This window comes from Klebsiella sp. GG_Kp173 (genome assembly GCF_040062415.1).
Taxonomy (GTDB): Bacteria; Pseudomonadota; Gammaproteobacteria; order Enterobacterales; family Enterobacteriaceae; genus Klebsiella; species Klebsiella quasipneumoniae.
Genome location: NZ_JBEAFZ010000089.1, coordinates 111,044 through 167,637 on the forward strand (window position 1 = coordinate 111,044; position 56,594 = coordinate 167,637).

55 protein-coding genes and 3 pseudogenes (2 of these 58 running past the window's edge) are annotated in these 56,594 nt (G+C 57.9%); 27 read left to right on the plus strand and 31 right to left on the minus strand.

The genetic code is table 11. The annotated features are described in order from the left end of the window. Both ABLU50_RS25175 and ABLU50_RS25180 read right to left on the minus strand, forming a co-directional pair. Positions 1 to 51, minus strand: the beginning of a protein-coding gene (locus tag ABLU50_RS25175; protein WP_032425946.1) for an Ecr family regulatory small membrane protein. 93 nt of this gene lie to the left of the window's left edge; 51 of the gene's 144 nt are visible here — the first part of the coding sequence; it begins with the start codon at positions 49 to 51; its stop codon lies off the left edge, out of view. Between the two features lie 103 nt (positions 52 to 154). Then, positions 155 to 1,123 (minus strand): VirK/YbjX family protein, encoded by a 969-nt coding sequence (locus ABLU50_RS25180; RefSeq protein WP_117434979.1) that lies wholly within the window; start codon positions 1,121 to 1,123, stop codon positions 155 to 157. Positions 1,124 to 1,279: 156 nt separating this feature from the next. Between ABLU50_RS25180 and pphA the strand changes: the two genes are divergently transcribed. After that, positions 1,280 to 1,933: a protein-serine/threonine phosphatase gene (gene pphA, locus ABLU50_RS25185; protein ID WP_087832171.1), complete on the plus strand. Its 654-nt coding sequence runs from the start codon at positions 1,280 to 1,282 to the stop codon at positions 1,931 to 1,933. Here the strand turns inward: pphA and ABLU50_RS25190 are convergent. From ABLU50_RS25190 to yebS, 5 genes are all read right to left on the minus strand, one after another. Next, positions 1,930 to 2,121, minus strand: a complete 192-nt coding sequence (locus tag ABLU50_RS25190; RefSeq protein WP_002911395.1) for a YebW family protein — start codon at positions 2,119 to 2,121, stop codon at positions 1,930 to 1,932. The genes pphA and ABLU50_RS25190 overlap by 4 nt on opposite strands. 97 nt (positions 2,122 to 2,218) lie before the next feature. Then, the gene (locus ABLU50_RS25195; protein ID WP_002911393.1) at positions 2,219 to 2,458 is read right to left on the minus strand and encodes a YebV family protein; all 240 of its coding nucleotides are present in this window, start codon (positions 2,456 to 2,458) and stop codon (positions 2,219 to 2,221) included. Positions 2,459 to 2,574: 116 nt separating this feature from the next. Further along, complete coding sequence (gene rsmF, locus ABLU50_RS25200; RefSeq protein ID WP_060656063.1) at positions 2,575 to 4,008, minus strand: 16S rRNA (cytosine(1407)-C(5))-methyltransferase RsmF; 1,434 nt, start codon at positions 4,006 to 4,008, stop codon at positions 2,575 to 2,577. A 128-nt stretch (positions 4,009 to 4,136) separates the two neighbouring features. Then, the gene (locus tag ABLU50_RS25205) at positions 4,137 to 6,770 is read right to left on the minus strand and encodes a PqiB family protein (protein WP_017900210.1); all 2,634 of its coding nucleotides are present in this window, start codon (positions 6,768 to 6,770) and stop codon (positions 4,137 to 4,139) included. After that, positions 6,739 to 8,022, minus strand: coding sequence for a membrane integrity lipid transport subunit YebS (yebS, locus tag ABLU50_RS25210; protein ID WP_087832172.1), 1,284 nt, complete (start codon positions 8,020 to 8,022; stop codon positions 6,739 to 6,741). The genes ABLU50_RS25205 and yebS overlap by 32 nt, the downstream gene beginning before the upstream one ends. Positions 8,023 to 8,154: 132 nt before the next feature. Here yebS and ABLU50_RS25215 point away from each other — a divergent pair. The 4 genes and pseudogenes from ABLU50_RS25215 (at position 8,155) to htpX (ending at position 12,615) form a co-directional block, all read left to right on the plus strand. Further along, positions 8,155 to 8,668 (plus strand): annotated as a pseudogene (locus ABLU50_RS25215) (GAF domain-containing protein). A gap of 81 nt (positions 8,669 to 8,749) precedes the next feature. After that, on the plus strand, positions 8,750 to 9,427 hold the full coding sequence (gene proQ / locus ABLU50_RS25220; protein WP_087832173.1) for an RNA chaperone ProQ: 678 nt from the start codon (positions 8,750 to 8,752) through the stop codon (positions 9,425 to 9,427). A 19-nt stretch (positions 9,428 to 9,446) separates the two neighbouring features. Then, complete coding sequence (prc, locus tag ABLU50_RS25225; protein WP_004203373.1) at positions 9,447 to 11,495, plus strand: carboxy terminal-processing peptidase; 2,049 nt, start codon at positions 9,447 to 9,449, stop codon at positions 11,493 to 11,495. Positions 11,496 to 11,730: 235 nt separating this feature from the next. Continuing rightward, positions 11,731 to 12,615 (plus strand): protease HtpX, encoded by an 885-nt coding sequence (gene htpX / locus ABLU50_RS25230; protein ID WP_004203371.1) that lies wholly within the window; start codon positions 11,731 to 11,733, stop codon positions 12,613 to 12,615. Between the two features lie 69 nt (positions 12,616 to 12,684). Here htpX and ABLU50_RS25235 read toward each other — a convergent pair whose 3' ends face one another. Further along, positions 12,685 to 14,055 (minus strand): MFS transporter, encoded by a 1,371-nt coding sequence (locus ABLU50_RS25235; protein ID WP_004203370.1) that lies wholly within the window; start codon positions 14,053 to 14,055, stop codon positions 12,685 to 12,687. Between the two features lie 177 nt (positions 14,056 to 14,232). Between ABLU50_RS25235 and kdgR the strand changes: the two genes are divergently transcribed. Then, the gene (gene kdgR / locus ABLU50_RS25240; RefSeq protein WP_004203369.1) at positions 14,233 to 15,024 is read left to right on the plus strand and encodes a DNA-binding transcriptional regulator KdgR; all 792 of its coding nucleotides are present in this window, start codon (positions 14,233 to 14,235) and stop codon (positions 15,022 to 15,024) included. 55 nt (positions 15,025 to 15,079) lie between these two features. On the opposite strand, the gene ABLU50_RS25245 is transcribed toward kdgR, so the two are convergent. Beyond that, positions 15,080 to 15,319: a YobH family protein gene (locus tag ABLU50_RS25245; protein ID WP_004203368.1), complete on the minus strand. Its 240-nt coding sequence runs from the start codon at positions 15,317 to 15,319 to the stop codon at positions 15,080 to 15,082. Between the two features lie 159 nt (positions 15,320 to 15,478). Here ABLU50_RS25245 and mgrB point away from each other — a divergent pair, with 159 nt between their 5' ends. The 6 genes and pseudogenes from mgrB (at position 15,479) to rlmA (ending at position 19,737) form a co-directional block, all read left to right on the plus strand. Continuing rightward, positions 15,479 to 15,622: a PhoP/PhoQ regulator MgrB gene (gene mgrB / locus ABLU50_RS25250; protein WP_002911375.1), complete on the plus strand. Its 144-nt coding sequence runs from the start codon at positions 15,479 to 15,481 to the stop codon at positions 15,620 to 15,622. Positions 15,623 to 15,696: 74 nt separating this feature from the next. Next, on the plus strand, positions 15,697 to 15,987 hold the full coding sequence (locus ABLU50_RS25255) for a YebO family protein (protein ID WP_004203366.1): 291 nt from the start codon (positions 15,697 to 15,699) through the stop codon (positions 15,985 to 15,987). Positions 15,988 to 16,578: 591 nt separating this feature from the next. Further along, positions 16,579 to 16,650, plus strand: a pseudogene (locus ABLU50_RS25260) (DUF2627 domain-containing protein); the annotation flags it as partial. Between the two features lie 85 nt (positions 16,651 to 16,735). Continuing rightward, positions 16,736 to 16,945: a transcription antiterminator/RNA stability regulator CspE gene (cspE, locus tag ABLU50_RS25265; protein ID WP_001062678.1), complete on the plus strand. Its 210-nt coding sequence runs from the start codon at positions 16,736 to 16,738 to the stop codon at positions 16,943 to 16,945. 187 nt (positions 16,946 to 17,132) lie between these two features. Continuing rightward, positions 17,133 to 18,881, plus strand: a complete 1,749-nt coding sequence (gene ftsI, locus ABLU50_RS25270) for a peptidoglycan glycosyltransferase FtsI (RefSeq protein ID WP_004203364.1) — start codon at positions 17,133 to 17,135, stop codon at positions 18,879 to 18,881. Between the two features lie 61 nt (positions 18,882 to 18,942). Then, the gene (gene rlmA, locus ABLU50_RS25275; protein ID WP_087832174.1) at positions 18,943 to 19,737 is read left to right on the plus strand and encodes a 23S rRNA (guanine(745)-N(1))-methyltransferase; all 795 of its coding nucleotides are present in this window, start codon (positions 18,943 to 18,945) and stop codon (positions 19,735 to 19,737) included. Between the two features lie 3 nt (positions 19,738 to 19,740). Here rlmA and mntP read toward each other — a convergent pair whose 3' ends face one another. The 5 genes from mntP to manX all read right to left on the minus strand — a co-directional run bounded on the left by mntP (position 19,741) and on the right by manX (position 23,940). After that, the gene (gene mntP / locus ABLU50_RS25280) at positions 19,741 to 20,307 is read right to left on the minus strand and encodes a manganese efflux pump MntP (RefSeq protein WP_017900206.1); all 567 of its coding nucleotides are present in this window, start codon (positions 20,305 to 20,307) and stop codon (positions 19,741 to 19,743) included. A gap of 419 nt (positions 20,308 to 20,726) precedes the next feature. Beyond that, positions 20,727 to 21,185: a DUF986 family protein gene (locus tag ABLU50_RS25285; protein WP_087832175.1), complete on the minus strand. Its 459-nt coding sequence runs from the start codon at positions 21,183 to 21,185 to the stop codon at positions 20,727 to 20,729. 62 nt (positions 21,186 to 21,247) lie between these two features. Then, a complete protein-coding gene (locus ABLU50_RS25290) occupies positions 21,248 to 22,099 on the minus strand; it encodes a PTS mannose transporter subunit IID (protein ID WP_004145526.1) in 852 nt (283 codons plus the stop codon). Between the two features lie 12 nt (positions 22,100 to 22,111). Beyond that, positions 22,112 to 22,912, minus strand: coding sequence for a PTS mannose/fructose/sorbose transporter subunit IIC (locus ABLU50_RS25295; RefSeq protein WP_348864950.1), 801 nt, complete (start codon positions 22,910 to 22,912; stop codon positions 22,112 to 22,114). Between the two features lie 56 nt (positions 22,913 to 22,968). Continuing rightward, on the minus strand, positions 22,969 to 23,940 hold the full coding sequence (gene manX, locus ABLU50_RS25300) for a PTS mannose transporter subunit IIAB (protein WP_004203357.1): 972 nt from the start codon (positions 23,938 to 23,940) through the stop codon (positions 22,969 to 22,971). A 446-nt stretch (positions 23,941 to 24,386) separates the two neighbouring features. Here manX and yoaE point away from each other — a divergent pair, with 446 nt between their 5' ends. After that, on the plus strand, positions 24,387 to 25,949 hold the full coding sequence (yoaE, locus tag ABLU50_RS25305; protein ID WP_087832176.1) for a CNNM family cation transport protein YoaE: 1,563 nt from the start codon (positions 24,387 to 24,389) through the stop codon (positions 25,947 to 25,949). A gap of 36 nt (positions 25,950 to 25,985) precedes the next feature. Here the strand turns inward: yoaE and ABLU50_RS25310 are convergent, their stop codons facing one another. The 4 genes from ABLU50_RS25310 to pabB form a co-directional block, all read right to left on the minus strand. Then, entirely contained in the window at positions 25,986 to 27,542 is a 1,557-nt protein-coding gene (locus ABLU50_RS25310) for an EAL domain-containing protein (RefSeq protein ID WP_060656060.1), read from the minus strand. Positions 27,543 to 27,731: 189 nt separating this feature from the next. After that, a complete protein-coding gene (sdaA, locus tag ABLU50_RS25315; RefSeq protein WP_004203344.1) occupies positions 27,732 to 29,096 on the minus strand; it encodes an L-serine ammonia-lyase in 1,365 nt (454 codons plus the stop codon). Positions 29,097 to 29,258: 162 nt separating this feature from the next. Next, a complete protein-coding gene (locus ABLU50_RS25320; protein ID WP_004203342.1) occupies positions 29,259 to 29,837 on the minus strand; it encodes a CoA pyrophosphatase in 579 nt (192 codons plus the stop codon). A 3-nt stretch (positions 29,838 to 29,840) separates the two neighbouring features. Beyond that, positions 29,841 to 31,196, minus strand: a complete 1,356-nt coding sequence (gene pabB / locus ABLU50_RS25325) for an aminodeoxychorismate synthase component 1 (protein WP_049004517.1) — start codon at positions 31,194 to 31,196, stop codon at positions 29,841 to 29,843. Between the two features lie 88 nt (positions 31,197 to 31,284). Here pabB and ABLU50_RS25330 point away from each other — a divergent pair, with 88 nt between their 5' ends. After that, positions 31,285 to 31,470, plus strand: coding sequence for a YoaH family protein (locus tag ABLU50_RS25330; RefSeq protein ID WP_004203339.1), 186 nt, complete (start codon positions 31,285 to 31,287; stop codon positions 31,468 to 31,470). Here ABLU50_RS25330 and ABLU50_RS25335 read toward each other — a convergent pair whose 3' ends face one another. Next, positions 31,471 to 31,815, minus strand: a complete 345-nt coding sequence (locus ABLU50_RS25335) for a RidA family protein (protein ID WP_002910910.1) — start codon at positions 31,813 to 31,815, stop codon at positions 31,471 to 31,473. A gap of 131 nt (positions 31,816 to 31,946) precedes the next feature. Between ABLU50_RS25335 and ABLU50_RS25340 the strand changes: the two genes are divergently transcribed. From ABLU50_RS25340 to rnd, 5 genes are all read left to right on the plus strand, one after another. Next, on the plus strand, positions 31,947 to 33,857 hold the full coding sequence (locus ABLU50_RS25340) for an ATP-dependent DNA helicase (RefSeq protein ID WP_348864951.1): 1,911 nt from the start codon (positions 31,947 to 31,949) through the stop codon (positions 33,855 to 33,857). 145 nt (positions 33,858 to 34,002) lie between these two features. Further along, positions 34,003 to 34,698, plus strand: a complete 696-nt coding sequence (tsaB, locus tag ABLU50_RS25345; RefSeq protein WP_017900203.1) for a tRNA (adenosine(37)-N6)-threonylcarbamoyltransferase complex dimerization subunit type 1 TsaB — start codon at positions 34,003 to 34,005, stop codon at positions 34,696 to 34,698. 38 nt (positions 34,699 to 34,736) lie between these two features. Then, on the plus strand, positions 34,737 to 35,318 hold the full coding sequence (locus tag ABLU50_RS25350; RefSeq protein ID WP_032456304.1) for a Slp family lipoprotein: 582 nt from the start codon (positions 34,737 to 34,739) through the stop codon (positions 35,316 to 35,318). A 205-nt stretch (positions 35,319 to 35,523) separates the two neighbouring features. Beyond that, positions 35,524 to 37,209, plus strand: coding sequence for a long-chain-fatty-acid--CoA ligase FadD (gene fadD, locus ABLU50_RS25355; protein ID WP_087832217.1), 1,686 nt, complete (start codon positions 35,524 to 35,526; stop codon positions 37,207 to 37,209). An 81-nt stretch (positions 37,210 to 37,290) separates the two neighbouring features. After that, entirely contained in the window at positions 37,291 to 38,406 is a 1,116-nt protein-coding gene (gene rnd, locus ABLU50_RS25360) for a ribonuclease D (protein WP_176391514.1), read from the plus strand. Positions 38,407 to 38,483: 77 nt separating this feature from the next. On the opposite strand, the gene minE is transcribed toward rnd, so the two are convergent. Genes minE through minC form a run of 3 tightly spaced genes read right to left on the minus strand, consistent with a single transcriptional unit; the run spans position 38,484 to position 40,291 of the window. Next, complete coding sequence (minE, locus tag ABLU50_RS25365) at positions 38,484 to 38,753, minus strand: cell division topological specificity factor MinE (protein ID WP_004103270.1); 270 nt, start codon at positions 38,751 to 38,753, stop codon at positions 38,484 to 38,486. A 3-nt stretch (positions 38,754 to 38,756) separates the two neighbouring features. Further along, complete coding sequence (minD, locus tag ABLU50_RS25370) at positions 38,757 to 39,569, minus strand: septum site-determining protein MinD (RefSeq protein WP_002910900.1); 813 nt, start codon at positions 39,567 to 39,569, stop codon at positions 38,757 to 38,759. A 23-nt stretch (positions 39,570 to 39,592) separates the two neighbouring features. Next, positions 39,593 to 40,291: a septum site-determining protein MinC gene (minC, locus tag ABLU50_RS25375; RefSeq protein WP_004203323.1), complete on the minus strand. Its 699-nt coding sequence runs from the start codon at positions 40,289 to 40,291 to the stop codon at positions 39,593 to 39,595. Between the two features lie 126 nt (positions 40,292 to 40,417). Between minC and ABLU50_RS25380 the strand changes: the two genes are divergently transcribed. The 3 genes from ABLU50_RS25380 (at position 40,418) to ABLU50_RS25390 (ending at position 41,916) form a co-directional block, all read left to right on the plus strand. Beyond that, positions 40,418 to 40,699: a YcgL domain-containing protein gene (locus ABLU50_RS25380; RefSeq protein WP_004203320.1), complete on the plus strand. Its 282-nt coding sequence runs from the start codon at positions 40,418 to 40,420 to the stop codon at positions 40,697 to 40,699. A gap of 16 nt (positions 40,700 to 40,715) precedes the next feature. Next, complete coding sequence (locus ABLU50_RS25385) at positions 40,716 to 41,375, plus strand: fumarylacetoacetate hydrolase family protein (RefSeq protein ID WP_023318603.1); 660 nt, start codon at positions 40,716 to 40,718, stop codon at positions 41,373 to 41,375. 94 nt (positions 41,376 to 41,469) lie between these two features. Further along, the gene (locus ABLU50_RS25390) at positions 41,470 to 41,916 is read left to right on the plus strand and encodes a YcgN family cysteine cluster protein (RefSeq protein ID WP_017900197.1); all 447 of its coding nucleotides are present in this window, start codon (positions 41,470 to 41,472) and stop codon (positions 41,914 to 41,916) included. 6 nt (positions 41,917 to 41,922) lie between these two features. On the opposite strand, the gene ABLU50_RS25395 is transcribed toward ABLU50_RS25390, so the two are convergent. The 3 genes from ABLU50_RS25395 to nhaB form a co-directional block, all read right to left on the minus strand. Continuing rightward, positions 41,923 to 42,267 (minus strand): DUF1971 domain-containing protein, encoded by a 345-nt coding sequence (locus ABLU50_RS25395; protein ID WP_002910895.1) that lies wholly within the window; start codon positions 42,265 to 42,267, stop codon positions 41,923 to 41,925. A gap of 148 nt (positions 42,268 to 42,415) precedes the next feature. Continuing rightward, positions 42,416 to 42,946 carry a disulfide bond formation protein DsbB gene (gene dsbB / locus ABLU50_RS25400; protein WP_004203315.1) on the minus strand — a complete coding sequence of 177 codons (531 nt, stop codon included), beginning with the start codon at positions 42,944 to 42,946 and terminating at the stop codon, positions 42,416 to 42,418. 128 nt (positions 42,947 to 43,074) lie between these two features. Beyond that, on the minus strand, positions 43,075 to 44,625 hold the full coding sequence (gene nhaB / locus ABLU50_RS25405; RefSeq protein ID WP_087832178.1) for a sodium/proton antiporter NhaB: 1,551 nt from the start codon (positions 44,623 to 44,625) through the stop codon (positions 43,075 to 43,077). Between the two features lie 248 nt (positions 44,626 to 44,873). Between nhaB and fadR the strand changes: the two genes are divergently transcribed. Beyond that, positions 44,874 to 45,593: a fatty acid metabolism transcriptional regulator FadR gene (gene fadR, locus ABLU50_RS25410; protein ID WP_004203311.1), complete on the plus strand. Its 720-nt coding sequence runs from the start codon at positions 44,874 to 44,876 to the stop codon at positions 45,591 to 45,593. Positions 45,594 to 45,666: 73 nt separating this feature from the next. Here fadR and ABLU50_RS25415 read toward each other — a convergent pair whose 3' ends face one another. After that, positions 45,667 to 47,199 carry a SpoVR family protein gene (locus tag ABLU50_RS25415; RefSeq protein ID WP_004203310.1) on the minus strand — a complete coding sequence of 511 codons (1,533 nt, stop codon included), beginning with the start codon at positions 47,197 to 47,199 and terminating at the stop codon, positions 45,667 to 45,669. A gap of 76 nt (positions 47,200 to 47,275) precedes the next feature. On the opposite strand from ABLU50_RS25415, the pseudogene ABLU50_RS25420 reads away from it, so the two are divergent. From ABLU50_RS25420 to dadX, 3 genes and pseudogenes are all read left to right on the plus strand, one after another. After that, a pseudogene (locus tag ABLU50_RS25420) lies at positions 47,276 to 47,422 on the plus strand (hypothetical protein). Positions 47,423 to 47,520: 98 nt separating this feature from the next. Continuing rightward, complete coding sequence (locus ABLU50_RS25425) at positions 47,521 to 48,819, plus strand: D-amino acid dehydrogenase (RefSeq protein ID WP_023318600.1); 1,299 nt, start codon at positions 47,521 to 47,523, stop codon at positions 48,817 to 48,819. A gap of 9 nt (positions 48,820 to 48,828) precedes the next feature. Further along, complete coding sequence (gene dadX, locus ABLU50_RS25430; protein WP_087832179.1) at positions 48,829 to 49,899, plus strand: catabolic alanine racemase DadX; 1,071 nt, start codon at positions 48,829 to 48,831, stop codon at positions 49,897 to 49,899. Positions 49,900 to 49,915: 16 nt separating this feature from the next. On the opposite strand, the gene ABLU50_RS25435 is transcribed toward dadX, so the two are convergent. Then, complete coding sequence (locus ABLU50_RS25435; protein WP_004203303.1) at positions 49,916 to 51,649, minus strand: potassium/proton antiporter; 1,734 nt, start codon at positions 51,647 to 51,649, stop codon at positions 49,916 to 49,918. Between the two features lie 92 nt (positions 51,650 to 51,741). Continuing rightward, positions 51,742 to 52,656: a muramoyltetrapeptide carboxypeptidase gene (gene ldcA, locus ABLU50_RS25440; RefSeq protein WP_043520540.1), complete on the minus strand. Its 915-nt coding sequence runs from the start codon at positions 52,654 to 52,656 to the stop codon at positions 51,742 to 51,744. Positions 52,657 to 52,831: 175 nt separating this feature from the next. Here ldcA and emtA point away from each other — a divergent pair, with 175 nt between their 5' ends. Further along, a complete protein-coding gene (gene emtA, locus ABLU50_RS25445) occupies positions 52,832 to 53,443 on the plus strand; it encodes a membrane-bound lytic murein transglycosylase EmtA (RefSeq protein ID WP_004203299.1) in 612 nt (203 codons plus the stop codon). A 32-nt stretch (positions 53,444 to 53,475) separates the two neighbouring features. Here the strand turns inward: emtA and ABLU50_RS25450 are convergent, their stop codons facing one another. The 3 genes from ABLU50_RS25450 to ABLU50_RS25460 form a co-directional block, all read right to left on the minus strand. After that, positions 53,476 to 54,282 carry a TIGR04222 domain-containing membrane protein gene (locus tag ABLU50_RS25450; RefSeq protein WP_227665595.1) on the minus strand — a complete coding sequence of 269 codons (807 nt, stop codon included), beginning with the start codon at positions 54,280 to 54,282 and terminating at the stop codon, positions 53,476 to 53,478. Between the two features lie 27 nt (positions 54,283 to 54,309). Beyond that, positions 54,310 to 55,029: a hypothetical protein gene (locus ABLU50_RS25455; RefSeq protein ID WP_227665596.1), complete on the minus strand. Its 720-nt coding sequence runs from the start codon at positions 55,027 to 55,029 to the stop codon at positions 54,310 to 54,312. A 312-nt stretch (positions 55,030 to 55,341) separates the two neighbouring features. Next, positions 55,342 to 56,594: the 3' portion of a TonB-dependent siderophore receptor gene (locus ABLU50_RS25460; protein WP_087832183.1), read on the minus strand. It continues 868 nt past the right edge of the window; the window shows 1,253 of its 2,121 coding nt (coding positions 869–2,121); the start codon falls outside the window, past its right edge — the gene reads right to left on this strand; the stop codon is at positions 55,342 to 55,344.

The window sequence follows — 56,594 nt, forward strand, 5'->3', positions numbered from 1 at the left end:
CAGCAGCACGACCGCCAGAATAATCAGCAGGAAAATTTCGGTTTTACTCATCATGCTAACGACTATCCAGTGGTCTGCGGGGACCATGATAGTAGCGAAATAAGAACATAATAAGCAAACGCCGCGTGACGGGGCGAGTTCACTGGTCGTGAAATTACTCGCCCGGCAGTGGCTGCGTCAATATTGCCACCTGCTCCGCCAGCTGATCCAGCAGCTGGAATCGACGCCGGTATTCGGCCCGTTTTTTACTGGCGATGCTCTCCAGCGATTTTCTTTCCAGACGCAGCGGTAGCTGCCAGCGCCAGGGGCTTTCCGGCTTGCCGTCGATGGATTGCCAGAATTCGTCGTAGCTGGCGTGGAAATGGCGCCCCTTGCTCAGGCGATAGCGCAGGGCGCGAAACACATGGCCATTATCGCTAACGCCGTAAATCGCTGCGATATGGCTGCGAGCGGCCAGCAGCCAGATAAACTCCAGCAGCAGGCGCTTCGGGAACAGACCGTAGCAGGCGCGGGTCGCCTGCTTGATCACCTCATGAGAAACGTGGCGTCGCGGTCCCTGCAAGCCGCCGATGATCAGCTGCCAGGCTTCGCCATCCCAGGTCACGCTGAAGGTGGCGCTGGCCAGCAGGGTATGATCGCTGTCGCGCAGCCACAGGGTGGTTTCACCCTCACGCTCGGCCTTCCCGGCCGAAGAGGCCGAGAGGGAAAACTGGCGCTCATCCTTTCCATTGAGCGTCAGCAACGGGACCTCGCACACTGCGGTCATGGCATGCGCCAGCCGGGAACCGCGCAGGGTATCGACATAGCGATAATGGCTTATTACCGCCATCGCCCGCTGCCAGGCGTTGAGATCGCGCGTTAGATATTGACGGTGCACTTTCCCCGGCAGCGTCGCCTGCGCCGCCAGCAGCTGGTTAAAATCGTCACGAGCGCTCAGCGCCTCCAGCATCGCTTTAGTCGGGCTATAAAATAATGCCGTGCGCAGTAGAAATTTAAAGCGGTAATTTTTCTGCCGCCATATAGGTGCGGGTGTTAATCTACCCATCACCAGATCGGCAATGAGATGCGAGCGCGGCGTAAGCACGCTGGATGAATGCAGGCTATTGTCTGTCACGATAAACACCTCGTTGTTATTTCCTGCTATTTTAAAACGAGGCGCTGATAAGCTTAATCCTCTGGCCGACTATATTTGCCGTTTGTTTAAAATCGATTGAGGTGTAAATAAAAAACAGCGGCTATAAGCTGGAATTACCTATAATTACAGCAGAGAGGTAATTATATGTATCAGCGTATTAATGGCAGAGACTGGCGTAATATCTGGCTGATGGGCGATTTGCATGGCTGCTTTGCGCTGCTGATGGCGCGCCTGCGCCGACTGCGCTTTGATCCCTGGGCCGATCTGCTGATCTCGGTGGGCGATCTGATCGATCGCGGGCCGCAAAGCGCTGACTGTCTCGGCCTGTTGCGCAGCCGCTGGTTCCGGGCCGTACGCGGGAATCATGAGCAGATGGCGCTGGAGGCGCTGGAGAGCGGAGATATGACGCTCTGGCAGATGAACGGCGGCGACTGGTACGCCCGGAGCAACGTGCGGCAGCGGGATGAAGTCGATCGCCTGCTGGCGCGCTGTCAGCGGCTGCCGTTGATTATTGAAGTGGAGTGCGCAAAAGCGCGGCATGTGATCGCCCATGCCGATTATCCGGCGCCGGTCTATCGCTGGCAGCAGCCGGTGGATCCCCAGCGGGTCCTGTGGAGCCGCCATCGTCTGAGTGAACATCTGGCGGGGCGTCATGGCGCTATCGCCGGGGCTGACCATTTCTGGTTTGGCCATACGCCGCTTCGCGCGCGTTATGACTACGACAATCAACACTATATTGACACCGGCGCTGTGTTCGGCGGCACGCTGACGCTGGTGGCGCTGCAGTCGGCAGACTAAAAGTCACTGTATTCGCTGGCGGGTTGCCAGAAGCCGTCAATAAAATCTTCTATCGGGTAGCAGCCGCCGTGGCGGATCCGCTGATCTTCCATCGCCACCAGGCACTGCGTTTCCTCGCGGTAGACGTCAACCACAATGTCCTCGCAGCCGCCATCCAGATAGCAAATAAACAACACTAAGGCAAACATCCTGGCCTCATGTTCGGGGGGACATACTGTTTAGTGTAGGGGATGACGGCGGGACGGGGAAATAAATAACCCGTCTCAGGCGACGGGTTCATTGGCGTCAGGCAAGGCGCATGACCCAGGCATCGGACTGGCGGTCGTAATGTTTACGGTAGAGGACGGAATGTTCACCATTGAGAATCGCGGGAACGCTGGTGTCGGCATCCCAGGCGTCAAGCTGCATACATAAATCTGGATCGGATTTGCAGGGAATGCTTAACGTTCGCTCACCCTGATGTTCACCATGCAGTTCGGCATCGTCTATCTCAAACGCGCCGATGCGGACATTGGTTTTACTCATCGCTTCACCCCATTTTTTCAGCTGAGTTGTGGTACGACCAGTTGCGGCCGTCATTTTTCAGCGTAGTCAATGGGGGGAAAACCGCCAGTCAAAAAGTGCGTATTTTTTGCGCGGCGTCACACCTTGCCGGCAAAAAGTTTCCCATCGCGTACCAGCTCGCGCGGGTAACTGTTCTTCAGACGGGAGCCGACGCGCTTGGCCAGGCCCAGCGGCACACCCTGGAAGGTGACAATGGCTTCATCCTGCGCTGGCGGGGTTTGCGGATAGACGTCGCGTCCGCGATACCATTCCTCCGCTTCCTCCAGCGTCAGCTCGAAGGCGCGCTGCGGCGCTGCAAAGGCAATAACCGCCTCATGCTGCCAGCGGTAACCCTTATTGTGCAGTTCCGCCAGACGCACGCCAATGCGCGAAAACCGCACCTGACCAAACAGAGGCTCCATAGACTGCGGAAACAGCCACAGCTCTTTATCCCGTTGCCACAGCGTGTGGCTCGCGTCCCATTCCAGCCCGACAGCGCGAGCGGCGGCGGTCGCCGCGGCGGCCTCCCGGCCCTTCAGCGGCGCAAAGGGGAACTTGCCGACCTTGTAGCCCGGCGCCGGGAGCGGATCGATAGACGCAGTCTTGCGCAAGCGGGCGACAAAGAAGCCTTCACAATCGAAGATCTGCGGGAAGACATGCAGAAATCCCTCGGCGGTTAAGGCATCGGCCGCGCCGGGAAACAGCTCTCCCAGCGGCTGGATCGCCACCGCCTGCGGGTAGCGGGACAGCAGCCAGTGAATGACGGACTGATTTTCTTCGCGGTTAAGGGTGCAGGTCGAATAGACCAGCGTCCCGCCGGGGCGCAGGGCATGGAAAGCGCTGTCGATAAGCTCGCGCTGGGTGGCGGCGATGTCGAGGTTGCTCTCCGGCGACCAGTTTTTCAGCGCGTCCGCATCTTTGCGTACCACCCCTTCGCCGGAGCAGGGGGCATCAAGCAGAACGGCGTCGAAGGCTTCGGGCAATGCCGCGCCGAACACTCGGCCGTCGAAATGGGTCAGGGCGACGTTGCTGATGCCGCAGCGGCTGATGTTGGCATGCAGCACTTTCACCCGGCTGGCGGAGAACTCATTCGCCAGGATGCCGCCCGTATTGCCCATCCGGGCGGCGATCTGGGTGGTTTTCGACCCCGGAGCGGCAGCAACGTCCATGACCCGTTCAGGCTGCGGGTTATCGGCGAACAGGGCGGCGACCGGCAGCATTGAGCTTGCTTCCTGTATATAGAACAGCCCGCTGAGATGTTCGGCGGTGCTGCCCAGCGGCAGCGCGTCGTCGTCGTCCCGCTCGATCCAGAATCCCTCCTCGCACCAGGGGACCGGCGTCAGCTGCCAACCATAGGGGGCGACCAGAGAGAGAAAATCATCGACGCTGATTTTCAGCGTATTGACGCGAATACTTCGGCGTAGCGGGCGCTGACAGGCGGCGATAAATTCGTCGAAAGAGAGGTGCGCCGGCATCGCCGCGCGCATTTGAGCAAGAAACGCTTCAGGGAAATAGACAGTATTTTCGGCCACAGGCAGCGCACCACAGAAAAAAAGGGTGCGCAGTTTAGCACAAACGCCCCGGTGCAGGACACCGGGGCGTGAGGTTTGTGTCTGCCCGCGCCCGGCGTTTGCCGGGGCGGGAGAAGGGGAGGCGAGGATTACTGCGGCAGGGCGGTGCCCCACTCCCGCCACTCTTTCGGCTCGCTCTCCAGCAGCAGGAAGTGCTTGCCGTCCTGGGCTTTCGGCGCCAGCGGCGTACCCGGCGGCGTGGCAAAGGCGATCCCGCCGCGGATAAACTGATTGAAGGTCCCGGTTTTCACCACGCCGCCAACCAGGCCGAAGTCGAGGCTGTAACCCGAGGCCAGCCAGAACACCGAGTTATTGCGCACCAGGTACTGGTAGCGCTTGCTGATGCGCATCTTAACCATGACCCGGTCAGACATCGATCCCAGCGACAGACCGGTCACCGTCCCGACTTCCAGGCCGCGGAACAGCACCGGCGTGCCGATGCCGAGCGATCCGGCCTCCGGCGCTTCCACCACGATATTCAGGCCGTCGATATAGCGCGAGTCGCTGATCGTCGTATCCTGGATCTCAAAGTCGCGGCGCGCCGGGCCGCGTCCGGGCTCAACGTTAATATAGGACTGGAACAGGGTGTCGAGATGCTCCACGCCCGCGGCGGAGATCTGCGGGGTGATCACCGAGAAGCGGGTCCCGGCGCGGGCAAACGTGCCGACGTATTCCGGATAAAGCACGGCTTTCGCCTGCACCTCGTTTTTGGCGGTGATCAGCTCCAGCGACTGGATCTGACCGATATCGATGCCGAGATAGCGAATCGGCATCCCGGCCGCCATCTTCCCGGCGTCGAACGCATGCAGGGTGATCTGGCCGCCCACGGCGCGCGCTGCCGTTTCAGAAGCGTAAAGGATGCGTTTGTTATTCAGCCGCGCATTGGCGCTGCTGCCGTTGAGGTTATCGAAACTGATCGCCCCTTTTATGGCGCGGGCCAGCGGCGAGGCCTGAACGGTGAGTCCGTTGCCGTCAAGTTTAACCTTCGCACCCCCTTCCGCCCAGAAGACGCTGTTGTTGGTCAGCAGGTAGCGGTACTCGGGCTTGATATGCAGATCGATATCGAAAGCGTCTTTGCGCGGTTTGACGGCGATGATCTCGCCGACGGCGAATTTACGATACAGCACCACCGAGCCAGCCTGAACGTCAGGCAGCGTCTCAGCGGAGAGGCTCAGGGTGGTGGTCGGCACTTCGCTCAGGCTGTTTTCCTGCGCCTTTTCGAGGTTGGCGTACAGCGGATAGCTGCTCTGCATTTCGCCTTTTTCACCCGGGATCACCCGGATCCCGCCGTTCACCCATTCGCTGGCGCTGGCGCCCAGCACCTGCACGCCATCAAGTCCCACTTTGACGTCCAGACGACTGTTCACCACAAACTTGCTGTCGCCGCGAATCAGATCGCGGTATTCCGGGGCAATCGCCACCTGGAAGGTTACCCCTTTGGCCGTCAGCTTGCGCTCCAGCACTTGGCCGACTTTCACTCCGTGAAGCACCAGCGGCTGGCCGCCGTCGATCCCGTAGCTCTCCGGCGCCGAAAGGGTGACGGTGGCGACATTGGGCTCCTCCAGCAGCGCTTTATCCGCTGGCATGACGGAGAAGTGATTACGCGGCTCGCCTTCGCCGGGCACCAGCTCAAAGGTATTGCCGGTGAGCAGGGCGCTGACGCTGGGGTTATCGAGGGAGATCTTCGGCTTCTTCATCTGAATCAACGTTTTCTCCCGCAGCAGGGTCACCACGCTCGGATCGACGGTCATCTCGCCAGTGACTTTGCCGCCGGGGTTAAGATTCAGTTTGCTTAACTGGCCCACTTCCAGCCCCTGATACATCAGCGGCGTCGAGCCCGCTTTCAGGCCGTCGCCGTCAGGCAGGTCAAGGGTCACCACCACCCCGCGCTGGCTGTGCGCCAGGTCTTCATACAGATGATAGTCATCGTTTTGCGACGCGACCTGCGAATCGGCAGGGGAGTCAAAGGCGATGGCACCGTTCACCAGCGCGGAAAGGTTCTCCAGCTGCACTTTGGCCCCGCTCAGGCCGACATCGGCTTTGATCCCCGAGACGTTCCAGAAACGGCTGCCTTTTTTCACCAGGTTGGTGAACCGGCGCTCGATCAGCACATCAATGGTGACCCCCTGATTATTATCATTCAGCGTGAAGTCATACACCCGCCCGACCGGGATCTTACGGAAGTAGACCAGCGAGCCGCTGCTCAGAGAGCCAAGGTCGGGCGCCTGCAGGTGGATCATCAGCTCGCCGTTGTTGATACGGTATTTTGGCTGAGTGTCGAGGGCGACGAAGTGATCTTCGGGTTCGCCCTTGCCCGGCATCATGCCGATATAGTTCCCGCCCACCAGCGCATCGAGGCCCGACACGCCGGCCAGAGAGGCTTTCGGCGTGACCAGCCAGAACTGCGTATCTTTGCGCAGCGCCTCTTTCATATCGCGCTTGATGCTAGCGGAAACTTCAATCTTGCTCAGGTCTTTACTGAGACTAATATCCTGGACGGTACCGACTTCCACCCCCTGATAGCGGATAGGCGTCCGGCCCGGCACGATGCCGTTAGCAGACTGGAAATCGATAGTAATCGTCGATCCGCGGTCGTCAAAGCTGGTCCAGATGAGCCAGGCGGCAATCAGCAGCGCGATGACCGGCAACAGCCAGAATGGCGAGATACGACGTTTGGTTTTTATTCTGGCTTCAGTCTGCGAAGCGGGCGTTTCCTGACTCATGTGCGTCCCAAAGTAAGCGGCTGTCCAGCCATTCAACTGCAAGAATAGTTAAAATTACCGCGCCGCCAAAGTAAACCGCGGCCGGCCCCATCGTAAAGGCGAGGAGCTGATCGCGATTAATGAGCGACATGGTGAGTGAGATAACAAACAGATCCAGCATCGACCAGCGGCCAATCCAGGTTATCAGCCGCAGCAGCAGGATGCGGGTGCGCAGCCCCTGCTCGCACTTGAATTGTATGCTGAGCAGCAGGGTAAATAACACTATAACTTTGGTGAATGGCACCAAAATACTGGCGATAAACACCACGCCGGCAATGGCGATATTGCTGTTGGCGAGGGAGATGATCCCGGAGAGGATGGTGTCTTCCTGGCGCGCGCCGTTGACGTAGATGATAGAGATCGGCAGCAGGTTGGCCGGTAGGAGGAAAACCAGCGAGGCAATCAGCGCCGCCCAGCTGCGCTGCAGGCTCTGCGGCCGGCGATGGTGCAGCGGCGTGTGGCAGCGTCGGCAGCGGCCGCGGGCGTCGCGGTAGCCGGTGTAGTGGCAGCCGGTGCACACCTGCAGATTGTTATCGGCGCGGGTCGCCGGCCGTTCGGGATAGAAGCGCTCCCATAGCTCTTCGACGTTCATATGGATAAGCGTCAGGATGCTCAGCAGCGTCAGGGAGATAAACGCCACCAGGCCGATGCCGGGCTGCAGAAAGGCGTAATCCTGCACTTTGATGGAGGCGACGCCGATGCCCACCAGATAGATATCCAGCATCACCCACTCCTTGAGCTTATCGAGCATCAGCAGCACCGGGCGCAGGTTCATCCCCAGCACGTTGCCCAGCCACAGATAGCTAATCGAGACCACCAGCAGTACCGGGGCGACCACCGCGCAAAACAGCACCATCGCGGCGGTAAGCGGGTCGCCCTGCGCGGTCATCTGCCAAATCCCCTGCAGGACGTTGGCGTCAATGCGAACCCCCAGCAGGTGAAGGCGCAGTAGGGGTTCGGACCAGGCAAAGGGCATTAACAGCAGCATGGCCAGGGCCATGCTGCCCAGACGGGTCAGCGACCAGTCGCGGCCATCGCGCACCTTCGCGTTACAGCGTGGACACCAGGCGCTTTGGTTGCGTTTGAGCACCGGTAAGCGGAACAGCATGTCACACTGCGTACAGCGCTGATAATGCGCATAGGGAAGCGGCGTGCTGACGGCATGCACGACCATCTTATTCGCAGGCTTAAGGGTGGGTGTTTTTATCGGCATTTATTACGTACAGGAATGAATGTATCTCACTATCTTAACCTATGAATGAATTCATCTTGAGCCCAAGCGCATTTAATGCTTATTTTAGTAGGCTGTACGTATCAGGCAGTAAGACAACCAAGTGAAGATATAATGAGCAAAACAGAATTTTACGCGGATTTGAACCGCGATTTCCAGGCATTAATGGCAGGTGAAACCAGTTTTCTGGCGATGATCGCTAATACCAGCGCGCTGCTGTTTGAACGACTGGGCGAGGTCAACTGGGCCGGTTTCTATCTTCTGGAAGGCGATACCCTGGTGCTGGGGCCGTTCCAGGGCAAACTGGCCTGCGTCCGGATCCCGGTTGGGCGCGGCGTATGCGGCGCGGCGGTGGCGCAAGCCCAGGTGCAGCGCGTCGAGGACGTCCACGCCTTTGACGGCCACATTGCCTGCGATGCCGCCAGTAATTCGGAAATTGTCTTCCCCCTGCGCGTGAACGACCAGATTATCGGCGTGCTGGATATCGACAGTCCGGCTTACGGCCGCTTCACTGCTGAAGATGAGCAGGGGTTGCGCACGCTGGTCGAGCATCTGGAAAAACTTATCGCGGCCACTGATTATCAAAAAATCTTTACCCGTGTCGTGGGATAATCAACGGATAACGTAGCATTTAGCGAGGACGTCATTATAATGTCGCCTGTTCATGCCTGCGGCTTGTTGGCTACGTCCGTTGTAATCAGGAAATTTCATGGAAAATCAACCTAAGTTGAATAGCAGTAAAGAAGTTATCGCCTTTCTGGCCGAACGTTTCCCTCAGTGCTTCAGCGCTGAAGGCGAAGCGCGCCCCCTGAAAATCGGAATTTTTCAGGATCTCGTTGAGCGAGTGGGTGGTGAGATGAATCTCAGCAAAACCCAGCTTCGCGCTGCATTACGTCTCTATACCTCGAGCTGGCGCTATCTCTACGGCGTAAAAGCCGGCGCTATCCGCGTTGACCTGGACGGCAACCCGTGCGGCGAACTGGAAGAGCAGCACATTGCCCATGCGCGTCAGCAGCTGGAAGAAGCGAAAGCTCGCGTTCAGGCGCAGCGCGCTGCCCAGCAGGCGAAAAAACGCGAGGCCGCTGCCGCTGCAGGCCAGCCGGATGATGGCGTTCGCCGTGAGCGTAAACCGCGTCCTCAGCAGCCGCGTCGTAAAGAGGGCGCTGAACAGCGTAAACCGCGTCCTGTTGCGGCCAAAGCTCCGCGTGAAGAGCGTCTTACTCCGGTATCGGATGTTTCCGTTCTGACCGTCGGCCAGGCGCTGAAGGTAAAAGCAGGCAATAACGCAATGGACGCCACCGTTCTGGAAGTCACCAAAGATGGCGTTCGTGTACAGCTGACTTCTGGTATGTCAATGATTGTACGCGCAGAACACCTGGTGTTCTGAAACGGAGGCCGGGCCAGGCATGAACACATTTTTTAAAATCACCGCGCTTGCGGGCCTGCTGGCAATAGCAGGCCATGCTTTCGCTGTTGATGAAATAACCCGTGCAGATCAAATCCCCGTGCTGAAAGAAGAGCCGCAGCACGCGACGGTGAGCGAGCGCGTGACGTCGCGCTTTACCCGCTCTCACTACCGTCAGTTCGATCTCGACAACGCCTTCTCGGCAAAAATTTTTGACCGTTATCTGAACCTGCTGGACTACAGCCATAATGTGCTGCTGGCCAGCGATGTGGCGAAGTTCGCGGCGAAAAAAGACCAAATCGGCGACGAACTGCGCACCGGGAAACTGGACGTCTTCTACGACCTCTACAACCTGGCGCAGCAGCGCCGCTTCGAGCGCTATCAGTATGCTTTGAAGGTGCTGGAACGTCCGATGGACTTTACCGGCAACGATAATTTCAACCTTGACCGCTCCAAAGCGCCGTGGCCGAAAGACGAGGCCGAGCTGAACAAGCTGTGGGACGCCAAGGTTAAATTTGACCAGTTAAGCCTGAAGCTGGCGGGAAAAGACGATAAAGAGATCCGCGACACCTTAACCCGTCGCTACAAGTTTGCTATCCGTCGTCTGGCGCAAACCAACAGCGAGGATGTCTTCTCGCTGGCGATGACCGCCTTCGCCCGCGAAATCGACCCGCACACCAACTATCTGTCGCCGCGCAATACCGAGCAGTTCAACACCGAGATGAGTCTCTCACTCGAAGGGATCGGCGCTGTACTGCAGATGGATGATGACTACACGGTCATTAATTCGTTGGTGGCCGGTGGTCCGGCTGCGAAGAGCAAAGCGATCAGCGTCGGCGACCGCATCGTTGGCGTCGGCCAGACCGGGAAGTCAATGGTCGATGTCATTGGCTGGCGTCTGGATGACGTCGTAGCGCTAATTAAAGGGCCGAAGGGCAGCAAGGTTCGCCTTGAGATCCTGCCGGCCGGCAAAGGGGCCAAGACGCGTATCGTCACCCTGACCCGCGAGCGCATCCGTCTGGAAGATCGCGCGGTGAAGATGTCGGTGAAAACCGTTGGTAAAGAAAAAGTCGGCGTGCTGGATATCCCGGGTTTTTACGTTGGCCTGACCGATGACGTGAAGGTGCAGCTGCAGAAGCTGGAAAAACAGAACGTCAGTAGCATCGTTATCGATCTGCGCAGCAACGGCGGCGGGGCGCTGACCGAAGCGGTATCGCTGTCGGGGCTGTTTATTCCGTCCGGCCCGGTGGTGCAGGTGCGGGATAACAATGGCAAGGTGCGCGAAGACAGCGATAACGATGGCGTAGTCTATTACAAAGGGCCGCTGGTGGTGCTGGTTGACCGCTTTAGCGCCTCGGCGTCTGAGATCTTTGCCGCCGCAATGCAGGATTATGGCCGCGCGCTGATCGTTGGCGAGCCGACCTTCGGCAAAGGTACCGTACAGCAGTATCGCTCGTTGAATCGTATCTACGATCAGATGCTGCGTCCGGACTGGCCGGCGTTAGGTTCCGTGCAGTACACTATCCAGAAGTTCTACCGCATTAACGGCGGCAGTACTCAGCGCAAAGGCGTTACGCCGGATATCATGATGCCAACCGGCAATGAAGATCGCGAAACCGGCGAGCAGTATGAAGACAACGCGCTGCCGTGGGATAGCATCAACGCGGCCACCTATGTGAAGTCCGGGGATCTGACCCCATTTGGACCGGAACTGCTCAAGCGCCACGACGAGCGTATTGCCCAGGATCCTGAGTTCCAGTACATCATGAAGGATATTGCCCGTTATAACGCGATGAAGGACAAACGTAACATCGTCTCTCTGAACTACGCTCAGCGTGAAAAAGAGAACGAAGAGGATGATGCGATTCGTCTGGCGCGGATTAACGATCGCCTGAAACGCGAAGGCAAACCGCCGCTGAAAAAACTGGACGATTTGCCGAAGGATTACCAGGAGCCGGATCCGTATCTTGATGAGACGGTCCATATCGCGGTAGACCTCGCCCATCTCGAAAAAGCGCGCCCGGCGGTGGAACCCCCGGCCAGCCAATAAGTCGCCAACGGGCACCCTCAGAGGTGCCCGTTTTTTTTATGCCCTTTGTCATCGCCATTCAGCTCATCTAACAAAATGTCAACCTGCTCTGCCGCTGTCAGCAAGATGCTACAAAATGTAAAGTTGTGTTTTTATCGTGACTTAGCGGGGGCTGATGGTTGAAAATTGCAGCCTGACCCATACGATGTGGGTAATCGCATAGTGCGTTTTGTTAAATTGAGGTAAAAAGAAAATTATGATGCGAATCGCGCTTTTCCTGCTGACGAACCTGGCAGTGATGGTCGTGTTCGGGCTGGTGTTAAGCCTCACGGGGATCCAATCCAGCAGCATGACCGGTCTGTTGATTATGGCCCTGCTGTTCGGCTTCGGTGGTTCTATCGTTTCGCTGATGATGTCGAAATGGATGGCGCTGAAGTCTGTGGGTGGGGAAGTGATCGAGCAGCCGCGCAACGAAACGGAACGCTGGCTGATGAACACCGTTGCGCAGCAGGCGCAGCAGGCGGGCATTGCCATGCCGCAGGTGGCTATCTATCACGCCCCTGACATCAACGCCTTCGCTACCGGTGCGCGTCGCGACGCCTCGCTGGTCGCTGTCAGTACCGGGCTGTTGCAAAACATGAGCCGTGATGAAGCGGAAGCGGTCATCGCCCATGAAATCAGCCACATCGCCAATGGCGATATGGTCACCATGACTCTGATTCAGGGGGTGGTGAACACCTTCGTTATCTTTATCTCCCGCGTTATCGCGCAGATTGCGGCCGGCTTCCTCGGCGGCAACCGGGAAGATGAAGGCGAGAGCAGCAATGGCAACCCGCTGATCTACTTCGCCGTCGCCACGGTGCTGGAGCTGGTGTTCGGTATTCTGGCCAGCATTATCACCATGTGGTTCTCTCGTTATCGCGAATTCCATGCTGATGCCGGCTCGGCGCGTCTGGTGGGCCGCGAGAAGATGATTGCCGCCCTGCAGCGCCTGAAAACCAGCTATGAGCCGCAGGAAGCCAGCAGCATGATGGCGTTCTGCATAAACGGTAAAGCGAAGTCCATGAGCGAGCTGTTTATGACCCACCCGCCGCTCGATAAGCGTATTGAAGCGCTGCGTAGCGGAGAATATCTGAAATAGTCCGCCATCAGACGCTGAAAATAAAAATCCGCAGCCCGGAGGCTGCGGATTTTTTTTTGTCCTTAATCGTCAGGCTGCGCGCGGCTGAGTGACGCGCAGACCGCTAATCAGCGCAGCGACGGTCGCCAGGATGCCGGCCAGCAGCAGGGCGGTGTGGGTGCCGCTGTTGCCGAGCAGGTTGAATAGAAGGGCCACCAGCGCGGCGCCGGTGCTCTGGCCGAGCAGGCGAGCGGTACCCAGCATGCCGCTGGCGCCGCCGCTGCGATGGCTCGGGGCCGAGGCGACAATGGTGTGGTTGTTTGGCGACTGGAACAGCCCGAAGCCGGCGCCGCACAGCGCCATACGCCAGATAATATCCAGATCGCTGGGCGACGCCGGAAGCAGCGCCAGGCCGAACAGGCCGCAGGCCATAACCAGCAGCCCAATGGCCCCCAGCAACCCCGCATGGCATTTTTCAATTAAATAACCGGCCAGCGGCGCCATCACCATCGTTGCCAGCGGCCACGGCGTCAGCAGCAGGCCGGTCTCCACTTCGCTGCGCCCGATCATTGTTTGCAGGAAGAAGGGCAGAGAGACCATCGCCAGCATCTGCGCACAGAAAGAGCAGATGGAGGTGCAAATAGAGAGGGAGAAGAGCGGGATGCGCAGCAGATCGACCGGCAGCAGCGGGACGGGCATCGTGAGCTGACGGCGAACGAAGAAAAAGCCCACCACCAGCATAGCGGCGACCTCCGCCAGCACCAGCTGAGTGGACTGGCCCTGGGCGAAACCGCTCAGGGCGGTGATCAACAGCCCGAAGGTCAGCGCGTTCATGATGGCGCTCGGCAAATCGAAGCGGACGATTTTGCTGCGCGCGCTGTTGGGCGGCAGAAAGCGCATCGCCAGAAGTAAGGCGACGATGCCGAGAGGCACGTTAATTAAAAACAGCCATTGCCATGAGGCGAGGGAGAGGATCGCAGCGGCGATCGTCGGGCCTGCCGCCGAAGATACGGCGACGACAAAGGAGTTGATACCCATGCCACGACCGAGAAAGCGCTGCGGATAAATCAGGCGGATCAACGCGGTGTTTACGCTCATCAGCGCGGCGCCGCCCAGCCCCTGGGCGACGCGGGCGAAGGTTAGCATTTCGAGGCTGCGCGACAGGGCGCAGGCCAGCGAGGTAAAGATAAACACCACCAGGCCTATCTTATAGATACGACGATAGCCGACCATGTCGCCGAGGAAAGAGAGCGGTAGCAGGGCGATCACAATGGCAATTTGGTAGGCGTTAACGATCCAGATTGAAGCCGCCGGCGAGGCGTTAAGATCGCTGGCGATGGTCGGCAGCGCGACGTTGGCGATGGCCCCGTCGAGCACGGCCATGGTCAGCCCAAGCACAATGGTCAGAATGGCGCCATAGCGCTGCGGCAGCGGCACGCCATCGGAAGAGTTTTTATCCATGGTGAAAATGAGTCTTAAATGAAACGGTTTTTTGAATGATGAGTTTAGCATTGATTATTCCGCCGTATGTCGCAGATTTGTAACGAAGTGGCAGAAGAATGATTGCGGCGCAGAGGCGGCGAATTTATAATAAAAACCGGTTCTAAATTTTATAAAACAGTTACGACGAGGTGATAAATGGCAGGTGCAGATTTGGATAAACAGCCAGATTCTGTCTCTTCGGTATTGAAGGTTTTCGGCATCCTGCAGGCGCTGGGTGAAGAGCGTGAAATTGGCATTACCGAACTGTCCCAGCGCGTCATGATGTCGAAAAGCACCGTTTATCGCTTTTTACAGACCATGAAATCACTGGGCTATGTGGCGCAGGAGGGAGAGTCTGAGAAATACTCCCTCACGCTCAAACTGTTCGAGCTGGGGGCGCGCGCGCTGCAGAACGTCGACCTGGTGCGCAGCGCCGATATTCAGATGCGGGAACTCTCCCGACTGACGAAAGAGACGATCCATCTCGGCGCGCTGGATGAAGACAGTATTGTTTACATTCACAAGATTGATTCGATGTATAACCTGCGGATGTACTCTCGTATCGGCCGTCGCAATCCGTTGTACAGCACCGCGATTGGCAAGGTACTGCTGGCGTGGCGCGACCGCAGCGAAGTGGAACAGATCCTTGACGGCGTGGAGTATAAACGCAGCACCGAGCGGACCATCACCAGTACCGCTGAGTTGCTGAAGGTGCTGGATGGCGTTCGCGAGCAGGGATACGGCGAAGATAACGAAGAGCAGGAAGAGGGGCTGCGCTGCATTGGGGTACCGGTATTCGACCGTTTCGGCGTAGTCATCGCCGGGTTGAGCATCTCTTTCCCGACCTTACGGTTCTCTGAAGAACGTTTGCATGAATATGTGGCGATGCTGCACCAGGCGGCGCGCAAGATTTCTGAACAGATGGGCTACAACGACTACCCCTTCTGACCGCGCTGAAGTATTCGGCGACCGCGGCGCTATCGTCGCGGTCGCCGGTTCGATCTTAGCCGTTATCTACGACGGTTGCGCTTTTACGCAGCAGCGGGCAGCTGCTGACGCCGATCACGCCGCTATCGGAATGCACATAAAGTGCGGTACTGACCCCACGGGCGGTGAGATATTGACACTTCAGGCCCAGGCCGCCGACGTTTTCTTCACTGTGGAATAATACCCCGTAGCCGCTTAATAATACGCCAATCCATAAGATAGCCACGACCACAATAGTACGAATGATTAATCGCATTAATGCCTCATTATTTGTATGATCCTTGCCGTGATTTTGACACGAACACGTTTTGAAACAAGTCGATGATTCCTAAACTTGCCTTTCGTATTACAGTTAGCCGCGGTTTAAGAAGGCCGTGTTATCCTGGCGACATAAAGTACTGATGCGGAGAGTGGAGTGAAAAAATTACGGTGGGTTTTACTGATAGTCATCATAGCAGGCTGCCTGTTGCTGTGGACTCAGATGCTTAACGTAATGTGCGACCAGGATGTTCAGTTTTTCAGCGGCATTTGCACTATCAATAAATTTATCCCGTGGTAAGACATTTTTCTGACGACTGATTTCCTTCTGCGCCGCGGGTGGTAGAATGAACGCCTTCTCTTTGAGGTGGTGAAATGAGTGAGTTACTAAATCCTGGGATCTTAAATCTGGCATCGCTGGCCGTGTCTGTGGCGCTGCTGCTTGTCGGTCTGTTGTTATGGTTCTTCGTCAACCGCGCCAGCTCGCGGGCGAATGAGCAGATAGAACTGCTGCAGGCTCTGCTGGATCAGCAAAAGCGGCAGAATGCGCTGCTACGTCGCTTGTGCGAAGCCAGTGCGCCGGAAAAAGAGGACGTGGTCGAGCCGACCGTCGCCGGTAAGGCGAAAGGGGAGGATGAGTTTATCCGCCTGGTGGCAGAGCGCTAAGTACCTCGACAGGTGTGCATCATATGATGCGCACCTGCATGATAGCGGTCGGTAATATCTTATTCTTATTCCATTATTCCTTTCTCAATGCACTATCCTCTTTTTTACACGCTGTAAATAAAGTGATCCCCGCCGCGTTTATTGTCGGATAACGTGACGCTGTCATCTTTTTTTCATTATTAAGGTGCAGAATTAGCACTATTTTTAGCGAGACGACTGAAAGGATTTATTATCACTACACTGGCCTGGCTTTAGCGATTTTTCGTCTGGGGTTATAACGAATTTTGCGCATCAATATTCATCACGGCTCGTCAGTCGCCCGTATACTGGCAGTTCGTATACGGACATACCTGGACGAAGCGAAGTTGTTGAGCTATGGTAAAAAAGTTGCAGTTACAAGGCAGCGCTCCGGCGTTATTGATAAACGCCATAGCGCCTTGCCAGGGGCGGCAAAGACGCATAAATGTGCAGGCGATCAAAGGATTACCTTATAATTTGTGCGAACGATCGAGACACGTTTAAAAATGGCTTGCCATTATTTACGTAGTGTGTGATAACACCTTTCGGGTTAAACGAGGTACAGTTCTGTTTATGTGTGGCATTTTCAGTAAAGAAGTCCTGAGTAAACACGTTGTCGTTGAATACCGCTTCTCTGCCGAACCTTAAATTAGTGCCTCATGCAGTTATGTGTCAGTTTTATCTATGTAAACGCCAGCAGGCGAAGAAAACAGTCTAAGGAATTTTGCAAATGGCAAAGATTAAAGGTCAAGTTAAGTGGTTCAACGAGTCTAAAGGTTTTGGTTTCATTACTCCGGCTGATGGCAGCAAAGACGTGTTCGTACACTTCTCCGCTATCCAGGGTAACGGCTTCAAAACTCTGGCTGAAGGCCAGAACGTTGAGTTCGAAATTCAGGACGGCCAGAAAGGTCCGGCTGCAGTTAACGTAACTGCTATCTGATACAAGACCACTCTTCTTGTATAAAAGCCTCGCCTGTGCGGGGCTTTTGCGTTTTTATTGCAAAGCATGTCATTTTTCCCCCTCTCGTCGCGTCTTGTTGCAAATACTCAACTTTATTAGCATTGTGTAGCAGTCTGTTTTGCTAATTTTCTGTTAAATCAGTTGGTTGCAAAACAATGCCGGAGCTATGGTGCTAAACAAAAAAATGAAGTCCGCCGCCAGCTTTACCCCGATTCGCTTCGGGTTACTCTGTGTGGCCATACTCGGTTGTCTGGGACTGCTATTGGCCCGCGTGGGCTGGCTGCAGATTGTTTCCCCCGATAATCTGGTAAAACAAGAGGATATGCGTTCTCTGCGCGAAGAGCCCGTTGCGGTTGAGCGGGGGATGATCACCGACCGGGAAGGACGACCGCTGGCGGTGAGCGTTCCGGTTAGCGCGATCTGGATCGATCCGCAGACCACCATGGAGAAAGGCGGCGTCGGCTACGGCCCCCGCTGGCAGGCGATGGCCGAAGCGCTGCATCTCAACCTCGGGGAACTGGCCCAGCGGGTACAGAGCCATCCTCACGCCCGCTTTCTCTATCTGGCGCGGCAGATCAATCCCGAGCAGGCGGAGTGGATTGATAAACTGCATCTGCCTGGCGTCTACCTGCGTGATGAATCGCGGCGTTTCTATCCGGCAGGCCACGTGGCTGCCAATCTGCTGGGCTTTACCAATGTCGATAATCAGGGCATCGAAGGGGTGGAGAAAAGCTTCAACGCCCAGTTGACCGGTAAACCCGGGCGACGTCTGGTGCGTAAAGATAAACATGGCAATGTGATTGAGAATATTACCGAAGTACCGCCGGTGCCGGCGCATAATCTGCAGTTGAGTATCGATGAGCGCCTGCAGACGGTAACGGAAGATGCCCTCGATAACGCTGTTCGCTGGAATAAAGCCGAATCCGGAGCGGCGGTGCTGATCAAAATCGATACCGGCGAGATCCTGGCGATGGCCAGCTATCCCGACTTCAATCCAAACAATCGCGATGCCGCAACGCTGGATGATTTTCGCAACCGGGCCATCAGCGATACCTTCGAGCCGGGGTCGACCGTCAAACCGCTGGTGATCATGACCGCGCTGCAGCAGGGGATTGTCCAGCCGGACAGCGTCGTGGACACCCATCCGTTTGTCCTTGACGGCCACCGTATCCGCGATGTCGGCTATTATCCGGAGCTGAGCCTGACCGGGATCCTGCAGAAATCCAGCGATACCGGCGTGTCGCATCTTTCGCTGGCCATGCCGGTGCAGCATCTGATTGACACCTATACGGCTTTCGGTTTCGGCGAGCCGACGGGGCTGGGGTTGACCGGGGAAAGCGCTGGGCTGATGCCGCATCGTCGCTACTGGGGGCAACTGGATCGCGCCACCTTCGCTTTCGGCTATGGTTTGATGGTGACCCCGCTCCAGCTGGCGCATGTTTATGCCACCATCGGCGGCTTCGGCATTGAACGACCGTTGTCGATCACCCGCATCGACCCGCCAGTGATTGGCACGCGCGTAATGCCGGAGAATATTGTCCACAGCGTGGAGCATATGATGGAGAGCGTGGCGCTTCCGGGCGGAGGCGGCACCAAGGCGGCGGTGCGCGACTACCGGGTGGCGGTAAAAACGGGGACGGCGAAGAAGATCGGTCCGGACGGCAAATATATTGATAAATATGTGGCCTATACCGCCGGCGTGGCGCCCGCCAGCCGTCCGCAGTTCGCGCTGGTGGTAGTGATGAACGATCCGAGCAATGGCTCGTATTACGGCGGGGCCGTTTCCGCCCCGGTATTCAGCCAGATTATGGGCGACGTCCTGCGGCTGGAGAACGTCATGCCGGACGGTATGCCGCAAGGCGCGGAGAATCTGATCGTCATGCACGACAGCCACCCGCTGGCACCGGCGCTGTAACAGTGGTCTGCAAGGGCGAATAGCGCTACACTTTCGCCCTTTCAGCGACACCGGAGCCGTCATGTCATACAGTTGCCCCCTTTGCCACGCGCCGCTCAGCCGTAGCGACAACCACTATTCCTGCCCGCAGCGGCACCAGTTCGATCTGGCGAAAGAGGGGTACGTCAATCTGCTACCGGTGCAGTTCAAACGGTCGCGCGATCCCGGCGACAGCGCTGAGATGATGCAGGCCCGTCGGGCGTTCCTCGACGCCGGGCATTATCAGCCGCTGCGGGATGCTATCGCTGAGCGACTGCGGCACGCTGCCCCTCAGGCGTTACTGGATATCGGCTGTGGCGAAGGATATTACACCCACGCGTTTGCCGCCATCGCCAGCCGCAGCTGGGGGCTGGACGTGTCGAAGCCGGCAATCCGCGCGGCGGCAAAACGCTATCCGCAGGTGAATTTTTGCGTCGCCTCCAGCCAGCGTCTGCCGTTCTCCGATAACAGCTTCGATGCGGTAGTGCGCATTTACGCCCCCTGCAACGCCGGTGAGCTGGCGCGAGTGGTGCGGCCTGGCGGGTGGGTGATCACCGCCACGCCGGGACCCCGCCATTTGCTGGAACTGAAAGGGCTGATTTACGATGAGATCCGCCTGCATGAGCTGAAGACGGAAGCGATGCCGGGGTTCCGCCTGGCTGCTCAGCAGCAGCTGGCTTATCCGATGACCCTGACGGGAAGTGAAGCGCAGGCTCTGCTGCAGATGACGCCGTTCGCGTGGCGGGCCAAGGCCGACGTGCATGACGCGCTGCGTCAGCAGGCAACCTTTGGCTGCCAGACCGATTTTATGATCCATTGCTGGCAGCGCGAGGAGTAAAGCTTAACCGGCGAAATGGCTCCAGAGGATTTCGCTGCCGATGCCAATCAGCACGATACCGCCGAGAATTTCGGCCCGTTTGCCCAGCAGCGGGCCGATAAAGCGACCTACCATGATCCCCAGCGTCGACATGATAAAGGTGGCGCAGCCGATCGCCAGCGCGGTGGTGACAATGCTGACCTGCAGGAAGGCCAGACCGACGCCGACCGCCATGGCGTCAAGGCTGGTGGCGAAGGCGGTGGTGACCAGCAGCCAGAAGCCATGCCGGCGAGGCGCTTCACACGCCTCGTCGCTGTCGCCGCGAAACCCTTCGATGATCATCCGCCCGCCGAGAAACACCAGCAGAATAAAGGCAATCCAGTGGTTCCATTCGAGAACAAATTGACTGGCCAGCATGCCCAGTCCCCAGCCGACCAGCGGCGTCAGGGTTTCAATAGCGCCAAAAATCAGCCCGGTGCGCACTGCTTCTGAGAATTTGGGTTTGTGCAGGGTGGCGCCTTTGCCAATAGAGGCCGCGAAGGCGTCCATAGACATGCCGAAAGCGAGAAGAAGGGTTGCGGATAAATTCATGTGCCTGTCCTGACCGGGGATAATCCATATGACACATCGCTGCCCCCAGTAAATATACGCGGAGCCGCTCAATGGCTGAGCAATACGTACAGCAGTGATGTATCTATGGTCTCGCCTGATTGAATCACTTCAACCCGTACGTGCCACGTTTTGCAACGAGTATGTTGACACGTACATTTCCTGGCGGGCAGGAAATCGGCTACTCCCCAACGACGGGCGCAACCTTAACATATTTTTAGAATATAAAACAATAACAGAAGAGGGCTATTTTAATAACCAAATGATAACGATTTTCATTTGAATTTATAAGTAAATAAATAATTAATGAAAAACAGAAGAGCAGGTGGGGAAATATAGCCATGGCTATATAATCCCCCAGACAAAATCGGAAAAAACATAGCGCTGGCTATATTTTTAACTCATTGAGTTGAAACAAGAAGTTTGTATATTTTCTCCAGATCGTCGATATTTCGTACGCGAATCAGCAGCCGCCGTTGCTCTAATTGCATCACCAGCACGCCGTCTTCGGATAAATTCATCTCTTTAATTCGCTGATATTCTATCCACACGTTGGTGAAGAAAAAGCCGCGCGGTTTGAAAATGATTTTCGGCGTACGGATCCAGAATAAATAGAGTCCCATCAGCGCCAGCGCAGACAATAGCCAGGTGGTGATCGGGGTACCGTGCTGGGTGATGTTGTTATAGATCAGAATGGCGATGAGGCCGACAAAGATCAGGCCGTCAACGCGGCTGCGGCGAAGCAGGGGAATGGCCAGCAGCACCGGGCCGTTGCGCCTCGGCATAATAAACTGGTCATACACCGCGTAGGCCAGTAGCGCAAGGATGAACAGGATGATCACCAGGTCCGTGAATGTCATTGCTTTGCGTTCCTCCTGATAAAAAAAAGCCGGGGGCAAGCCCCCGGCGTACAACCTGGAAATTACAGACCCAGCAGGCCGACAGCGTAGCCCGCGATACCGATGACGAAGAAGCCAACGATGATCCACAGCGGGTTAACTTTCTTACGCAGCAGCCACATACAGGCGAAGGTCAGCAGCAGCGGTACCAGGCCCGGCATCAGCTGGTCGAGGATCGTCTGCACCGTAGTGACATGAACCTGTCCGTCAGAGCCGGTGATTTTTGACACCACCATCGGAATGTTCACATGCGTCCACTTGTTAACCAGCGCCCCCATGACAAACAGGCCGAGGATTGACGCCCCTTCAGTCAGTTTCTGCAGGAAGCCGCCGCCCATATCTTTCACGATGTCCACGCCTTTGCGGTAGCCGTAGGCGACGCCATAGTAGCGGGTCAGCAGTCGCACCGCGTTGAACAGGATAAAGAACAGCAGAGGGCCGAGCAGGCTTCCGCTCATCGCGATCCCGGCGCCTAAGGCCGCGAACACCGGACGCACAGTGCCCCAGAAGATTGGGTCGCCGACACCGGCCAGCGGCCCCATCAGACCGACTTTGATGCCGTTGATAGCGCCATCGTCAATCTCTGCGCCATTGGCGCGCTGCTCTTCCATTGCCAGCGTTACGCCCAGTACCGGAGCGGCAACGTAAGGATGGGTATTGAAGAACTCAAGGTGACGCTTAATCGCCTGCTTACGCGCATCGTTATTCTCCGGGTACAGACGACGAATCGCCGGAACCATAGAGAAGCAGAAGCCCAGCGCCTGCATACGTTCGAAGTTCCATGAACCCTGGAACAGGTTAGAACGAATGAACACGCCACGAATATCACTCTGAGTGAGTTTTTTCTCGGTGGTATTTTTAGTCATATCAACCATTTCGCTCACCTGTTAGTCCAGTTCGTTATCGAGATCGTTGTTACCAGCCGCCTGAGCCGGGGCACCGGCGACGCGGTTATATTTCGGGCTCAGCTGGATGTAGAGGATTGCCATGACCGCGCCAATCACGCCCAGGGCCACCAGGTTGAAGTTGGTGAAGGCGGCGGTGACGAAGCCGAGGTAGAAGAACGGCATCAGGTAGCCCGCGCGCATCATATTGATGACCATCGCGTAACCAACCACCACGATCATGCCGCCGGCAATGTTCAGGCCGCTGGTGACCACTTCAGGGATTGCGTTCAGCAGGCCCTGGACTTCGCTGGTACCGACGGAAATGGCCACGATGACGGCCGGGATAGCGATACGCATCGCCTGCAGGAACAGGGACGAGACGTGCAGCCACGACAGGGCGGTCAGGTTGCCATTCTCCGCCGCTTTATCCGCCGCGTGCTGGAAGGCTACGGTGATAGTACGCACGATGATGGTCAGCACCTGGCCTGCAGCCGCCAGCGGGATAGCCAGCGCGATGCCGGCGCCGATGCTCTGATGGCCGGCAATAACCAGAACGGTGGAAATAATGGACGCCAGCGCGGCATCAGGGGCAACCGCCGCACCGATGTTCATCCAGCCCAGGGCGATCATTTCCAGCGTACCGCCGATAATAATACCGGTTTTCATATCGCCGAAAACGGCGCCGATCAGCGTACAGGCGACCAGAGGACGGTGGAACTGAAATTCATCAAGCACCGACTCCATACCCGCAATACACGCGACGATGAACACCAGCACAATCTGAAGAAGGGTAATCTCCATTGTACTTCTCCTGTTGATTAAGTCTTAAAGTGAAAACTGGGGCGCGATCGTCCGGGTTATTTATCGACCTTGGCGATCAGATCCATCATTTTCAGTTTCGGGTCGGTGGACACTTTACGTGCCTCCAGCTCGATACCGCGTGCGTTCAGCTTGTTAAACGCCTCAATATCTTTGGCATCGACCGAAATCGCGTTGTTAACCTGGGTTTTGCCCTGGCGGAACGCCATACCGCCGATGTTGACGCTGGTGATTTTCACGCCGCCCTCGACGACGCGCTCAACGTCGGTCGGGTTAGTAAACAGCAGCATGACGCGCTGTCCGGCGTACATCGGGTTGTTGTAGACGCGGATCATTTTGGCGACGTCCACCACGTGGGCGGTGACGCCCGGCGGCGCAACCTGGGTCAACAGGGTTTTGCGCACGGTATCCGCGGCGACTTCGTCGCTGACGACGATGATGCGGGTGACGTTGGTCTCTTTGGTCCAACGGGTGGCGACCTGACCATGGATCAGGCGATCGTCGATACGCGCGAGGCCAATCACCATGTAGTCATTCGGGCCCATCGGTTTGGCCGGTGCGGCGGCTTTTGGCGCCGCGGCTGGAGCGGGCGCAGGGGCCGCTTTTTCCACCGGTTTGGCCTTCAGCGCTTTCACGCCTTCGCTGCCGGTCTCTACCGCTAAGGCGACCAGCTCATCAAAGGAAGGATCGTCATCGCGGGCCATGAAGGTTTCCACCAGCATCGGGATGTTGACGCCGGCGATAACTTCGTAGTGCTCTTTATCGACGACAATGCGGCTCGCAGCGTTGAACGGGCTGCCTCCCCATGTATCGACGAGAAACAGCACGCCTTTACTGGTATCCAGTTTTGCCAACTGGGCATTGTATTTCTCGATCAGCGTTTCGGCGTTTTCACCCGGAACGAAATCGATCCAGCCAACGTTTTCCTGCTCGCCCAACAGCATCTCTGCTGTTTTCAGCAGCTGTTCTGCAGCCCAACCATGTGTGCCTATTACAATAGCAATCGTCACTTGCTACCTCCTTTATTATCGTGAATGCATCATCTGCTTTGATACATCCTGAATCACTCTTGAGGACAAAATCGATTCAGTTAGGGTGTAAGATAGAAAATAGTTACTACCGCGAATTATTTTAGACAGTGAAAAAATAATTAATGTGATGAAGATCCGTTAATCAGGCATCGCCTGCTAATAATTTTGCAGCGCAAAAAATAGCCTTAGTTATTGCAAATTCAGGTAAATCTTTTCCAATTTCGCTCTATATTTTGCTATGTTTAACTTCCGTTTAATTACTCAGGAGTATAGGGCATAGCCCGCAGTATGGACCGTCATCGACGTCTTTTGACTTTCTGGCACCTGGTTGCCACCTCCACGCATCACGCTTATCTTTCAGCATCTATTGTCGCGTCCGTGCATGACATGGCGATGACTGACCTTGCCGCTAACCGGAGTCGCACATGGAATTGTTAATGGATCCCTCAATCTGGGCCGGCCTGTTGACGCTTATCGTTCTGGAAATTGTGCTTGGTATTGATAACCTGGTGTTTATTGCCATCCTGGCGGACAAACTGCCGCCGAAGCAGCGTGATAAAGCGCGACTGATCGGCCTGTCGCTGGCGCTGGTGATGCGCCTGGGGCTGCTGTCGGTGATCTCCTGGATGGTGACGCTGACGAAGCCGCTGATTACTATCGCCGATTTCTCCTTTTCCGGGCGTGACCTCATCATGTTGCTTGGCGGGATCTTCTTGCTGTTCAAGGCGACAACTGAGCTGCATGAACGGCTGGAAAACCGCCAGCACGATGCCGGTCACGGGAAAGGCTATGCCAGTTTCTGGGTGGTGGTACTGCAGATCGTCGTGCTGGATGCCGTCTTCTCACTGGACGCGGTGATCACCGCGGTCGGGATGGTGAACCATCTGCCGGTGATGATGGCAGCGGTCGTGATCGCGATGATCATGATGCTGCTGGCCTCCAAGCCGTTGACGCGCTTTGTCAACCAGCACCCGACGGTGGTGGTGCTCTGTCTGAGCTTCCTGTTGATGATCGGCCTGAGTCTGGTGGCGGAAGGGTTTGGCTTCCATATTCCGAAAGGGTACCTTTACGCGGCGATCGGTTTCTCGATCATCATTGAGTTCTTTAACCAGGTGGCGCGCCGCAACTTTGTACGTCACCAGTCGACGTTGCCGCTGCGCGCCCGTACCGCGGATGCGATCTTGCGTCTGATGGGCGGCCGTAATAAACAGGCCTCCGTCAACCATGACGCTGACAGCCCGGCGGCGGTGCCGGTACCGGAAGGCGCCTTTGCGGAAGAAGAGCGCTACATGATTAACGGCGTGCTGACCCTGGCTCAGCGCTCTCTGCGCAGCATCATGACGCCGCGCGGGGAAATCAGCTGGGTCGACGCCGAGCAGAGTGAAGATGAAATTCGCCGTCAGCTGCTTTCGTCGCCGCACAGTCTGTTCCCGGTCTGCCGCGGAGAACTGGATGAAATCATTGGTATCGTGCGGGCGAAGGAGATGCTGGTGGCTCTGGAGTCGGGCGAAAACGTCGCGGCGCTGGCCTCCGCCTCCCCGGCGATTGTGGTACCTGAAACGCTGGACCCGATCAATCTGCTCGGTGTCCTGCGCCGCGCCCGCGGCAGTTTCGTCATCGTGACCAATGAATTTGGTGTGGTGCAGGGATTGGTGACCCCGCTGGACGTTCTGGAAGCGATCGCCGGAGAATTCCCGGACGCCGATGAGACGCCGGAGATCGTTATCGATGGCGACGGCTGGCTTATTAAGGGGTCGACCGACCTGCATGCGTTGCAGCAGGCGCTGGGGCTGGATCCGCTGATCAATGACGATGAGGATATTGCTACGGTTGCCGGTCTGGTGATCTCCGCCAATGGCCATATCCCGCGCATTGGCGACGTGGTGTCATTGCCGCCGCTGCATTTCACTGTGGTGGAAGCGAATGACTACCGGGTCGATCTGGTTCGCGCGGTGGTCACCCGTCCGCCGAACGACGAAGAAGAGTAATCGTCCTGCGCGCCGGTCCCCACGGGGACCGGCGCGTTATTCTGTTGCCTCTCGACTGGCCAGCCACGCCGGGAATGCCTCCACCGGCATCGGCCGGGCATAATAAAACCCCTGCAGCACATCGACACCGTGGTCTCTGAGGTAGCTTTCCTGTTCCTGCGTCTCCACCCCTTCGGCAACGGTAATAATATTCAGCCGGTTGGCGAGGGCGATAATGATATCGGTCACCGTGGCATTGACGCTGTCTATCCCCACCGAGCTGGTAAACGAGCGGTCAATCTTCAGCACGTCCGGGCGCAGTGTTTCCAGCCACGACAGGGAGCTGTTGCCGGTGCCAAAGTCATCGATCGCCAGCTGGACGCCTTTCTGGTGCAGATCTTCGGCCATGTGCTGGTCGCCATCCTGCAGGACATCGCGTTCGGTCAGCTCGACCACCAGCTGCTGTACCGGGTTCATGCTGAACCAGTAATTATGCAGGTCATGCAGCAGTAAGCCGTTGGCAAAGTGGCGGGCAGCGACGTTAATCGCGATATGAAATTGGCGGTCGCGGGGAAAAGCATCCAGACGGCGGGCGGTTTCGGCAATCACGTAGCGGGTGAGGGGGATGATCAGATTGTCCCCTTCGGCGATGGGAATAAACACCTCCGGCGAAATCGCACCGCGGCGGGGGTTGTTCCAGCGCAGCAGGATCTCCACCCCGCAGCAGCGGCCGCTGCGCGCATCCTGCAGCGGCTGGCACCAGAGGGCAAACTCCCGGGCGGAAATACCGAGGCTTATCTCCCGCGAGAAGCTCATTCTGCCGGCGGTGGCCAGCCAGGCGATGCCGGTCATCAACAGGCTGAAGATCAGCGCCAGCGGTAGCTCGCCGGGCAGCTCCTCAAGCGCAATCGCCGAGGCGCCAGGGCCATTGATATTGACGATAAACGGAAACTCGGTAGAGCGCTGGCGATAAATCACCGTTCCCGGCGGGGTATGCGCTTTCTCGAGAAGCCCATGGCTGCTGCTAAAATAACGATCGCCAACCTGCAGGCTGACGTCGCTTATCAGGGATGATTTTTCGTTGAGAATTAAGGTCCCCAGCAGCTCGATATTGACAATCAGCATCACGCCGTCCACGCCTCTCTCCGAGGCTGGATACCACTGTATCAGCACCGGTGAGCCTTTGAGCAAGGAGCTGTCGTTCGAAAAGAGCAGCAGAGGACGGGGTGCAGGAAGCGCAGGCTGCAGGCGATGTAAATCCGCCTGTCGCGGCCCAAAAATACTCGAACAGTAAACGATACCTGACGTCACGAGCGCGACGGAACGAACGGTCTGCAACGAGGCCGCGATTTTACGCAGCGACAAATGGATATCCGGGCAGGGGTGACCCACCAGAGGAAGCAGGGTGGTTCGCTGCGCGCTCAGCGGACGCAGGATATTATCCAGCGCCGCCACCCGTTGGCTGGCGGCCATGCGAATATAGCCTTCATTTTCGCTACGCTGCGAAATAAATCGGATGGCTAAGGTGGTGCCCAGGGTCACCAGGGCTACCAGCAGGCAGACAATAATGCGTTTGCGACGATAGGCCGTAATGACTTTTTGTGCAGTCTGCATGTGCGACACCCTGTCGACAGGACGAGTGGTTAAGCGTGGCTTATTTAATAGAGCAATTGTAGTGGCAGAATATCGTCAGGTATAGAAAAAAGAAATGCGCCACAGAGGGCGCATCAGGAAGGCAGGGGGCTTTCAGTTCCCCTCGCTTCACGCCTGCGCACCGGGAGGGGGCAGGCGAAAGCCAACACTTTAGTCACACTGAACTTTAATCGCCAGTCCGCCGCGCGAAGTTTCGCGGTACTTGGCGTTCATGTCTTTGCCGGTTTCGTACATGGTCTCGATCACTTTATCGAGCGAGACGCGCGGTTCGCTGGTGCGGCGCATTGCCATCCGCGCGGCGTTGATCGCTTTCACGGAGGCGATGGCGTTACGTTCAATGCACGGCACCTGTACCTGGCCGGCGACCGGGTCGCAGGTCAGTCCGAGGTTATGTTCCATGCCGATCTCCGCCGCCACGCAGACCTGTTCCGGGCTGGCGCCGAGCAGTTCGGCCAGACCCGCCGCCGCCATCGAGCAGGCGACGCCCACTTCGCCCTGACAGCCGACTTCGGCGCCGGAAATGGAGGCATTCATCTTGTACAGCGCGCCGATCGCACCGCAGGCCATAAAGTAGCGGATATAGATCTCCGGGCTGACGGATTCGATAAAGTGATCGTAATAAGCGAGTACCGCCGGAACGATGCCGCAGGCGCCGTTGGTCGGCGCGGTCACCACGCGACCGCCAGCGGCGTTCTCTTCATTGACCGCCAGCGCGAACATGTTGACCCAGTCAACGACGTTCATCGGATCGCTGGAGAGCTTATCGCTGGCCACCAGCAGACGACGCAGCGCCGACGCGCGACGCGGTACGCGCAGCGGGCCAGGCAGCACGCCTTCGGTGTTCATGCCGCGGTCGATACAGGCGCGCATGGTCTGCCAGACATTAGCGAAATAGTCCTCGATCTCTTTTTTGCTGTGCAGCGCCAGCTCGTTCTGCATCACCATCCCGGAGAGCGACAGGCCGGTCTCTTTGCAGTAGGCCAGCATTTCCTGCGCCGATTTAAACGGGTAGGGCACCTGCAGTTCGTTGGCGTTCTCTTTGCCGAAGTGCTCTTCATCGACGATAAAGCCGCCGCCAATCGAGTAATAGGTCTTGCAGTAGATCTCTTTCTCGCCGGCCCAGGCATGAATGGTCATGCCGTTTTCGTGCAGCGGCAGATTGTCGCTGCGAAAACGCATGCCGTCATCCGCCGGGAAGTCGACTTCGTGCTGACCGTTGGCCAGCAGCAGACGGCCGCGTGTCTCGACGTCACGGATAAATGCCGGTATCGCGTCTATATCGACCGTATCGGGCTGATTGCCCGCCAGTCCCATGATAATGGCGATGTCCGTATGGTGGCCTTTGCCGGTTAATGACAGCGAACCGTAGACGTCAACCGCCACGCGGGTCACTGCATTAAGCAATCCTTTTTCGACCAGGTCATCGACGAACTGTTTACCGGCCTTCATCGGGCCAACAGTGTGGGAAGATGAGGGACCAATCCCCACCTTGAACATGTCGAATAGACTAATCACGATAATACTCCTGACAGGGTTACCGCGGGTGCGGTAACGATGTAATAACTGCGCATAGTGTAAGAGGGAAGCGCCCTGTCAGTTCAACTATTCACATGAATTAAACTAATGGATAACCGCGATTTTACTAATAGTGAGAGCGCCCTCTCATAATCAGTATAGCTAAGGGCGCGCGCCTATCTGCAGCGCCAGCTCGCGAATGATCCCGGCGGTCATTCCCCAGACAAAATAATGCTGGTACCAGGAGAGCCAGACGCGGTGGTCGTTGCCCCGGCGGTGGATATCGAGCGGATGGTAGCGCCCGAGGCGCAGGGCTTCGGCGAGCGGCATTTCAAATACCGCTGAGACCTCGTCCTGGCTGGCGTGATAGTGCAGATCCGGCGGAATAATGCCCACCACCGGCGTCACCTGGAAGCCGGTGACACTGTCCACCGGCGGCAGAACGCCAATCACCTCAACCTTCTCTGGCGGGATCGCCACCTCTTCCTGGGCTTCGCGCAGAGCGGCGGCGATAAGCGTCGCATCGGTATTATCTACCGCCCCGCCGGGGAAGGCGACCTGGCCGGCGTGCTTGCGCAGCAACGGCGAACGCTGGGTCAACAGCAGGCCAGGCTGCGGCCGGCGTACGATCGGCACCAGCACCGCCGCCTGCCGCTGGTTTAGCGCCTGTGGCGAAGGCTGTGGACGCAGCAGCTGAAAGCGGGACAGAAAGTCATCCAGATTGAGGGCGCGGTCCGCCATGGTCTAGTTCTCCAGTTGGTGCAGGATACGATTAACTTTATCAAAAGTTTCCTGATATTCTGCGGCTTCCTCACTATCCGCCACAATCCCGCCGCCGGCGGAACAGTACAGTTGCCCCTGCCAGGCCGTTAGGGTGCGAATGGTGATGCTGGTATCCATATTGCCGCAATAGCTCAGATAGCCGATGCTCCCGCACCAGGCGTTACGTCGCTGGGGTTCCAGTTCATCAATAATCTCCATCGCCCGGACCTTCGGCGCGCCGGTGATCGACCCTCCCGGGAAGGCGGCGCGCAGCAGATCGCTGGCGTGCAGCGTCGCCGGCAGGCGGGCGGTGATGGTGCTGACCAGATGATGGACCGCCGGGAACGGCTCCACCACGAACAGCTCGGGGACCCGCACGCTGCCCGGGACGGCGACGCGGCCGATGTCGTTGCGCATCAGGTCGACAATCATTAAATTCTCGGCGCGATCTTTCGGCGAGTTCGCCAGCTTCTCCGCCTGCTGCGCATCCGCCAGCGGCGAATCGAGCCGCGGCAGGGTGCCCTTAATCGGGCGCGTCTGGATTTCCCCCTGGCGGAGCTGAATAAATCGCTCCGGCGACAGGCTTAAAATCGCCCCTTCCGCAAGGCGGATGAAGGCGCTAAAGGGGGCGCGGTTGGCGGCGTTCAACTGGCGGAAAGCCTGCCATTCATTCCCGACGTAGCGGGCCTGAAAACGCTGGGCGAGATTGACCTGATAGCAGTCACCGCTGCGCAGATAGGCCTGCACCTGACGAAATTTCTCGCCGTATTGCTGGCGGCTCATATTTGACTGCCAGGCAGAGGTCAGGGCGAAGGTTTCACCTGGCGCCGGCGTTTGCGCCTCCAGCCACTGCAGACGCTGCTGCGGGTCGTCATAGCTGAGCAGCGACACCTGCTGGTGCTGATGGTCGACGATCAGCGCCCAGTCATAAATCCCCACCGCCAAATCCGGCAGCGCGATATCGGCCTGCGCCACAGTGGGAAGTCGCTCAAAACGGCGGCCCAGATCGTAACCGAACAGCCCCAGCGCGCCGCCAAGAAACGGCAAATCCTCATGGGGCTGCGGCGTGAACGGCTGACGATCCAGCTGCTGCTGGAGTAGTTGCAGCGGATCGTCCGCCGAGACAAAAGTGGTCTCGCCGTCATCGACCCAAGTCTGTTCACCGCGCGTCAGCAGCGTGGCGCGCGGGGCAGCCACCAGAATATCAAAGCGGTTATGCGGATGGTCGGCAAAGCCGGAATGCAGCAGCATCGCCCAGGGCAGGGCGCTTAACGGCGTAAAATAGTGTTCGGCGGCATCCGGGCGCCAGGGCAGGGTAATAATCGCGGGGGACAACATCTTTCTCGATCCTGAACGTTACCGTCCCTCTGGCGTAGGCGGGGACGGCGTGAAATAATTACGCCCCACAATGTAGCAGGAGTACAAGATGTTTGCAGGTTTACCTTCGCTGAGCCACGAGCAACAGCAAAAAGCGGTCGAACGTATCCAGGAACTGATGGCCCAGGGGATGAGCAGTGGCCAGGCGATTGCCCTGGTGGCGGAAGAGCTACGCGCGACGCATACCGGCGAACGGATTGTCGCGCGCTTTGAAGATGAAGACGAAGACGAGTAATTACACCGCGGCGATAATTTTGATTTCAACCTTATACTGCGGGTTCATCAGCGTTGCTTCCACCGTGCAGCGCACCGGGGCGTGACCGGCTACCACCCAGGCGTCCCACGCTTTATTCATCGCCGCAAAGTCGCTTTTGTCGGCGAGGAAAATGGTGGCGTCAAGAATGCGCGACTTGTCGCTGCCCTGTTTTTCCAGCACCGCGTCAATCTGCGCCAGGGTGTTGGCGGTTTGCTCGAAGGCATCGGCATCAAGATTCGCCGGCACGCCGGTGTAGTAAAGGGTCTGATTGTGGATCACTACATCTGACCAGCGGGCTTCGGCATCAATACGCGTAATTGTCATTTCTCATTCCTCTCTGAGCATTCCATTTAGCTGCGGCAAGACTGCCATAATGTTCCGCTCGCGTCACTACCCGGACTGGCGAAACGCCGCCCTCCCTGACATAATCACTGTCCAAATAACCAGGGGGCAATGTGATCGACGATTTTGCAGCAGACGGCCAGCTAGCCAAAGCCATACCGGGATTTAAACCGCGCGAGCCGCAGCGCCAGATGGCGGTGGCGGTCAGCGAAGCGATTGAGGCCTCCCGGCCGCTGGTGGTGGAAGCGGGGACCGGAACCGGTAAAACCTACGCTTACCTGGCGCCAGCGCTGCGGGCGAAAAAAAAGGTGATTATCTCCACAGGGTCGAAAGCGCTGCAGGATCAGCTCTACAGCCGCGATCTGCCCACCGTCGCCAAATCGCTCAAATTCACCGGCAAACTGGCGCTGCTCAAAGGGCGCTCCAACTACCTGTGCCTAGAACGCCTGGAACAGCAGGCGCTGGCGGGCGGCGATCTGCCGGTGCAAACCCTCAGCGACGTGATCCTCCTGCGCTCCTGGTCGAACCAAACTCAGGATGGCGATATCAGCACCTGCGCCAGCGTGGCGGAAGATTCCCAGGCCTGGCCGCTGGTCACCAGCACCAACGATAACTGCCTCGGCAGCGACTGCCCGCTGTATAAAGATTGCTTCGTGGTGAAGGCGCGTAAAAAAGCGATGGACGCCGACGTAGTGGTCGTCAACCATCACCTGTTCCTTGCCGATATGGTGGTCAAAGAGAGCGGCTTTGCCGAACTGATCCCCGAGGCGGAGGTGATGATCTTCGACGAAGCCCATCAGCTGCCGGATATCGCCAGCCAGTACTTTGGCCAGTCGCTCTCCAGCCGCCAGCTGCTGGATCTGGCGAAAGACATCACTATTGCCTATCGCACCGAACTGAAAGACACTCAACAGCTGCAAAAATGCGCCGACCGCCTGGCGCAAAGCGCCCAGGATTTCCGCCTGCAGCTGGGGGACCCTGGCTACCGCGGCAACCTGCGGGAACTGCTGGCGGACAGCCACATTCAGCGGGCGCTGCTGCTGCTCGATGATGCGCTTGAACTGTGTTACGACGTCGCCAAACTCTCGCTGGGGCGCTCGGCGCTGCTCGATGCCGCCTTTGAGCGCGCCACCCTTTATCGCGGGCGCCTGAAGCGGCTGAAAGAGATCAATCAGCCGGGCTACAGTTACTGGTATGAGTGCACCTCGCGCCACTTTACCCTTGCGCTGACGCCGTTGACCGTGGCCGAGAAGTTTAAAGAGGTGATGGCGCAAAAGTCGGGGAGCTGGATCTTTACCTCGGCGACACTGTCGGTAAACGACGATCTGCACCATTTCACCGCCCGGCTGGGGATCGACGAGGCGCAGACACTGTTGCTGCCGAGCCCCTTTGACTATCAGCATCAGGCGCTGCTCTGCGTGCCGCGTAACCTACCGCTGCCGAACCAGCCCGGCGCGGCGCGCCATCTGGCGGCGATGCTCAAGCCGCTGATCGAGGCTAACGACGGTCGCTGCTTTATGCTGTGCACTTCGCACGCCATGATGCGCGATCTGGCGGAGCAGTTCCGCGCCACCATGACTTTGCCGGTGCTGCTGCAGGGCGAGACCAGTAAAGGCCAGCTTCTGCAGCAGTTCGTCAGCGCCGGCAATGCCCTGCTGGTGGCCACCAGCAGCTTCTGGGAAGGGGTCGACGTGCGCGGCGACGCGCTGTCGCTGGTGATCATTGATAAGCTGCCGTTTACCTCGCCGGACGATCCGTTGCTGAAAGCGCGGATGGAAGATTGCCGGCTGCGCGGCGGCGATCCGTTCGATGAAGTGCAGCTCCCGGACGCGGTGATCACTCTTAAGCAGGGGGTGGGCCGCCTGATCCGCGATATCGACGATCGCGGGGTGCTGGTGATCTGCGACAACCGGCTGGTGATGCGCCCCTACGGCGCGGTCTTTCTGGCCAGTCTGCCGCCGGCGCCGCGAACCCGCGATATCCGCCGGGCGGTGCGCTTCCTCGCCGTGCCGCCGGCAAGGTAATCCGCCCTGAAATGTGTTAAGCTGCGCGCCATTTTGTTAATTAGCGGTTCCCACTAGACTTCGGGCGGTGTGGCGACGGGTTGTCCGTCTGCCGGAAAACAGGCTGCCTGAAGGCCTGAACTATGTAACGAGAGCGTGACCACCCATGCGAATTTTGGCTATCGATACCGCCACAGAAGCCTGCTCCGCAGCGCTGTGGAATGATGGCACCCTTAGTGCTCATTTCGAAATTTGTCCCCGCGAACATACCCAACGTATCCTGCCGCTGGTGCAGGAGGTCCTCGCCGAGAGCGGCACCACCCTGACCGAGCTGGACGCGCTGGCCTTTGGCCGCGGTCCTGGCAGCTTTACCGGCGTACGCATTGGCATCGGTATCGCTCAGGGGCTGGCGCTGGGCGCGGAGCTGCCGATGATCGGTGTTTCCACGCTGGCCACCATGGCGCAGGGCGCGTGGCGCAAAACCGGCGCCACCCGCGTGCTGGCGGCGATTGACGCCCGGATGGGGGAAGTCTACTGGGCCGAGTATCAGCGCGACGAGCAGGGCGTCTGGCACGGCGAAGAGACGGAAGCGGTGCTCAAACCGGACGCGGTGGCCGAACGGCTGGCGCAGCTTTCCGGCGAATGGGCCACTGTCGGCACCGGCTGGCAGGCGTGGCCGGATCTGGCGAAAGAGAGCGGACTGACCTTAAGCAGCGGCGAAATTGAACTGCCGGCGGCAGAGGATATGCTGCCGTTAGCCTGTTATCTGCTGGCGGCAGGGAAAACCGTGGCCGTGGAGAAAGCGGAGCCGGTTTATTTGCGTAACGAGGTGGCGTGGAAGAAACTTCCGGGCCGCGAGTGAATCTCAGTAACAAGAAGACTGAGAAAAGGAGTCGCATCATGGCGGGTCAAAAACAGGGCGTTCGCTGGCTGCTGGCCGCGGCGGTTGCCGTTGCGCTGAGCGGCTGCGTATCGGTGCCGGATGCCATCAAAGGCACCAGCCCCACGCCGCAACAGGATTTAGTGCGGGTGATGAACGCCCCGCAGCTGTACGTCGGTCAGGAAGCGCGCTTTGGCGGCAAGGTGGTCAACGTGCAGAACCAGCAGGGGAAAACCCGCTTAGAAATCGCTACCGTGCCGCTGGACAGCGGTGCGCGACCGGAACTGGGCGAACCCTCGCGCGGGCGGATCTATGCCGATGTTAACGGCTTCCTCGATCCGGTGGACTTCCGCGGTCAGCTGGTGACCGTGGTCGGGCCGATTGCCGGGGTGGTCGAAGGCAAAGTAGGCAGCACGCCCTACAAATTTATGCTGATGAACGCCACCGGCTACAAACGCTGGAACGTGGTGCAGCAGGTGGTGATGCCCCCGCAGCCGATCGACCCGTGGATGCTGGGTCCGCGCCCCTGGGGTTACGGCTATGGCGGATGGGGTTGGTACAACCCCGGCCCAGCAGAGGTCAGAAACGTTGTAACCGAATGATTTTGTTGTTTTTGTTAGTTCAAAGAAACAGCGGCCGGTCCGCTGTTTCTTTGTTTTCAGTCGAATAAGAAAAAAAATAGTGACGCGCTTCGCAACCTGCTCATTGCCTAATTAATAAACTGGTACGCTGAGTTAATATAATGTTAACAAAATGTATTTTCCAGGGGCTGTGATGACGACGAATAACTATTTCAGAGGTGATGCAGTGAAAAAGGTTTGGCTAAACCGTTATCCCGCAGATGTTCCGGCGGAGATAAATCCTGACCGCTATCAATCCCTGGTTGAACTGTTTGAACATGCCACCACCCGCTACGCCGACCAACCGGCGTTTATCAATATGGGTGAAGTGATGACCTATCGTAAGCTGGAAGAGCGCAGTCGCGCCTTCGCCGCTTACCTTCAGGAGGGCTTAGGACTACAGAAGGGCGACCGGGTGGCCCTGATGATGCCTAACCTGCTGCAGTATCCGGTGGCCCTGTTTGGCATCCTGCGCGCCGGGATGATCGTGGTTAACATCAACCCCTTATATACCCCGCGAGAACTGGAGCATCAGCTCAACGACAGCGGCGCGGCGGCGATCGTCATCGTCTCCAACTTTGCCCATACCCTGGAAAAAGTGGTGGCGAAGACCCAGGTGAAACACGTGATCCTGACGCGCATGGGCGACCAGCTCTCCACCGCCAAAGGCACGCTGGTGAACTTTGTGGTTAAGTACATCAAGCGCCTGGTGCCGAAGTACCATCTACCGGATGCCATCTCGTTTCGCAGCGCGCTGCAGCACGGCTATCGCATGCAGTACGTGAAGCCGGAGATCGTTGCGGAAGATCTGGCGTTTCTACAGTACACCGGGGGCACTACCGGGGTGGCTAAAGGGGCGATGCTGACCCACCGCAACATGCTGGCCAACCTTGAGCAGGTCAATGCCACCTACGGCCCGCTGCTGCATCGCGGCAAAGAGTTTGTGGTCACCGCGCTGCCGCTGTATCACATTTTCGCCCTCACCATGAACTGCCTGCTGTTTATCGAGCTGGGCGGGCAGAATCTGCTGATCACCAACCCGCGCGATATCCCCGGGCTGGTGAAGGAGCTGGCGAAATATCCGTTTACCGCCATGACCGGGGTCAACACCCTGTTCAACGCCTTGCTGAACAACAAAGAGTTCCAGCAGCTTGATTTCTCCTCGCTGCACCTCTCCGCCGGCGGCGGCATGCCGGTGCAGCAGGCGGTGGCTGAGCGCTGGGTGAAACTGACCGGACAATATCTGCTGGAGGGCTACGGCCTGACCGAGTGTTCGCCGCTGGTCAGCGTCAACCCGCACGACATCGACTACCACAGCGGCAGCATTGGCCTGCCGGTGCCCTCCACTGAAGCCAAACTGGTGGACGACGACGATAACGAAGTGGCGCCGGGTCAGCCGGGCGAGCTCTGTATCAAGGGGCCGCAGGTGATGCTGGGCTACTGGCAGCGTCCTGACGCGACGGATGAGATTATTAAAGACGGCTGGTTGCACACCGGGGACATCGCGGTGATGGATGAAGAGGGATTCCTGCGCATCGTTGACCGGAAAAAAGATATGATCCTGGTGTCGGGTTTTAACGTCTATCCGAATGAAATCGAAGATGTGGTCATGCAGCACAGCGGCGTGCTTGAGGTGGCGGCCATCGGCGTGCCGTCCGGCAGCAGCGGCGAAGCGGTGAAGATCTTCGTGGTGAAGAAAGATGCCGCGTTAACCGAAGAAGCGCTGATTACGTTCTGCCGTCGCCATTTGACCGGTTACAAGGTACCGAAGCTGGTGGAATTCCGTGACGAACTGCCGAAATCCAACGTCGGGAAAATTTTGCGGCGAGAACTGCGTGACGAAGCGCGCGCTAAAGTGGACAATAAAGGCTAAGTAACGAATGAGTCGCCAGACGCCGGCTACGCCGGCGTTTTTTATGGGCGCAAGTTAAGAGAGTATGCTTTGAACTATCAGATGATCACCACCGACGATGGCCTGCGCGCTGTCTGCGAAGCGGCAAGCGCCGCCTCCGCCGTCGCTCTGGATACGGAATTTGTCCGTACCCGTACCTATTACCCGCAGCTGGGCCTGCTGCAGCTGTTCGACGGCCGCCAGGTCTCTCTGATCGATCCCTTAACGATTACCGACTGGGCGCCGATGCGCGACCTGCTGCTCAACCCGGATGTGACCAAATACCTGCATGCCGGCAGCGAAGATTTAGAAGTCTTTCTCAACGCGTTCAACCTGATGCCGCAGCCGCTGATCGACACCCAGATCCTGGCAGCCTTCTGCGGTCGGCCGATGTCCTGGGGCTTCGCCTCGATGGTGGAAGAGTATTCCGGGGTTGCGCTGGACAAAAGCGAATCCCGCACCGACTGGCTGGCGCGTCCGCTAACCGAGCGTCAGTGTGAATATGCCGCGGCCGACGTCTGGTACCTGTTGCCGATCGCCAGCCAATTAATGGCGAAGACCGATCGCGCGGGCTGGCTATCGGCGGCACTGGACGAATGCCGCCTGATGCAGCAGCGTCGCCAGGAGGTGGTCGACCCGGCCGAGGCCTGGCGCGATATCGGCAACGCCTGGCAGTTGCGTACCCGCCAGCTGGGCTGCCTGCAGCTGCTGGCGGAGTGGCGCCTGCGCAAAGCGCGGGAGCGCGACCTGGCGGTGAACTTTGTGGTGCGGGAAGAGCATCTGTGGAGCGTGGCGCGCTATATGCCCACCAGCCTCGGCGAGCTCGACAGCCTCGGGTTGTCCGGTAGCGAAATTCGCTTTCATGGCAAAACGCTGATTAGCCTGGTCGAGAAAGCACAGGCGCTGCCGGAGTCGGCCCTGCCGGCGCCGCTGCAGAATCTGATCGACATGCCGGGCTACCGCAAAGCCTTTAAAGATATTAAAGCGCTGGTGCAGGAAGTGAGCGCTGAGAAGGGCGTAAGCGCGGAGCTGCTGGCGTCGCGTCGGCAGATCAACCAGCTGTTGAACTGGCACTGGCAGCTGAAAACGCAGGCCGCTGAGCCTGAGCTGATTTCTGGTTGGCGTGGTGAGCTGATGGCCGAACGGCTGAAGAGGCTGTTAAGCGACTATCCGCGCTAGCGGACGGTCTGGTTCAGGCCATAAAAAAACCGGCGGCGCGTGGCGTAGCCGGTTTTTTTTCGGGATGGAACAGCAGGTCAGGGTTTCGACTCTTCCGTTTCGGGTAGGGTCACGTTCAGCTCAAGAATGGAAATATCACCGTCCCGCTGCTCCAGTTGCACGCTGACCATCTCCGGGTCGATCTGCACGTATTTACAGATCACTTCCAGGATATCTTTGCGCAACTGCGGCAGGTAATGCGGCTCCGCGTCCCCGCGGCGGCGCTCGGCGACGATGATTTGCAGGCGTTCTTTCGCAATATTAGCCGTGTTCTTTTTTCGCGAGAGAAAAAAGTCGAGTAAAGCCATAATTTATCCTCCGAACAGGCGTTTGAGGAATCCTTTCTTCTCTTCTTCAATGAAGCGGAAAGGGCGTTCTTCTCCGAGCAGACGTTCAACGGTATCGGCATAGGCTTTGCCTGCGTCCGACGCGGCATCGAGGATCACAGGCTCACCCTGGTTGGATGCGCGCAGGACTGACTGGTCTTCCGGGATCACGCCCACCAGGTTGATGCGCAGAATCTCCAGCACGTCTTCCATGCTCAGCATATCGCCTTTATTGACGCGGCCTGGATTGTAGCGGGTCAGTAGCAGGTGCTCTTTGATCGGCTCTTCGCCATTTTCCGCACGACGGGATTTGGAGGCGAGAATGCCAAGGATACGGTCGGAGTCGCGAACGGAGGAGACTTCCGGGTTGGTAGTGATAATGGCTTCGTCAGCGAAATAGAGCGCCATCAGCGCACCGGTTTCAATGCCTGCCGGGGAGTCACAGACGATGAAATCGAACTCCATCTTCTTCAGTTCTTCGAGAACTTTGTCGACGCCTTCGCGGGTCAGGGCGTCTTTATCCCGGGTCTGGGACGCCGGAAGAATGTAGAGGTTTTCCGTGCGCTTATCTTTGATCAGCGCCTGGTTCAATGTGGCATCGCCCTGGATGACGTTGACGAAATCATAAACGACGCGACGTTCGCAGCCCATAATCAGGTCGAGGTTACGCAGGCCGATGTCGAAGTCGATAACGACGGTTTTCTTTCCCTTCTGGGCCAAACCTGTAGCGATGGCCGCGCTGGAGGTGGTCTTGCCAACGCCCCCTTTACCCGAAGTCACAACAATAATGCGTGCCATAGAAATTCCTTGTTAAAAAGGGATTAATTTAACGGTTGAATTGTCAAAGCGCTTTCGCCTAAACGCAGGCGTGCCGCTTTGCCATAAAATTCGGCCGGGATGTTATCGCTCAGCCAATATTCCCCGGCGATGGAGACCAGCTCCGCCGCAAGGTGGGTACAAAATATCTGGGCGTCTCTGTCGCCACCGGCGCCTGCCAATGCGCGTCCTCGCATCATGCCATATACATGGATATTGCCGTCAGCGATAAGTTCCGCCCCGGCACTCACATGATTTGTAACAATAAGATCACAGTGTGGCGCATAAATGCGCTGACCGGAACGTACCGGCTGATCAATCAAACGCGTTTTTGTGATCTGACTAGCAACTGGCGGCGGCGGGGCGGGTTCGGACGGTGCCGGACGAGGGGCTTTTTCTTTCCCTTCGGTTAATAACGGGATCCCGGCGCGGTCGATTTCGGTTTTCAGGCGCGGGATTTTGCATCCGCTGACGCCCATAATGCGTAAACCGGTCGCGGCGATAGCCTCGTTGACGGCGCGCCATTCGACACTCTCCTCGACGCTGGCGATATTCACCACCACCGGAGCATGGCGTAAAAAGGCGGGAGCCTGGGCGATTTTGTCTTCTAACGCCTGACGAATAACCTCGGGATTTGCATCGTGCAAATGAACGACAGATAACGTGAAGCTACTGCCTTTAAGTTCGATTGGCGTATTTGACATCCTGGCCTTACTCAATTTGCTGTTTATCGACCGCCGAAGTGCGGTGATATTCCGAAGACTAAAAGGCATGTTATAGTCACTGATATATTGAGGCAAGTGACCACGGGTCTAATTCCGAGTAAAACTATGTTTTGTGTGATCTATCGAAGTACTAAACGTGAACAAACCTATTTATACGTCGAAAAAAAGGACGATTTCTCACGCGTTCCTGACGAGCTCATGCGCGGTTTCGGCACGCCGCAAATGGCGATGCTGCTGCCGCTGGATGGGCGCAAAAAACTGGTTAACGCCGACCTTGAAAAAGTGAAACAGGCGCTAAGCGAACAGGGCTATTACCTGCAACTTCCTCCGCCATCTGAAAATCTACTAAAGAAACACCTGGCGGAACAGGGGAAACAATCCGATTAACCCACGAGGGAAAATAATGTACCAACATCATAACTGGCAGGGAGCGCTCCTGGATTATCCGGTGAGCAAAGTGGTTTGCGTCGGCAGCAATTATGCAAAGCACATCAAGGAAATGGGCAGTGCGACGCCGGAAGAGCCGGTGCTGTTTATTAAACCTGAGAGCGCGCTGTGCGATCTCCGTCAGCCGTTGGTGCTTCCTGAGGGGCTGGGTTCGGTGCATCATGAAGTGGAGCTGGCGGTGCTGATCGGCGGTACGCTGCGTCAGGCGACGGAAGAGCATGTGCTGAAAGGGATTGCCGGCTATGGCGTCGCGCTGGATCTCACCCTGCGCGACCTGCAAGCTAAAATGAAAAAGGCCGGGCAGCCGTGGGAGAAGGCCAAAGGCTTCGATAACGCCTGTCCGATCTCCGGCTTTATTCCGGCGGCCGAGTTCCACGGCGACCCGCAGAATACGCCGTTAAGTCTGAAGATTAACGGCGAAGTGCGCCAGCAGGGCACTACCGCCGACATGATCCATAAGATTGTGCCGCTGATCGCCTATATGTCGCGCTTCTTTACCCTCAAAGCCGGGGACGTGATCCTCACTGGCACCCCGGAAGGGGTGGGACCGCTGCACAGCGGCGACGAGCTGGAGGTCGGTTTCAACGGCCTGTCGCTCACCACCCGCGTCCTCTAAGCGCGGTTTGCCGCCTTTTGGGGCGGCAAAACTTGCATCGTCGTGCCAGACTGGTTATAAGGTGCACCCTTAACTGGCAACGACGGACATTCCGATGAGCGAACAACCTTTCTGGCAACAAAAAACCCTGGATGACATGACCGACGCGGAGTGGGAATCGCTGTGTGACGGCTGCGGCCAGTGCTGCCTGCATAAGCTGATGGATGAAGATACCGATGAGATCTACTTCACCAACGTCGCCTGCCGTCAGCTCAATATCAAAACCTGCCAGTGCCGTAACTACGAGCGTCGCTTCGAATATGAGCCGGACTGCATCAAGCTCACTCGTGAAAATCTGCCGACCTTCGAATGGCTGCCGCCGACCTGCGCCTATCGCCTGCTGGCGGAAGGCAAACCTCTACCGGCCTGGCACCCGCTGCTGACCGGCTCAAAAGCGGCGATGCACGGCGAACGCATCTCCGTCCGCCATATAGCGGTGCCCGAGTCCACCGTTGTCGACTGGCAGGACCATATCCTCAATCTGCCTGACAGGGCGCGGTAAGCGCCGTCACGCTTTCTTCGCGTGAAACAGCCCGTTTTCACCGTCGGTTTCTTCCGCCACCCAGAAGTGAATATTGAAGCGGGCATCGTCGCTGAGTTCGACGCGGTGCCAGTACTGCGGCGGACTGGTGGCAAACTGCCCGGCATGAATCACGACTTTTTTCTCCGGCTCCGTTGCCTGTTCATTGGCAAAACCGTAATAGGTGACCGTACCTTCCATGACGCACAACTGACCAAAGACACCGGCCGCGGTGTTGTGGTGGCTCAGCAGGGCGGCGGGGACGTTCTCTTTGGTAAAGAACGGCGTGGAGCGTTTAACTTTCCAGTCTGCGGGGATCAGTAAAGATGACATGTGAGCTCCTGTGGGGTTATAAAAGATGTATTTAATATGCACCTTTTGGTGTCTGTGGTCAACCACGGACAGGAAACGATTCAGTGATGAACGGCAGGCACAAAAAAACGCCCCGTAGGGCGTTTCAGTGTGCGGTACTCACTGCGGCTTAGCGGCCAAACAGATCGCGCTTTTTCGCTTTAAAAGGCTGCGCAACGATCACCAGGATAGCGACCACCAGATAAGCCGCGAAAATCCCCACCAGCCATTGCGGCATCTCCAGCGACAGGAACTGCCACTGGCGTACCGAACAGTCGCCGGACGCGACAAACACCTGCGGCAACCATTTATCCAGCGGCAGCCAGCTCGGGAAACGGGCGGCGAAATCGCAGGTCTGGAACGGCGATGGGTGCAGCTGAATCATCGTATGTTCCCACGCCAGCTGTAGCCCACGTACCGCGCTGTACAGCCAAATCAGCATGGCGACATAGCGCAGCGGCGTTTTAGGGGCGATAGCGCCCACCAGCCCCGCGCCCATGATGCCAAACAGGGCGCAGCGTTCATAAATGCACATCACGCACGGCTGCAGCAGCATCACGTGCTGGAACCACAGCGCGACGAGTTCGAGAATGAACGCGGTCAATGCCATCAGCAGCCAGGCGCCGCGTCCCCGCGAGCACTGGTTTAAATATTGCAACATAATCATTTCCCTGGAAGATGCTAAATCATGGCAGTGTAAACGAAAACCGTACCGACGCCAGCGGCCCGGCGGAAAATATTACGTAACTGGTTATTGAATCGCCCGGGCGAACCCGGGCGACGCGTGGATCACGGCAGGGTGGGGGTAACCAGCCAGCCGTGAGCCAGCAACCATTCGGTGACCGGCATCAGGGTGAACTCGACGCACAGCAGGCCGACCAGCGTCAGTACGAGGGTGTAGGGCAGGGCCATCCACACCATGCGGCCATAGGAGAGTCGGATAAGCGGCGCCAGCGCGGAAGTCAGCAGGAACAGGAATGCCGCCTGGCCGTTCGGGGTGGCCACTGACGGCAGGTTGGTGCCGGTGTTGATTGCCACCGCCAGCATCTCAAACTGCTTCAGGCTGATGGCGCCATGCTCGAGGGCGGTTTTCGCTTCGTTGATGTAGACCGTGCCGACAAAAACGTTATCCGAGATGGACGACAGCAGGCCGTTAAACAGATAAAACAGCGACAGCTGCGCGTGCGGAGAGGCCTGCAGAACAAACTCGATGACCGGCGTGAACAGCTGCTGGTCGATGATCACCGCCACTACGGCAAAGAACACCGTGAGCAGCGCGGTGAAGGGCAACGCCTCGGTGAACGCTTTGCCAATCGCGTGCTCATCGGTCACCCCGGTAAAGGTGGTGGCGAGGATGATCACCGACAGGCCAATCAGGCCGACCTCAGCCAGGTGAAAAGCGAGGGCGACGATCAGCCAAACGCCAATGAGCGCCTGGGCAATCAGCCGTAGCCGCTCCTGACGACTGCGCTGGGCGCGGCTGCGATCGTCAAACTCCTGCAGCACCTTGCGCACCGTCGGCGGCAGCGGTTCGCCGTAGCCAAACAGGCGATACTTTTCCACCAGCAGACAGGTTAACAGACCGCAGACCATCACCGGCAGGGTGACGGGCGCCATGCGGAGAAAGAACTCGCCAAAATGCCAGCCCGCTGCTTTGGCGATAATCAGGTTTTGCGGTTCGCCGACCATGGTCATGACGCCGCCGAGCGCGGTCCCGACGCCGGCGTGCATCATCAGGCTGCGTAGAAAGCCGCGGAACTGCTCCAGCACCTCGCGGTAGTGCTGCTCGATATGGCTGTCGTCGAGCAGGTCGCTATCGTCCGGGCGCGCCGAGGCGACGCGGTGATAGATGCCGTAGAACCCGACGGCGACGCTTATCACCACCGCCACCACCGTCAGCGCATCGAGAAAGGCGGAGAGGAAGGCAGCGGCCAGGCAGAAGGACAGCGACAGCAGCATCTTGCTGCGGATCCCTAACAGCAGGCGCGTAAAGACAAAGAGCAGCAGCTGCTTCATAAAGTAGATGCCCGCCACCATAAACATCAGCAGAAGCAGCACTTCCAGGTTGCTGGCGATCTCTTCCCGCACGTGCGCTGGGCTGGTCATACCGATCAGCAGCGCCTCGATAGCCAGCAGGCCACCCGGCAGCAGCGGATAGCACTTCAGCGCCATGGCGAGGGTAAAGATAAACTCAACCACCAGCAGCCAGCCGGCGACAAATGGCGCCACGGCGAACACCAGCGGATTGATGATTAAGAAAATGATTAATGCCAGCTTGTACCAGTCAGGCGACTGGCCAAGAAAATTGCGCCACAGCGCGCGGCCATAAGAAATTTCCACGACAGAATCCTTCCCCGTCAATTAGTGCATGATTTTGTGCGTAACTATTGGCAAGAGTACCAGTTGAGCAAAATGAGAAGCAACTTTCTTCGCAGCGCTGCGGCGGTTACGGGAGATAAGGAAAAGCGTAAAGTAAAAACGGAAAATGAAACGGCGATCCCTTTTTAATTCACTTGCGATGCTATCTGCGCTATAGCGGCTCTGGTATGATGAGTGCAATTGCAACAATGTGTAATGGAAATATTATTATGGTCATTAAGGCGCAGAGCCCTGCGGGTTTCGCGGAAGAGTATATCATTGAGAGCATCTGGAATAACCGCTTCCCACCTGGATCGATTCTCCCCGCTGAACGCGAGCTTTCTGAGCTGATCGGTGTCACCCGCACCACGCTGCGCGAAGTGTTGCAGCGTCTGGCGCGTGACGGCTGGTTGACCATTCAGCACGGCAAACCCACCAAAGTGAACAACTTCTGGGAGACCTCCGGGCTGAATATCCTTGAAACGCTGGCGCGCCTCGATCACGACAGCGTCCCGCAGTTGATTGATAACCTGCTCTCCGTGCGCACCAATATTTCCACGATTTTTATTCGCACCGCGTTCCGTCAGCATCCGGATAAAGCGCTGGCGGTGCTGGACAGCGCCCGGGAAGTGGAAGATCACGCCGACGCCTTCGCCGATCTCGATTACAACATTTTCCGCGGTCTGGCTTTCGCCTCCGGCAACCCGATTTATGGCCTGATCCTCAACGGCATGAAGGGGCTATATACCCGCATCGGCCGCCACTACTTCTCCAGCCCGGAAGCGCGCAGCCTGGCGCTGGGCTTTTATCATCAGCTGGCGAAGGTGTGCGAAGGCGGCCTGCACGATCAGGTGTATGAGCTGGTTCGTCGCTACGGCCATGACAGCGGCGAGATCTGGCACCGGATGCAGAAATCGCTGCCCGGCGATTTAGCCATGAATGTGCGTTAAGCCGGCTATTCGCGATCGATAAACAAAATAAGGGGGCCGATGGCCCCCTTCGTCGTTTTAACGTCCCGCAATGCTATAGCGCGTTTGGCCGCGCCGGGCAGCGGTCCAGCAGCTCAATGCTGCCGTCGGCATTCTGCTGCTCCAGCAGCACATCGAACCCCCACAGACGATGCACATGTTTCAGCACTTCGCGCCGCCCTTTGTCCAGCGGGACGCGGTTGTGCGGCACATAGCGCAACGTCAGCGAGCGGTCGCCGCGCAGGTCAACGTTCCACACCTGGATATTCGGCTCGAGATTGCTGAGGTTATATTGCGCCGAGAGCTTGTTGCGGATTTCGCGATAGCCCTCTTCGTTGTGGATCGCCGAGATCTCGAGATAATTGTTGTGATCGTCGTCGAGCACGGTAAAGAAGCGGAAATCGCGCATGATCTTCGGCGACAGGAACTGGCTGATAAAGCTCTCATCCTTGAAGTCGCGCATGGCGAAATGCAGCGTTTCCAGCCAGTCGGAACCAGCGATATCCGGGAACCAGTACTTGTCCTCTTCGGTAGGCGACTGGCAGATGCGCTTGATGTCCTGGAACATGGCGAACCCCAGCGCGTAGGGGTTAATCCCGCTGTACCACGGACTGTTGTACGGCGGCTGGAACACCACGTTCGTGTGGCTGTGGAGAAACTCCAGCATAAAGCGCTCGGTCACTTTCCCTTCATCATAGAGATGGTTGAGGATGGTATAGTGCCAGAAGGTGGCCCACCCCTCGTTCATCACCTGGGTCTGTTTCTGCGGGTAGAAATACTGGCTGACTTTGCGCACGATGCGCAGGATCTCGCGCTGCCACGATTCCAGCAGCGGGGCGTTCTTCTCCATAAAGTACAGCAGGTTCTCCTGCGGTTCGGAAGGGTAGCGGCGGGCGGACTCAATCGCCTTCTCCTCTTCGCGCTTCGGCAGGGTACGCCACAGCATATTCACCTGGCTCTGCAGATACTCTTCCCGGCTTTTCTGCCGCGCCTTCTCCTCCTGCAGCGAGATTTTTTGCGGACGTTTATAGCGGTCGACGCCGTAGTTCATCAGCGCGTGGCAGGAGTCGAGCAGTTTCTCCACTTCGTCGACGCCATAGCGCTCTTCGCACTCGGTAATGTATTTGCGGGCGAAAATCAGGTAGTCGATGATTGAGCTGGCGTCGGTCCAGCTGCGAAACAGGTAATTGTTTTTGAAGAATGAGTTATGCCCGTAGCAGGCGTGCGCCATCACCAGCGCCTGCATGGTGATGGTATTTTCTTCCATCAGATAGGCGATGCAGGGATTGGAATTGATGACGATCTCATACGCCAGGCCCTGCTGGCCGTGCTTATAGGCCTGCTCGGTCTCAATGAATTTTTTGCCGAACGACCAGTGCGGATAGTTGATGGGCATGCCGACGCTGGAGTAGGCATCCATCATCTGTTCGGAAGTAATGACTTCGATCTGGTGCGGGTAGGTGTCAAGACGATAGAGCTTAGCGACCCGGTCCACTTCGGCCAGGTAGGTCTCCAGTAACTCGAACGTCCAGTCGGGTCCATCGCTTAAACGGGTGGTGTCCCTGTTCATGGAGTCAATCGTAGCCATTAGCGCGCCCTCGTTGTTGTTGGTTTTCTCTGAACGGAAAACCTCTAAACAAGCATAGAACACCGCACAGCAAACTGTGTTGTCAGCCAATCGCTTTTCTTCGCGATTTCCCCATCTCAAAGCCGTTTTTTGCGCTTATTTGCAGAATTAAATGCTGGGTAAAAATAAAGCGCAGCATGAGATCGTAAATCTTACAGCTCAGGACTGGTGCGGTTTGCTGTGAGTTAAGTCACCATAAATAAAGCGTATGTTGAATAATATTTTCAACTGAGTTATCAATTTGTAATTAGATGATTGTTCTTTAACTGTTACGGAGTTGCTATGCGTGTCGTCATACTGGGAAGTGGGGTGGTTGGGGTAGCCAGCGCGTGGTATTTGAGTCAGGCGGGTCATGAGGTGACGGTCATCGACCGTCAGCCCGGTCCGGCAGAGGAGACCAGCGCGGCCAACGCCGGGCAGATATCTCCCGGCTATGCGGCGCCGTGGGCGGCGCCGGGAGTGCCGCTGAAGGCGATCAAATGGATGTTCCAGCGCCATGCGCCGCTGGCGATCGGCCTTGACGGCACATCGTTCCAGCTGAAGTGGATGTGGCAGATGCTGCGCAACTGCGACACCCGCCACTATATGGAGAACAAAGGCCGGATGGTGCGCCTGGCGGAGTACAGCCGCGACTGCCTGAAGGCGCTGCGCGACACCACCGGCATTCAGTATGAAGGGCGTCAGGGCGGGACGCTGCAGCTGTTCCGTACCGCCAAACAGTATGAAAACGCCACCCGCGACATCGCGGTGCTGGAGGACGCCGGCGTGCCCTATCAGTTGCTGGAGGCGAAGCGGCTGGCGGAAGTGGAGCCCGCGCTGGCGGAGGTTAGCCACAAACTGACCGGCGGTCTGCGTCTGCCAAACGATGAAACCGGCGACTGCCAGCTGTTTACCACCCGTCTGGCGGCGATGGCGGAACAGGCCGGGGTCACCTTCCGCTTTAACACCGCGGTGGACGCCCTGCTGCAGGAGGGCGATCGCATTGCCGGGGTGAAATGCGGCGATGAGATTATCAAGGGCGACGCCTATGTGATGGCCTTTGGCTCTTACTCGACGGCGATGCTCAAGGGGCTGGTGGATATTCCGGTCTACCCGCTGAAAGGCTATTCGTTAACCATCCCGATTGCCCAGGAAGACGGCGCGCCGGTTTCCACTATCCTTGATGAGACCTATAAAATCGCCATCACCCGTTTCGATCAACGCATTCGCGTCGGCGGTATGGCCGAGATCGTCGGTTTTAATAAAGCGCTGCTGCAGCCGCGTCGCGAAACCCTGGAGATGGTGGTGCGCGATCTGTTCCCGCGCGGCGGCCACGTTGAGCAGGCCACATTCTGGACCGGCCTGCGGCCGATGACGCCGGACGGCACGCCGGTGGTCGGGCGCACGGCGTTTAAAAACCTGTGGCTCAACACCGGCCACGGTACCCTCGGCTGGACCATGGCCTGCGGCTCCGGGCAGCTTATCAGCGATTTGATCTCCGGCCGCACGCCGGCGATCCCTTACGACGATCTGGCTGTCGCCCGCTACAGCCCCGGGTTTACCCCGGCGCGTCCGCAGCATCTGCATGGCGCACACAACTAAGGAGCTTGCATGACCCGTCCGGTAGTGGCCAGCATCGACTTGCTGGCCTTGCGGCAGAATTTACAGATAGTGCGTCGCGCGGCCCCCGGGTCGCGCCTGTGGGCGGTGGTCAAAGCAAATGCTTATGGCCATGGCGTGGCGCGGGTATGGAGTGCGTTAAGCGCGGCGGATGGTTTCGCCTTGCTCAACCTGGAAGAGGCGATCCTGCTGCGCGAGCAGGGCTGGAAAGGGCCGATCCTGTTGCTGGAGGGCTTCTTCCATGCCGATGAGCTGGCGGTGCTGGATCAATATCGCTTAACCACCAGCGTCCACAGCAACTGGCAGATTAAGGCGCTGCAGCAGGCGAAGCTGCGCGCGCCGCTGGATATCTATCTCAAGGTGAACAGCGGTATGAACCGGCTGGGCTTTATGCCGGAGCGGGTGCATACCGTCTGGCAGCAGCTGCGGGCGATAAGCAACGTCGGCGAGATGACGCTGATGTCGCACTTCGCGGAGGCGGAGAACCCGCAGGGGATTGTTGAGCCGATGCGCCGGATCGAACAGGCGGCGGAGGGGCTGGATTGCCCACGCTCGCTGGCCAACTCGGCGGCGACGCTCTGGCATCCGGAAGCGCATTTTGACTGGGTTCGTCCCGGGATCGTGCTGTATGGCGCATCGCCCTCCGGGCAATGGCAGGATATCGCGAACACCGGCCTGAAGCCGGTGATGACCCTGCGCAGCGAAATCATCGCCATGCAGAACCTGCGCCCCGGTGAGGCGATTGGCTATGGCGGCCTGTATCGCACCACCCAGGAGCAGCGGATCGGCATCGTCGCCTGCGGCTATGCCGACGGCTACCCGCGGGTGGCGCCGAGTGGCACGCCGGTACTGGTGGACGGCGTACGCACCACCACCGTCGGGCGCGTGTCGATGGATATGTTGGCGGTCGATTTAACACCCTGTCCGCAGGCCGGGATCGGCGCGCCGGTCGAACTGTGGGGCAAAGAGATTAAAATCGACGACGTGGCGGCCAGCTGCGGCACCGTCGGCTATGAGCTGATGTGCGCCCTGGCGCCGCGGGTGCCGGTTGTGACCCTGTAACCTGTTCCGGGGCGGATCACTCCGCCTCGTCTTCCGCGACCCGTACCCCTACCTTCAGCACGTGATCGTTCTCTTTTTCCGCGACTGTCCATACCATCCCGGCGAACTCCACCTGGTCGCCCACCACCGGCGCGGCGCCCAGCAGCTGCTGCACCACTTCCCCCAGCGACTGCTGATGTTCGCGGAACTCCTCTCCGCCGTCGAGGCCGTAGATTTGCGCCACATCGGCGAAGCGGGCCTCGGCATCAAGTATAAAGTCGCCGAAAAAACGCTGATCGAGCGCCACCGGCGGCGACTGGCTGAACATTTTGCCCAGCGCCGGCAGGTCGTGCTCGCGGCCAATGACGCACAGGATATCGCCTTCCCGCAGGCGGGTGCTGCCGGTGGGGTGCAGCAGGGCATTGTTGCGAAACAGGGCGGCAATCCGCGTCTCCGGCGGCATATGCAGGTCGCGCAGCGCCGCGCCGATGCACCATTTATCGGCGCCCAGCTGGTAGACAAACTGCTCCCACGGGTTTTCCGGATGAATATCCAGCCCGACGCGGGAGATAGGCCAGCTGACGGGCGGCACCACCACTTTGGCTTTTTTCGCCGCCCACGATAGCGAGGTGCCCTGGAGCAGAAGTGATACCAGCACCACGAAGAAGGCGACATTGAAGAACAGGCGGGCGTTGTCCAGGCCGGCCATCATCGGGAACACCGCGAGAATAATCGGCACTGCGCCGCGCAGGCCGACCCAGCTGATAAATACCCGTTCGCGGAGGTTGAACCCGCGGAACGGCAGCAGACCGGCAAATACCGACAGCGGACGGGCAATGAAAATCATCCACATCGACAGCAACAGCGCCGGGATAGCGATCGGCAGCAGGTCGGAGGGCGTCACCAGCAGGCCCAGCACCAGGAACATGGCGATTTGCGCCAGCCACGCCAGACCGTCGAAGTTCTGCAGGATACCGTGCCGGTTGCGGATAGGCCGGTTGCCCAGCAGAAAGCCGCAGAGATAGACGGCGAGGATACCGCTGCCGTCGAGGGTAGTGGTGACGGCGAAAATCATGATCCCGCCGCTCAGCGCCAGCAGCGGATAGAGCCCGGCGGGCAGCACGATGCGGTTGATCATCTGCAGCAGCAGGTAGCCGCCGCCGAGGCCGATGGCGATCCCGAGACCGAACTGTTGAATGATATGCACGGCGAACATCCAACTGAGGCCGGTCTGGTGCTGCTGGATCATTTCGATCAGGGTGATGGTCAGGAAGACCGCCATCGGGTCGTTACTGCCTGACTCAATCTCCAGCGTCGAGCCGACGCGCTCGTTGAGCCCCTTGCCGCCGAGCAGCGAGAAGACCGCCGCGGCGTCGGTGGAGCCGACAATGGCGCCGATCAGCAGGCCTTCGATCATATCCAGTTTGAACAGCCAGGCCGCCATCATCCCGGTCAGCGCCGAGGTGATCAGCACCCCGACCGTCGCCAGCGACAGTGCTGGCCACAGCGCGACGCGAAAGGAGCTGGCCTGGGTGCGCATCCCGCCGTCCAGCAGGATCACCGCCAGCGCCAGGTTACTCACCATGTAGGCGAAGGGGTAGTTGTCGAAGGGGATGCCGCCGATGCCGTCAATGCCTGCCAGCATCCCGATGGCCAGAAAGATGACCAGAATCGGGATGCCAAGGCGCGAAGAAAAGGAGCTCAATAAGATACTGCAGGTTACTAAAACAGAACCCAGAATAAACAGACTAATGACCGCAGCGGCGTCCAATGTTCACGTACTCCCTGACTGGCGTGAAAAAATGGCTAAAAGTGACACTATTTTAACAATTCGCAGGGAATCCGCCTATGCGTCTGGGAAATTTATTCTGCCAGCACCGGGTGGCCGCTGATTGTCAGGGTGGTGGCTGATGGCTGGTTGACCAGCCGCGCGCGCGCGCCCAGCGGCAGGGTCACCGTGCGCTGCTCGTGGCCAAACTCCAGTCCGCTTATCAGCGGTACAGAGAGCTGCTGGCGCAGATAATCAAAAACCTGCGGCAGGTCATATCCCACGTCATAGTCGTTCGGCGTGCCGCCGGTGAAGCTGCCGAAGATCACCGCCTTCTGCGCCGCCAGTACGCCGCTGTGCAACAGCTGAAGCAGCATGCGTTCGACGCGGAACGGGTGCTCATTGATATCCTCTACCACCAGGATGCCGTCGCGGATCGCCGGCAGCCACGGGGTACCGATAAGCGAAGTCAGCATCGCCAGATTCCCGCCCCACAGGGTGCCTTCCACCCGGCAGTTCGGCCCTTCGCCCGGCCATTCGAGGGTGAATTCAGGCTGGCGCAGCGCCTGCCAGAAATGCTGTTCGGTAAACGGATCGAGAGTCTCCGCGCCGAAGTTCCCTGCGAGCATCGGCCCGCTGAAGGTGACGACGTTGCCCATGGCCAGCAGGCCCGACTGGATGACGGTGAAATCGCTGTGGCCGCAAATCAGCAACGGGTCACGCTGCTGGCGGGCAATCAGCCCCTGCCAGTCGATATGCGGCAGCAGGCGGCTGGCGCCGTAGCCGCCGCGCACCGCGAGAACGATCCGGTTGCGGCCAGGCAGCTGGGCAAGCTGGTTAATATCGGCCAGCCGTTCATGTTCAGTCCCGGCGAAACGCTGCTGCCGACGGGGAATGACCTGCTGGTGGGCCACCTCGTGCCCGGCCTGCTGCAGACGCTCGACGCCGCGGGCCGCCGCCTGCTGGTTGATGCAATAACCGGATGGCGCGACCAGATAAAACTGAGACATGATAATTCCTTGCTATGAATGAAAGGGTTATGATGCCGCCTGGAATGGCGATTGTCATCTCCAGGTGGATAACTTCAATCCGCACCCGTCATCCATCAGGCTGTCGGCGGGCGGGGGACGTACCGCTGCCGTCGTTCTGCAGCATGATGGCGTTTGGGTAGATAAGGATAGATGTGTGAAATTGAGATGGTTGCTTATTTTAGTCGTTTTTCTGGCCGGTTGTAGTTCGAAACATGATTACACCAATCCACCGTGGAACCCCGAGGTCCCGGTGAAGCGGGCGATGCAGTGGATGCCGATCAGTGAAAAAGCCGGCGCCGCCTGGGGCGTGGATCCGCAGCTGATCACGGCGATCATTGCCATCGAGTCGGGCGGTAACCCTGCGGTAGTGAGTAAATCCGGCGCCGTCGGGCTGATGCAGCTTAAGCCGTCGACCTCCGGACGCGATGTTTACCGGCGGATGGGCTGGCGCGGCGAGCCGTCGGTCAGTGAGCTGAAAAACCCGGAACGGAATATCTCGATGGGGGCCGCCTATCTGAGCATTCTGGAGAATGGTCCGCTGGCGGGGATCAAAGACCCGCAGGTGATGCGCTATGCGGTGGTGGTCTCCTATGCCAACGGCGCTGGCGCGCTGCTGCGCACCTTCTCGTCAAACCGGCAGGACGCCATCGAGGAGATTAACGACCTCGACGCCGATGAGTTCTTCGAGCATGTGGCGAAAAAACACCCGGCTCCGCAGGCGCCGCGCTATATCTGGAAGCTGCAGAAAGCGCTGGACGCCATGTAACCTTAACTTCGCCCCGCCGGTCTGGCGGGGTCCTAATCCTCTGTGCGCAGCGACGTGATAACGCTAATCGGCGCTATTAACGCTTTATATTCCCGGTAGCGCTCGGGAAGCGATTCCACGCCGTTTACCGCCACGCAGAGCATGGCCGTCGCGTTATCCTGAGCGCCTTTCTGCGCTAACGCTTCTCGTAACGCATTGATGCAGGCATGGGCGTCATGATGCGAAATGCCGTTGATATCGAGACGAATGGTTTTGCTAATGGCCTCTATCCATAATCCGCCCCACAGAACGCAACCCGAGGGCATGAGCAGGCAACTGAAGATGCTGTAAGCGGTGAGGTCGAGCCAGATAAAGGTCTTACTGACAACGATAACGCCGAGGGCGACCGAAGGGATGCTGATGGCCAGCATATTCCATCCGCGGCGCAGCGGACTTAAGGCTAAACCCGCGCTTGCTATCTGTTCCTGCCAGAGGTTACGTCCGGCGATACTCAGGCTGCAGGGCAGATCTTCATGACACGGCTTTCGCACCGCAAAATGGTCAAATAGTATGCTTTCAATGACGTTCATTTCGTGGTTTGCATAGCGTCCGTTAGCCAAAACCTGCCCGGGCTCCGGGATCCACAGATGTTTATTACTGAGTAAGCTGAACATTGCCAGCTGAATCACCCGGGTCCCTTCTCCGGTCAGCCACGCCAGCAGCCAGGGGCTAACCTCCATCGCGTGCGGCTGGGGCTGAGCCGCTGGCCTCGACAGGATAATCATTATACCGATAGCAATATAGATACCCGGGACGATAAGTATAAAACCGCCGAGAAACAGCAGTGGATGCAGATGCATTATAAAATTCCACATACCATCCCCTCGTTAATCCAGCCTCTGCAGACAAAAGGGATACTTAATAAGGTTGATGATTTTTACATATTCACCATATCTTTCGGGAAGCAGGGCGGTTTTACCGATCGCCACGCAATAATCGGCGTTTTCATCGGTCAGGGTATCTGCGTCAGCAATAAGCGTCTCCTTCAGGGTATCAATATAGTGATGAAAGATATTAACGGCGATCCCTTCCCGGTCCAGCCGGGTGGCATTTAAGGTGATGCATAACAGCCACAGCCACCACAGGCCGGAAACCATCCCCATTGTCAGCCAGCTGAATACGCTGGAGTGAATTATCGCCTGATTATCAAAAAGCGTTTTCCAGGCGAGCGCGGCGATTAATAGCAGGGAGGGCGCGGCAATCAATATCATATTCCACGTTTGGTGCGTCGGGCTGAGCCGCAGCCGTTGGCAGTGAGGATCGGTCGCCCAGTGGTTCTTTTCGGCGACGTGCAGAGAAAGCGGCAGATCCTGGTCACTGGATTTTGGCGTAGCGAAATGGTCAAACAGTATTTTTTCCACACAGGTCATTTTGCATTCTGCGTACTGCTGATTGGCGCAGAGTTGAATATTGTCCGCAGAATGGATGAGAGTGACATAGTTTTTTCTTAACAGCCGGAACATGGCCAGCTGAATGACGCTGGTGGCGCTATTACGTAGCCAGGCTAAAAAAGAGGGAGGCAGGGAATAGGGGGGTGGAACAGGCATGCTTTTTTCAGTGGCGCGGGTTTTCGCAATAATTATATTTACCAGAATATATATCACTGTGGTGGATAATATATGGTAACCCATAAATGATAACGGATGTAAATTGGCGAGATAGCTAATGACAGGGTTCACTTTTATTCCTTGTGAGCGTCCTAACCTGTTTTCGCCAGCATATTAAGTCCTCTCATCATCGGGGGGCAAGTGAAATAATGGCCTGGCATCTTTAAGTTAATATTAGCCATCAAAGCGTGACGTCACCTGTTAACGAAAGCCTCCGTCGTCACGGGCGGAGGCTTATCTTTACGCTGTCAGTTAAAAGTCGTAGCCCACGGTGGCCATGACGCTGCGCTCTGCTCCCCAGTAGCAGTTGCCGGTGCCGTAGCAGCCGGAAACGTATTCACGATTGCCGATATTGTTGGCGTTGACCTGCACAAAAGCGCCTTTCAGCCCCGGCGACCAGACGCCGAGGTCGGCCCGCATCATGGCGTCCATCAGCGTGACCGACGGCAGCCGCGCGGTGTTGGCATCATCCGCCCACTGTTTACCAATGTAGCGGACGCCGGCGCCCAGCGAGATCCCCGCCGGGAATTGATAGCGCGCCCAGAAGGAGGCCATCTGATCCGGGGTCAGCTGCGGCGTGTTGTTGTCGGTACCGTCCTTAGTGTCCTGGAAGCGCAGACGATTCCAGGTATACGAGGCGAGGGTGCTCAGCTGCGGGGTGATCTGGTGGTGCGCTTCCAGCTCAACCCCCTGGGAATGGACCTTACCCGCCGGAATATAGGTGGCGGTGGCGATGTTGGGGTCGCGGGTGGCGACATCCTTTTGCATCAGATCGTAAATCGCGATGCTATAGAGGTCGCTGCTGCCCGGCGGCTGGAACTTCAGGCCGGCTTCGACCTGTTCGGCGGTGGTCGGTTTCAACGGTTTGCCGTCAGCGCCGGGCAGCATCGCTGGGGTAATCGCCTGGCTGTAGCTCAGGTAGGGCGAAAGACCGTTGTCCAGGGCGTACAACAGCGAGGCGCGGCCGCTGATATGGTCGTCTGAACGGCGGTTTGAGGTGCCGAAGGTATCGCTGACCTGCTGGGAAACGATGCGGTCATAGCGGGCGGAAACATCCACATGCCAGCGGTCCCAGACCATCTCATCCTGCAGATACAGCCCGGTCTGGTAATAACGGCGATTATTATCATCGCTGTAGGTCACGGTATGCCCGGTCTGGGCGGTATAGCCGGTAAACGGGTTAAGGGGCGCCGCGCCGCCGGCGCCGGTCCACAGATCGTTGCGGAAGCGATGGTATTCAGCGCCGAGGATCAGGGTATGCGCCAGATCGCCAGTATTGAAATCGGCGCGCAGGCGGTTATCGGTTGACCAGCCGTCCAGCGAACCGCGCGAGCCGCTGTAGCCGCGAGCCAGCATGTCGCTGTCATCTATCCAGCCGACCTGGTAGACCTGATCGAGGGAGACGTTGGTGTGGGTGTAGCTTCCGGCGGAATAGACCGACCAGACGTCGGTGAACTGGTGGTCAAACTCATAGCTGTAGATCTGCTGGCGGCGTTGATAGCCAT

Bases quoted from the DNA above. Each gene is read 5' to 3' on its own strand.
- ldcA (WP_043520540.1), bottom strand. From the start codon at position 52,656: ATGTCTCAGTTTTATCTGGTCGCGCCATCCGGTTATTGCATCAACCAG.
- dsbB (WP_004203315.1), bottom strand. From the start codon at position 42,946: ATGTTGCAATATTTAAACCAGTGCTCGCGGGGACGCGGCGCCTGGCTG.
- ABLU50_RS25290 (WP_004145526.1), bottom strand. From the start codon at position 22,099: ATGGTTGATATGACTAAAAATACCACCGAGAAAAAACTCACTCAGAGT.
- tsaB (WP_017900203.1), top strand. From the start codon at position 34,003: ATGCGAATTTTGGCTATCGATACCGCCACAGAAGCCTGCTCCGCAGCG.
- ABLU50_RS25390 (WP_017900197.1), top strand. From the start codon at position 41,470: ATGAGCGAACAACCTTTCTGGCAACAAAAAACCCTGGATGACATGACC.
- ABLU50_RS25195 (WP_002911393.1), bottom strand. From the start codon at position 2,458: ATGAGTAAAACCAATGTCCGCATCGGCGCGTTTGAGATAGACGATGCC.
- ABLU50_RS25310 (WP_060656060.1), bottom strand. From the start codon at position 27,542: ATGCAGACTGCACAAAAAGTCATTACGGCCTATCGTCGCAAACGCATT.
- ABLU50_RS25245 (WP_004203368.1), bottom strand. From the start codon at position 15,319: ATGCGATTAATCATTCGTACTATTGTGGTCGTGGCTATCTTATGGATT.
- ABLU50_RS25385 (WP_023318603.1), top strand. From the start codon at position 40,716: ATGTACCAACATCATAACTGGCAGGGAGCGCTCCTGGATTATCCGGTG.
- ftsI (WP_004203364.1), top strand. From the start codon at position 17,133: ATGGTGCTAAACAAAAAAATGAAGTCCGCCGCCAGCTTTACCCCGATT.
- ABLU50_RS25350 (WP_032456304.1), top strand. From the start codon at position 34,737: ATGGCGGGTCAAAAACAGGGCGTTCGCTGGCTGCTGGCCGCGGCGGTT.
- ABLU50_RS25190 (WP_002911395.1), bottom strand. From the start codon at position 2,121: ATGTTTGCCTTAGTGTTGTTTATTTGCTATCTGGATGGCGGCTGCGAG.
- ABLU50_RS25380 (WP_004203320.1), top strand. From the start codon at position 40,418: ATGTTTTGTGTGATCTATCGAAGTACTAAACGTGAACAAACCTATTTA.
- ABLU50_RS25205 (WP_017900210.1), bottom strand. From the start codon at position 6,770: ATGAGTCAGGAAACGCCCGCTTCGCAGACTGAAGCCAGAATAAAAACC.
- pabB (WP_049004517.1), bottom strand. From the start codon at position 31,196: ATGTTGTCCCCCGCGATTATTACCCTGCCCTGGCGCCCGGATGCCGCC.
- ABLU50_RS25455 (WP_227665596.1), bottom strand. From the start codon at position 55,029: ATGCCTGTTCCACCCCCCTATTCCCTGCCTCCCTCTTTTTTAGCCTGG.
- kdgR (WP_004203369.1), top strand. From the start codon at position 14,233: ATGGCAGGTGCAGATTTGGATAAACAGCCAGATTCTGTCTCTTCGGTA.
- yebS (WP_087832172.1), bottom strand. From the start codon at position 8,022: ATGCCGATAAAAACACCCACCCTTAAGCCTGCGAATAAGATGGTCGTG.
- ABLU50_RS25255 (WP_004203366.1), top strand. From the start codon at position 15,697: ATGAGTGAGTTACTAAATCCTGGGATCTTAAATCTGGCATCGCTGGCC.
- fadR (WP_004203311.1), top strand. From the start codon at position 44,874: ATGGTCATTAAGGCGCAGAGCCCTGCGGGTTTCGCGGAAGAGTATATC.
- ABLU50_RS25395 (WP_002910895.1), bottom strand. From the start codon at position 42,267: ATGTCATCTTTACTGATCCCCGCAGACTGGAAAGTTAAACGCTCCACG.
- cspE (WP_001062678.1), top strand. From the start codon at position 16,736: ATGGCAAAGATTAAAGGTCAAGTTAAGTGGTTCAACGAGTCTAAAGGT.
- ABLU50_RS25285 (WP_087832175.1), bottom strand. From the start codon at position 21,185: ATGACATTCACGGACCTGGTGATCATCCTGTTCATCCTTGCGCTACTG.
- minC (WP_004203323.1), bottom strand. From the start codon at position 40,291: ATGTCAAATACGCCAATCGAACTTAAAGGCAGTAGCTTCACGTTATCT.
- htpX (WP_004203371.1), top strand. From the start codon at position 11,731: ATGATGCGAATCGCGCTTTTCCTGCTGACGAACCTGGCAGTGATGGTC.
- rlmA (WP_087832174.1), top strand. From the start codon at position 18,943: ATGTCATACAGTTGCCCCCTTTGCCACGCGCCGCTCAGCCGTAGCGAC.
- ABLU50_RS25425 (WP_023318600.1), top strand. From the start codon at position 47,521: ATGCGTGTCGTCATACTGGGAAGTGGGGTGGTTGGGGTAGCCAGCGCG.
- pphA (WP_087832171.1), top strand. From the start codon at position 1,280: ATGTATCAGCGTATTAATGGCAGAGACTGGCGTAATATCTGGCTGATG.
- ABLU50_RS25415 (WP_004203310.1), bottom strand. From the start codon at position 47,199: ATGGCTACGATTGACTCCATGAACAGGGACACCACCCGTTTAAGCGAT.
- minE (WP_004103270.1), bottom strand. From the start codon at position 38,753: ATGGCTTTACTCGACTTTTTTCTCTCGCGAAAAAAGAACACGGCTAAT.
- minD (WP_002910900.1), bottom strand. From the start codon at position 39,569: ATGGCACGCATTATTGTTGTGACTTCGGGTAAAGGGGGCGTTGGCAAG.
- yoaE (WP_087832176.1), top strand. From the start codon at position 24,387: ATGGAATTGTTAATGGATCCCTCAATCTGGGCCGGCCTGTTGACGCTT.
- prc (WP_004203373.1), top strand. From the start codon at position 9,447: ATGAACACATTTTTTAAAATCACCGCGCTTGCGGGCCTGCTGGCAATA.
- ABLU50_RS25330 (WP_004203339.1), top strand. From the start codon at position 31,285: ATGTTTGCAGGTTTACCTTCGCTGAGCCACGAGCAACAGCAAAAAGCG.
- ABLU50_RS25295 (WP_348864950.1), bottom strand. From the start codon at position 22,912: ATGGAGATTACCCTTCTTCAGATTGTGCTGGTGTTCATCGTCGCGTGT.
- rnd (WP_176391514.1), top strand. From the start codon at position 37,291: ATGATCACCACCGACGATGGCCTGCGCGCTGTCTGCGAAGCGGCAAGC.
- dadX (WP_087832179.1), top strand. From the start codon at position 48,829: ATGACCCGTCCGGTAGTGGCCAGCATCGACTTGCTGGCCTTGCGGCAG.
- ABLU50_RS25235 (WP_004203370.1), bottom strand. From the start codon at position 14,055: ATGGATAAAAACTCTTCCGATGGCGTGCCGCTGCCGCAGCGCTATGGC.
- ABLU50_RS25450 (WP_227665595.1), bottom strand. From the start codon at position 54,282: ATGCATCTGCATCCACTGCTGTTTCTCGGCGGTTTTATACTTATCGTC.
- proQ (WP_087832173.1), top strand. From the start codon at position 8,750: ATGGAAAATCAACCTAAGTTGAATAGCAGTAAAGAAGTTATCGCCTTT.
- ABLU50_RS25335 (WP_002910910.1), bottom strand. From the start codon at position 31,815: ATGACAATTACGCGTATTGATGCCGAAGCCCGCTGGTCAGATGTAGTG.
- mntP (WP_017900206.1), bottom strand. From the start codon at position 20,307: ATGAATTTATCCGCAACCCTTCTTCTCGCTTTCGGCATGTCTATGGAC.
- ABLU50_RS25320 (WP_004203342.1), bottom strand. From the start codon at position 29,837: ATGGCGGACCGCGCCCTCAATCTGGATGACTTTCTGTCCCGCTTTCAG.